The sequence below is a fragment of the Streptomyces sp. NPDC050263 genome, assembly GCF_040655955.1.
Classification (GTDB): Bacteria; Actinomycetota; Actinomycetes; order Streptomycetales; family Streptomycetaceae; genus Streptomyces.
Map to the genome: position 1 here is coordinate 1 of NZ_JBFAKW010000077.1, position 44,269 is coordinate 44,269.

37 protein-coding genes are annotated in these 44,269 nt (G+C 70.6%); 13 read left to right on the plus strand and 24 right to left on the minus strand.

All coding sequences use genetic code 11. The features are described 5' to 3' along the window. The 5 genes from AB0J04_RS29045 to AB0J04_RS29065 all read right to left on the minus strand — a co-directional run. Positions 1 to 301 (minus strand): hypothetical protein (locus tag AB0J04_RS29045; RefSeq protein ID WP_363171521.1); only part of this gene is annotated, 301 nt, incomplete at its 3' end. Positions 302 to 342: 41 nt separating this feature from the next. Next, positions 343 to 2,385: an ATP-binding protein gene (locus tag AB0J04_RS29050; RefSeq protein ID WP_363171556.1), complete on the minus strand. Its 2,043-nt coding sequence runs from the start codon at positions 2,383 to 2,385 to the stop codon at positions 343 to 345. A gap of 210 nt (positions 2,386 to 2,595) precedes the next feature. Continuing rightward, the gene (locus AB0J04_RS29055) at positions 2,596 to 3,279 is read right to left on the minus strand and encodes a DUF4255 domain-containing protein (protein ID WP_363171522.1); all 684 of its coding nucleotides are present in this window, start codon (positions 3,277 to 3,279) and stop codon (positions 2,596 to 2,598) included. A gap of 19 nt (positions 3,280 to 3,298) precedes the next feature. Beyond that, on the minus strand, positions 3,299 to 6,238 hold the full coding sequence (locus tag AB0J04_RS29060; protein WP_363171523.1) for an HYR domain-containing protein: 2,940 nt from the start codon (positions 6,236 to 6,238) through the stop codon (positions 3,299 to 3,301). Positions 6,239 to 6,611: 373 nt separating this feature from the next. Further along, the gene (locus AB0J04_RS29065) at positions 6,612 to 7,235 is read right to left on the minus strand and encodes a response regulator transcription factor (RefSeq protein WP_351917938.1); all 624 of its coding nucleotides are present in this window, start codon (positions 7,233 to 7,235) and stop codon (positions 6,612 to 6,614) included. A 160-nt stretch (positions 7,236 to 7,395) separates the two neighbouring features. Between AB0J04_RS29065 and AB0J04_RS29070 the strand changes: the two genes are divergently transcribed. After that, positions 7,396 to 8,796 carry a hypothetical protein gene (locus AB0J04_RS29070; protein ID WP_363171524.1) on the plus strand — a complete coding sequence of 467 codons (1,401 nt, stop codon included), beginning with the start codon at positions 7,396 to 7,398 and terminating at the stop codon, positions 8,794 to 8,796. A 69-nt stretch (positions 8,797 to 8,865) separates the two neighbouring features. On the opposite strand, the gene AB0J04_RS29075 is transcribed toward AB0J04_RS29070, so the two are convergent. Together AB0J04_RS29075 and AB0J04_RS29080 are read right to left on the minus strand one after the other, a co-directional pair. Next, positions 8,866 to 9,606, minus strand: a complete 741-nt coding sequence (locus AB0J04_RS29075) for a DUF4157 domain-containing protein (protein ID WP_363171525.1) — start codon at positions 9,604 to 9,606, stop codon at positions 8,866 to 8,868. A gap of 192 nt (positions 9,607 to 9,798) precedes the next feature. Continuing rightward, the gene (locus tag AB0J04_RS29080) at positions 9,799 to 10,818 is read right to left on the minus strand and encodes a LacI family DNA-binding transcriptional regulator (protein ID WP_363171526.1); all 1,020 of its coding nucleotides are present in this window, start codon (positions 10,816 to 10,818) and stop codon (positions 9,799 to 9,801) included. 374 nt (positions 10,819 to 11,192) lie between these two features. Between AB0J04_RS29080 and AB0J04_RS29085 the strand changes: the two genes are divergently transcribed. The 5 genes from AB0J04_RS29085 (at position 11,193) to AB0J04_RS29105 (ending at position 17,983) form a co-directional block, all read left to right on the plus strand. Beyond that, on the plus strand, positions 11,193 to 12,461 hold the full coding sequence (locus AB0J04_RS29085; protein ID WP_363171527.1) for an ABC transporter substrate-binding protein: 1,269 nt from the start codon (positions 11,193 to 11,195) through the stop codon (positions 12,459 to 12,461). 124 nt (positions 12,462 to 12,585) lie between these two features. Next, positions 12,586 to 13,434 (plus strand): sugar ABC transporter permease, encoded by an 849-nt coding sequence (locus AB0J04_RS29090; protein WP_363171528.1) that lies wholly within the window; start codon positions 12,586 to 12,588, stop codon positions 13,432 to 13,434. Between the two features lie 71 nt (positions 13,435 to 13,505). Continuing rightward, on the plus strand, positions 13,506 to 14,399 hold the full coding sequence (locus AB0J04_RS29095) for a carbohydrate ABC transporter permease (protein WP_363171529.1): 894 nt from the start codon (positions 13,506 to 13,508) through the stop codon (positions 14,397 to 14,399). A 104-nt stretch (positions 14,400 to 14,503) separates the two neighbouring features. Further along, on the plus strand, positions 14,504 to 15,361 hold the full coding sequence (locus tag AB0J04_RS29100; RefSeq protein WP_363171530.1) for a glycoside hydrolase family 43 protein: 858 nt from the start codon (positions 14,504 to 14,506) through the stop codon (positions 15,359 to 15,361). Positions 15,362 to 15,502: 141 nt separating this feature from the next. Continuing rightward, positions 15,503 to 17,983: a carbohydrate binding domain-containing protein gene (locus AB0J04_RS29105; protein WP_363171531.1), complete on the plus strand. Its 2,481-nt coding sequence runs from the start codon at positions 15,503 to 15,505 to the stop codon at positions 17,981 to 17,983. 120 nt (positions 17,984 to 18,103) lie between these two features. Here the strand turns inward: AB0J04_RS29105 and AB0J04_RS29110 are convergent, their stop codons facing one another. Together AB0J04_RS29110 and AB0J04_RS29115 are read right to left on the minus strand one after the other, a co-directional pair. Then, a complete protein-coding gene (locus AB0J04_RS29110; protein ID WP_363171532.1) occupies positions 18,104 to 19,309 on the minus strand; it encodes an ATP-binding protein in 1,206 nt (401 codons plus the stop codon). Next, entirely contained in the window at positions 19,300 to 19,962 is a 663-nt protein-coding gene (locus AB0J04_RS29115; RefSeq protein WP_363171533.1) for a response regulator transcription factor, read from the minus strand. Before AB0J04_RS29115 ends, AB0J04_RS29110 begins: the two co-directional genes overlap by 10 nt. A 127-nt stretch (positions 19,963 to 20,089) precedes the next feature. Here AB0J04_RS29115 and AB0J04_RS29120 point away from each other — a divergent pair, with 127 nt between their 5' ends. From AB0J04_RS29120 to AB0J04_RS29130, 3 genes are read left to right on the plus strand one after another with little or no spacing between them, the layout of a single operon-like run. Continuing rightward, on the plus strand, positions 20,090 to 21,361 hold the full coding sequence (locus AB0J04_RS29120) for an ABC transporter permease (RefSeq protein ID WP_363171535.1): 1,272 nt from the start codon (positions 20,090 to 20,092) through the stop codon (positions 21,359 to 21,361). 45 nt (positions 21,362 to 21,406) lie between these two features. Beyond that, positions 21,407 to 22,795, plus strand: a complete 1,389-nt coding sequence (locus tag AB0J04_RS29125; protein WP_363171536.1) for an ABC transporter permease — start codon at positions 21,407 to 21,409, stop codon at positions 22,793 to 22,795. An 8-nt stretch (positions 22,796 to 22,803) separates the two neighbouring features. Further along, positions 22,804 to 23,526, plus strand: a complete 723-nt coding sequence (locus AB0J04_RS29130) for an ABC transporter ATP-binding protein (RefSeq protein ID WP_363171537.1) — start codon at positions 22,804 to 22,806, stop codon at positions 23,524 to 23,526. A gap of 15 nt (positions 23,527 to 23,541) precedes the next feature. Here the strand turns inward: AB0J04_RS29130 and AB0J04_RS29135 are convergent, their stop codons facing one another. The 6 genes from AB0J04_RS29135 to AB0J04_RS29160 form a co-directional block, all read right to left on the minus strand. Beyond that, positions 23,542 to 24,645 (minus strand): HAMP domain-containing sensor histidine kinase, encoded by a 1,104-nt coding sequence (locus AB0J04_RS29135; RefSeq protein WP_363171538.1) that lies wholly within the window; start codon positions 24,643 to 24,645, stop codon positions 23,542 to 23,544. Between the two features lie 7 nt (positions 24,646 to 24,652). Then, entirely contained in the window at positions 24,653 to 25,348 is a 696-nt protein-coding gene (locus tag AB0J04_RS29140; RefSeq protein WP_363171539.1) for a response regulator transcription factor, read from the minus strand. 80 nt (positions 25,349 to 25,428) lie between these two features. Beyond that, positions 25,429 to 26,133, minus strand: a complete 705-nt coding sequence (locus AB0J04_RS29145; protein ID WP_363171540.1) for a VanZ family protein — start codon at positions 26,131 to 26,133, stop codon at positions 25,429 to 25,431. A 166-nt stretch (positions 26,134 to 26,299) separates the two neighbouring features. Further along, positions 26,300 to 26,839, minus strand: a complete 540-nt coding sequence (locus tag AB0J04_RS29150) for a GNAT family N-acetyltransferase (protein WP_363171541.1) — start codon at positions 26,837 to 26,839, stop codon at positions 26,300 to 26,302. Between the two features lie 319 nt (positions 26,840 to 27,158). Next, a complete protein-coding gene (locus tag AB0J04_RS29155) occupies positions 27,159 to 28,685 on the minus strand; it encodes a serine/threonine-protein kinase (RefSeq protein WP_363171542.1) in 1,527 nt (508 codons plus the stop codon). 275 nt (positions 28,686 to 28,960) lie between these two features. After that, complete coding sequence (locus tag AB0J04_RS29160) at positions 28,961 to 29,389, minus strand: VOC family protein (protein ID WP_363171543.1); 429 nt, start codon at positions 29,387 to 29,389, stop codon at positions 28,961 to 28,963. 176 nt (positions 29,390 to 29,565) lie between these two features. Here AB0J04_RS29160 and AB0J04_RS29165 point away from each other — a divergent pair, with 176 nt between their 5' ends. Beyond that, positions 29,566 to 30,528, plus strand: a complete 963-nt coding sequence (locus AB0J04_RS29165) for a hypothetical protein (RefSeq protein ID WP_363171544.1) — start codon at positions 29,566 to 29,568, stop codon at positions 30,526 to 30,528. A 147-nt stretch (positions 30,529 to 30,675) separates the two neighbouring features. On the opposite strand, the gene AB0J04_RS29170 is transcribed toward AB0J04_RS29165, so the two are convergent. Continuing rightward, a complete protein-coding gene (locus tag AB0J04_RS29170; protein WP_363171545.1) occupies positions 30,676 to 31,218 on the minus strand; it encodes a DUF1707 domain-containing protein in 543 nt (180 codons plus the stop codon). Between the two features lie 155 nt (positions 31,219 to 31,373). Then, positions 31,374 to 31,862 (minus strand): DUF4430 domain-containing protein, encoded by a 489-nt coding sequence (locus AB0J04_RS29175; RefSeq protein WP_363171546.1) that lies wholly within the window; start codon positions 31,860 to 31,862, stop codon positions 31,374 to 31,376. Positions 31,863 to 32,165: 303 nt separating this feature from the next. On the opposite strand from AB0J04_RS29175, the gene AB0J04_RS29180 reads away from it, so the two are divergent. Both AB0J04_RS29180 and AB0J04_RS29185 read left to right on the plus strand, forming a co-directional pair. After that, entirely contained in the window at positions 32,166 to 32,879 is a 714-nt protein-coding gene (locus AB0J04_RS29180; protein WP_363171547.1) for a hypothetical protein, read from the plus strand. Positions 32,880 to 32,904: 25 nt separating this feature from the next. Next, positions 32,905 to 33,711 carry a hypothetical protein gene (locus AB0J04_RS29185; protein WP_363171548.1) on the plus strand — a complete coding sequence of 269 codons (807 nt, stop codon included), beginning with the start codon at positions 32,905 to 32,907 and terminating at the stop codon, positions 33,709 to 33,711. Between the two features lie 340 nt (positions 33,712 to 34,051). Here AB0J04_RS29185 and urtE read toward each other — a convergent pair whose 3' ends face one another. The 5 genes from urtE to urtA form a co-directional block, all read right to left on the minus strand. Continuing rightward, a complete protein-coding gene (gene urtE / locus AB0J04_RS29190) occupies positions 34,052 to 34,744 on the minus strand; it encodes an urea ABC transporter ATP-binding subunit UrtE (protein WP_363171557.1) in 693 nt (230 codons plus the stop codon). Positions 34,745 to 34,749: 5 nt separating this feature from the next. After that, positions 34,750 to 35,547: an urea ABC transporter ATP-binding protein UrtD gene (gene urtD, locus AB0J04_RS29195; protein WP_363171549.1), complete on the minus strand. Its 798-nt coding sequence runs from the start codon at positions 35,545 to 35,547 to the stop codon at positions 34,750 to 34,752. Beyond that, a complete protein-coding gene (urtC, locus tag AB0J04_RS29200; RefSeq protein WP_363171550.1) occupies positions 35,544 to 36,692 on the minus strand; it encodes an urea ABC transporter permease subunit UrtC in 1,149 nt (382 codons plus the stop codon). Before urtC ends, urtD begins: the two co-directional genes overlap by 4 nt. Next, positions 36,689 to 37,576, minus strand: a complete 888-nt coding sequence (gene urtB, locus AB0J04_RS29205; RefSeq protein ID WP_363171551.1) for an urea ABC transporter permease subunit UrtB — start codon at positions 37,574 to 37,576, stop codon at positions 36,689 to 36,691. The genes urtC and urtB overlap by 4 nt, the downstream gene beginning before the upstream one ends. A gap of 100 nt (positions 37,577 to 37,676) precedes the next feature. Next, positions 37,677 to 38,930 carry an urea ABC transporter substrate-binding protein gene (gene urtA, locus AB0J04_RS29210; protein ID WP_363171552.1) on the minus strand — a complete coding sequence of 418 codons (1,254 nt, stop codon included), beginning with the start codon at positions 38,928 to 38,930 and terminating at the stop codon, positions 37,677 to 37,679. 256 nt (positions 38,931 to 39,186) lie between these two features. On the opposite strand from urtA, the gene AB0J04_RS29215 reads away from it, so the two are divergent. Continuing rightward, positions 39,187 to 39,675 (plus strand): MarR family transcriptional regulator, encoded by a 489-nt coding sequence (locus tag AB0J04_RS29215; protein WP_363171553.1) that lies wholly within the window; start codon positions 39,187 to 39,189, stop codon positions 39,673 to 39,675. On the opposite strand, the gene AB0J04_RS29220 is transcribed toward AB0J04_RS29215, so the two are convergent. Continuing rightward, entirely contained in the window at positions 39,632 to 40,750 is a 1,119-nt protein-coding gene (locus AB0J04_RS29220; RefSeq protein ID WP_363171554.1) for a substrate-binding domain-containing protein, read from the minus strand. The genes AB0J04_RS29215 and AB0J04_RS29220 overlap by 44 nt on opposite strands. 76 nt (positions 40,751 to 40,826) lie before the next feature. After that, positions 40,827 to 44,051, minus strand: a complete 3,225-nt coding sequence (gene icmF, locus AB0J04_RS29225) for a fused isobutyryl-CoA mutase/GTPase IcmF (RefSeq protein ID WP_363171555.1) — start codon at positions 44,049 to 44,051, stop codon at positions 40,827 to 40,829. Between the last annotated feature and the right edge of the window lie 218 nt (positions 44,052 to 44,269).

Consider the following 44,269-nt stretch of genomic DNA (forward strand, 5'->3'; position numbering starts at 1 on the left):
GCCACCTCCACCTCACCACCCTCAACAGCTGAGTGCGAGCACGCCTACAAGCAACACCGAAGTCAACCCCCGAAGGACTTACGACGCAGACCACTAAGACGGCCTCCTCCAGCGGCATGCCTGGGGCCCGCTGCACCTGGAGCTGGACCGTCGTCCGCTGCGCGGTCACCAGCCCCACGACCGCCTTGTTGCCGACCGTCCGCTGCAGTGTCGGCAGTGCGGTCTTCAGCGAGCCGGCCGGTTCCCCGATGCGGACCGGCACGGCGGTGCGGCGAGTGCGCTCGGCACCTGGACTCGTCACTGGTTTTTCGTGCGTACGCACAGCGGTTCTCCTCCATCCGGTCACAGGACGAGCAGGTCCATGTACTGGCCGAATTCGCTGGCCAGCGTCAGTCGACCCAGCTTCTGGTACTCCCGCTGGACCGCGTGGATCAGCTGTCGCATGGTCAGTGGGGAGCCGGCCTCGGCGGTGAGGTAGGCAGCGGTGACGGCGATGGAGCGGATGTTGCCGCCGGCGAGTTCGAAGGAGTCCGCGCAGAAGCGGAGATCGAGGTCGGGGTCGTCGGCGGCGGGGAGGAGTGGGGCCAGGCAGCGCTGCCAGAGGGCGAGGCGCTGGGCGGGGTCGGGGATGGGGAAGTCGACGACCAGGTCGAGGCGGCGGGTGAAGGCGTCGTCGAGGTTGGCGCGGAGGTTGGTGGCGAGGACGGCGAGGCCGTCGAAGGACTCCATGCGCTGGAGGAGGTAGGCGCTCTCGACGTTGGCGTAGCGGTCGTGGGCGTCCTTGACCTCGGAGCGCTTGCCGAAGATCGCGTCGGCCTCGTCGAAGAGGAGGACGCCGTTCACTCCGGCCGCTTCGGAGAAGATGCGCTCGAGGTTCTTCTCCGTCTCGCCGACGTATTTGTCGATCACGGTCGAAAGGTCGACGGTGTAGAGGTCGAGGCCGAGGTCGGCGGCGATGACCTCGGCGGACATGGTCTTGCCGGTACCGGAGTCACCCGCGAACAGGGCGACGACGCCCCGGCCGCGGGCGCCGCCGGGGCGCATCCCCCATTCGCCGAGGACGCGGTCGCGGTGGCGGGCGCGGGCGGTGAGTTCGCGGAGTTGGGAGAGGGTGTCGGGAGGCAAAACCAGGTCGTCCCAGGCTACGGCGGGTTCGATGCGGCGGGCGAGGAGGTCGAGTCCGGCGGAGTTCTGGGCCCGGGCGCCGCGCCGTACATGCTCGGGGCGCAGTTCGTCGTCGTCCAGAAGCGCGTTCTGGGCCGCGCTTCGGGCCGCCCGGGTGATCTGTTCGGGGGTGAGGAGGAAGGGCGCCAGGAGGTTCGGAATATCGAGGGCGGCGGGCACCGCGGTGCCGTACGCGGTCTGCCACAGAGCGGCTCGTGCCGTCGGCTCGACGCGCGGGGCGCGCAGCAGCAACGGGGGACGGGTGGACCAGGCGGCGTCCCACGGTATGCGGCCCACGAGGACGACGGGGACCGGGGTGTCCGTCAACTGCCGTAGCAGTACGGCCCGTTCGCGTTCGCGTTCGCGGTCCAGCGCGTCGACCGGGGCGCAGACCAGGCCGGCGCCGGTCAGCCGGGCCTCGCGTACGGCGGTGCGCACGGCGTCCGCGGGGGCCGGGTCACGGGCGAGGCGGGCCAGGTCGAGGGCGAGGGCGGGGCGTCCGGCCAGGGCGAGAGCGGTCGCGGCGAGGGCCGGGCCCGCGCCGCCCTGGTCCTCGCGCAGGTAGGCCAGGGGTACTTCGGCCGCGAGGGCCCGGGCCAGCGGGGCGGCGTCGCCCACACCGGGCACGGGCGGGGCCGGGGTCAGCAGGTCGACGACCCGGGGGTCGGGGGTGTCGTCGCCGAGCAGGTGCGCGGTGATCCGGTCCGGTACCCGCAGGGCGCGTCCGAGGAACGGGCGGTCCGGGTCCTCGACGATCAGCAGGCCGCCGAAGAGCAGGGGCGCGGTGGCGCCGAGGCGGGCGCGGGCGGAGGCGTCGGCCGGGGACAGTCCGCACAGTGCCAGGGCCAGGCCGATGGAGGGTCGGTGCCGGGTGACGTCGTCGTTGAGATAGCCGTAGAACGATTCGAACCGGGCGTCCAGATCGGGCAGCAGGGCGATGAGCAGGATCTCGACGTCGAGGTCGGTCAGGCCCAGGCCGGCCGCCAGGCGGCGCAGGCTGGTGGGCGGGTCGGCGGCGTCGGCGCGCGTCTCGGCGTCGGCGTGCCGGGCGGCGTCCGTGCGGTCGGGGGCGGCGGGACGGGGCGGCGTGTTCAGGAGGCGGTCGACGGCGTCGTCGGTGAGGTAGAGGCCACGGAAGGCGTCGTCGGGGTTGGGGTCGGTCTGCCTGCGGGCGGCGACGGCGCGGCGTACGCGTTCCTCGACGAGGACCACCCGGTCCAGCAGGTGGCGAAGGCTGGGGTTCTCGGCGATGGGGTGCTCCTCGCTCCGCTCGGTGTGTGCTGTGCGCCCGGTCGGGTACCGCGGATCGTGCCGAGGCCCGGCGCGGCACGACCGCGCGTACGGCCTGGCGCGCCCCCGCAGGGTCCCGGACGATCTACCGACTGCGTCCGGGTCCCGGTCCTGGCCGCCGGGGCGTCCGGCGGCCCGTGCTCATTCGCGGACGCGCCGGGACCGCGCCGGCCGCGGGCGACGCCGCGCCGCCGGGTCGTCCGCCGCACCGGCCTCCCCCGCTCCGGTGGGGCTCTGACCGGTGCGCCTGGTGTCCTCGATACCGAGCCGCAGGCCGCCCTCCTCGGTGACCGGCGGCGCCGCCGGAGCGACTCCGGTGCCGACGAGCGGAAGGCTGATCACGAGGTCGAGGGAGGGTTTCAGCTCGCCGCCGAGCGCGCTCCACACGTCCGCGAACGCCCGGTCCTCGGGGGGCGGCAGCGCGATGGTCATCGGAACCGACAGGGGAAGCCCGGCCAGGGAGCCGGTCATGTGCTCGGTGGGCATGGCGTCGCTGCCCAGCAGGCACAGCAGGAGGGAGGACAGCAGACGGTGTTCGTCCTCGGGGCGCCGCGTCCAGGCGGTGATCAGGTAGGACAGCTTGAAGTACCGGGGCGGGCGGTGCCGGGCGATGACGGTGCCGCGTTCGTCGTATTCGTTGGAGAGGCCGCGGGAGCGACGGCGCATGTCCTCCCGGATGTCGTAGAGGTACAGGTTGACGGTGGGGGCGTTGACCTTGGCCGCCCACTCGCGGGTGGGTGCGTCGAACATGACGCTGACCTGTGTGCCGGCCAGGGCGTCGTTGCGTACGAGGGCGCGCAGTGCGTCGTCCACCTCGTGGATCACGGTTCCTCCTCCGCGTGGCTCATCCGCGGCCGATGAAGTCGGGTGGCTGGAGGCTGCGGGGCACGACGAGGACCTGCGCGGTGAGCGGGTTGTATCCGGGTCCTGTGGCGCTGAGCAGCCGGGCTCCGGTCCGGTCCTTGCGCAGGACGAGGACCTGGGTGCGGAACGTTCCGTCGGCGCCCACCTTCACCGGGACCGTCGCCGCGGTGATGCCCTCGCTCCACTTCAGTTGGACGACCGTTCCGGCCGGGAAGTCGCGGCCCTCGGCGAGGACGACGTCGCCGAGCCTGGCGACGACGGGCCCGGCGGTCAGCACGGGCTGGAGGACGCGGAGCGGGAGCGTGGCGGTGTTGTCGGCGGTGAGCCGGTCGGCCGGCGTGCCGGCGACGCGGGCCGTCACGGTGCCGCTGGTGCCCTTGTCGTACGACACCCGGGTGGTGACCTGGATCCGGCCGCCGGCCGGCAGGGTGCAGGGGCTGGCGGTGGTGCAGCGGTCCTGGACTCTGACCACGGTGGCGGGTTGGGGTATCCCGGCGGTCAGGACGACGTTCGTCGCGTTGTCCGGTCCGGCGTTGCTGAGGGTGAACGTCGCTGTGACGGCGCCGCCGGTGAAGGCGGGCTGCGGGCCGACCACGGCGGTCACGGCGAGGTCGGCGGAGGGCGGGGCCGGCACGGGCGGGATCAGGATGACGGTCACGACGGCGGTGTCGCGGCCGGTGTTGCCCGCCTTGTCGGTCGCCGTGCAGGTGATGGTGGTCCTGCCGAGCGGGAAGTTCGACCCCGAGATCGGGGTGCAGGTGGCGGTGAGGACGCCGTCGACGATGTCCTGGGCGGTGGCGATGTACTGGACGGGTTCGCCGGCCCGGTTGATGGTCCGCACGAACCGGTCGTCCACCCGGACGGCGGGCGCGGCGGTGTCGACGACGGTGAAGACGGCGGTGTCGGTGCCCCTGTTGCCGGCGGCATCGGTCGCGGTGCAGGTCACGGTGGTCTCGCCGAGCGGGAAGGTGGATCCGGACGGGGGCTCGCAGGTGACGGCCACGGCTCCGTCGACGAGGTCCTGGGCCGTGGCGGGGTACTCGACCACGGCGCCGTCGGGCCCGGTGGCCGGCACGGTGCGGTCGTCCACGGTGACGACGGGCGCGGTCGTGTCGACCACCGTGATCACGGCGGTGTCCTCGCCGGTGTTCTCGTGGGCGTCCGTCGACCTGCAGGTGACGGTGGTCTTCCCGACCGGGAAGGTGGCGCCCGGGGGCGGTGTGCAGGTGACCTTCGTCGGTCCGTCCACGATGTCGACCGCGGTGGCGGGGTACTCCACGGCCGCGCCGCCGGGCCCGGTGGCCTCGACCGTCACGTCGTCGACCGTCACGACGGGCGGGGTGGTGTCGACGACGGTGACGACGGCGGTGTCCGTACCGGTGTTCTTACGGGAGTCCGTCGCGGTGCAGGTCACCGTCGTCGGCCCGATCGGGAACACCGAACCCGACCGCGGCACGCAGGTGACCGGCACCGGCCCGTCGACCGTGTCCTGGGCCGACGCCGGGTACTCCACGGCCGCGCCGTCGGGACCGGTGGCCTCCGCGGTGCGGTCCTCGACGGTGACGAGGGGGCCGGTGGAGTCGGTCACCGTGAACTCGGCAGTGTCGCGGCCGGTGTTGCCGGCCCGGTCGGTCGCCGTGCAGGTGACGGTGGTCTTCCCGAGCGGGAACGTCGACCCGGAGGGGGGCTTGCACACCACCGGGACGACGCCGTCCACGATGTCGGTGGCCGTGGCCGGGTATGTGATCACGGCGCCGTCGGGACCGGTCGCCTCGGCGGTGCGGTCGTCGACGCCCACCACCGGCGCGGTGGTGTCGACGACGGTGACCACTGCCGTGTCGCGGCCGGTGTTGCCCGCCTTGTCGGTCGCCGTGCAGGTGACCGTCGTCCGCCCGAGGGGGAAGCGCGTCCCGGAGGCCGGCGTGCACTTCACCGGCACGGCGCCGTCGACGTTGTCGCGCGCGCTCGCCGGGTAGCCGACGACCGCGCCGTCCGGGCCGGTGGCTTCCACCGTGCGGTCGTCGACGGTCACCGCGGGGGCGGTCACGTCGTTGACGGTGATGCGGATCTGCTCCCGATAGGCCGGTTCGGCCGCCGGGCCGAGCAGGAACTGGACCGTGCAGGACAGCGTGGAGCCCTGCGGTGCGTTCGGGGAGACCGTGATCCGCTCGGTGAAGGAGGCGGTCTGGCCGCTGGTCACCTCGACGCTCGTCGGCGAGAGGGAGACGCCCAGCGAGGGGTTGCAGTCGACGAGCCGGTGGCTGACGGTGACCGGCAGGTTCGTCAGTCCCTGGACGATGGCGTTCGACACGTCACCCGCGTTGATGCCCTGGAGGTACTTGCCGCCGGTGGCCTGGGTGACCTGTCTGGCCTGGCCGTACTGGTCGAGCCCGTTTCCGCCGACGCCGACGGCGAGGACCTTGACGCCGCGGCCCTGGAGCGTCTTGACGACGTCGGCGAACCGGCGCCCGTTGCTGGGGTCGTGGCTGGGGGCGTCACCGACCAGGACGACGATGGGGCTGGCGCCGTCCCGGAACGTGTTCCGACCGCCGGCTCCGGTCGCCACCTCGTGGAGCGCGTTCCCCCAGTCCTCCGGTGTGTCGCCGCCGCCGGAAGCGGTCAGGGCGTTCACGCCGCGCTGGATGGCGGCGCGGTCGGCGGTGAACGCCTGGTGCAGGAGGAAGAGCCGGCTTCTGCCGCCCACGTCTCCGTAACTGGCCACGGCGAAACGGGAGTCGGGCTGCAGGGCGAAGACCTGGTTGACGATCGTGGGCAGGTTCTTCTTCACGTTGGCGATGACGTCGTCCATGCTCCCCGTGTTGTCCACCAGCAGCACCACGTCCGGCTTGGGCGGCACCACGGGGGTCCGCACCTGCTTGGCGACGGTGATCGAGGCACCGGGATTCAGCGACTGCTCCACCAGCGAGGGCGTGACCGGGGAGGTCGGGGCCGTCGCCGTCGGAGGGGACGAGGAGGAGGGCGAAGAAGAAGGGGAAGGGGCTGCGGATGGAGATGGGGACGGGGAGGGCGACGAGGAGGACGAAGTCGTCGCCCGGGCCTGCGGCGTCGTGTCTCCGATACCCGCTCCTACCGCGCCGAGCGCGAGGAGCGAGGCCATCAGGCCCGCCCTCAGCCGGAACAACCGCACGACATCCCCTTCCAGTTCGGCGTTGGCCAACCGTCCCCGGCGCCGCTCTTCGACGGAGCGGCGCCGGGGACACGCGTTCGGGAAGTGCGGTCTGCCCTTCAGGGCAATCCGCCTCTCCCTTCGCCGCCGAGGCGGACCGGCCTCTTCAGATCAGCCCCTGCCGGAGCGCATAGGCGACGACATGCGAGCGGTTGCGCAGATGCAGCCGGGTGACGAGGTCGTGCAGGATGTTCTTGATGGTGCGTTCGGAGTACGCGAGTTTGGTGGCGATGTCCCCGGTGTCGTACCCCTCGGCGACGAGCCGGACGACCTCGATCTCCCGGTCGGTGAGCCCGCTGAAGTTCAGGCCGCGCGGCGCGAGAACCTGGCTCTGCAACTGGCCGACCTGCTCCAGCAAGCGGCCCAGCAGGTCCGCGGGAACGCTGCCCTCTCCCCTGGCCACCGCGTTGATCACCTGCACCAGCCGCTCCGGCGTCGCCTCGGACCGGCGCAGGACCCCCGCCACTCCGCACTCGGCGGCGCCGACCAGCTGCTGGTCGTCGATGCGGGTGGCGACCAGCGCCACCCGGGCGGCCGTCGTCCGCCGGATGTGGCGAAGGGTCCGCAGCGACTCCTCGTCTATGGTGTCCACTACGACCACCACGACGGCGGCGGCCGGTTCCTCCCCCTCCTCCTGCAGCCGGATCTCCGGCCGGGGCCGCAGTTGGGTGGCGACCCCCGCTCTGGAGATCGGGTCATCTGCGCGCAGGCACACAACTATCCGGTCCACACCAGTCTCCCCCCTGGTCGAGCGCATCGCGGCGCGTCGAGCAGTATGCGGGAGGCGACTCCACGCAAAGTCAACAAGGCGTCAATGGGCACCTCAGCTTCCCGAAAGTCTTCCTGAGAGGACCGTGCCGACCGCCGACACCGGTCTTATTGTGCCGATCATGACAACTGCGGCGAGCCTGGACACGACCGCTGTGACCGCCGAGCCTGGTGGGCTGATCGAAGTCCCCCTTCAGGTACGCAACTCCGGCAGCACGGTGGAGGAGTATCGCTTCGAGGTCGTGGGCCCGGCAGCGGCCTGGGCGACCGTCGAGCCAACGAGCCTTTCGCTGTACCCGGACAGTACGGGCACCGCGGTTCTCGCACTGAGCCCGCCCCGAAGCCCGGACGTGCCGGCCGGGGACGTCCCGTTCGGGGTACGGGTGGTGCCCACCAGCGCCCCCGACACGGCGGTGCTCCCCGAGGGCGTCGTCACGGTCCTGCCGTTCGCCGAGATCACCGGGGAGCTGGTGCCCCGCGGGTTCGACGGGGCCTGGCGCGGCCGCACCGAGGTGGCCGTCGACAACCGCAGCAACATTCCGATGACGGTGCGGCTGACGGCCCAGGGCGACAGCTCCCGGGTGCGGCTGGGCTTCTCCCGGGACACCGTCGAACTGCCGCCGGGCGCCGCCGAGTTGACGCGGCTCACCGCGCGTCCGGCGCGACGGCTGTGGCGCGGCGCTCCCGTCGTCCATCCCTTTCAGGTGGTGGCGACGCCCGTCGGCGACGCCCCGCACGAGCCCGTCCCTCTGGACGGCACCTACCAGCAGGACGCGATACTGCCGAGCTGGCTGCCACGCGCCCTGATGGCGGCGGCGGCCGCAGCGGTCGCCCTGGCCATCGTGTGGTTCGCCCTGCTGCGCCCGGTGGTGCGGTCGGCGGCGCGGGAGGAGTCCCAGAAGCAGGTGGCCGCCGTGCTGTCGCCCAGCCCCGGGGCGTCCGCCACCAAGGGCGGCGGCTCGTCCGGGTCGGGGGGCTCCGGCGGAAAGGGGGCGGACACGGCCGGCGGTGGCTCAGCGACCTCCGGAGCCGCAGCGGGATCGGGCGGCGGAAGCACCGGCGGGGGCTCGGGCGGCGGAACAGGCGGCGGGAGCACGGGCGGCAGCGGCGGCGGGGGTGCGGTGGATCCGCGCAGCGCTCAGACCGGGGTGAAGGACTCGGTGGGCGGCGGCTCGACGGCCGACACGGTGTACCGGGTCCCGAAGGGGCAGGTGTTCGACCTGACCGACCTCGTGGTGCAGAACCCGCAGGGCGACTCCGGCACCGTCGTCATCTCCGCCGGAAGTCGGACCCTGCTGACGCTGGCACTGCAGAACTTCCGTGACCAGGACTACCACTTCGTCACGCCGATCGCGGTGCCCGCCGGGGGTCGGATCACCATGACGGTGACCTGCAGCCAGGTGGGACGGCCGGTGGGCGGTCCGACGGCGGCCCAGTGCGACGAGTCGGTGCTGGTCGGCGGGACGCTGCGACAGGCGCCCAGCCCGAGCCCCTCCGTCTCCCCTTCCCCCTCCGCGGCCTGACCCGGCCGAACGCGGCAGGACCGACCGGCAGCGGTCGGCCCCCGGGCTCGAGCCCGGGGGCCGTGCCGGTCATTCCTCGCCCTGTTCTTCCTGCTCCTCCTCGGCCCGCTGCACGAACAGCCCCTGCACGTCGGCGGGTTGCTCGTCCTCCTCGGCCTCCCGCTGGACCACTCCGGCCGGCGCGGCGGCGGTCGGTGCGGCCGGGGCCTGGGCGGACATGACACGATCCGCGTTCGCGCTGGCCTCCTGCTCATACCGGTCGGAGGGGTCGCTGACCCGGATCCCACCGGATGCGGGGGTCCCGTCGACCGGGCCGCTGCGCTGCTGGATCACATGGGTCAGCTCATGCGCGAGCGTCGTACGCCCGGCATGGGACGACGGGTCGTAGGCGTCCCGCTGGAAGACGACGTTGTTGCCGACGGTGTAGGCGTGCGCGCCGACGGACTTCGCGGACTCGTGCGCCGCGTCGCCCGTGTGCACCCGCACGTCGGAGAAGTCCGCGCCGAGCTTTTCCTCCATGTCGGAGCGGACGTCGGCGCCGAGGGTCTGCCCGGAGCCGGACCCGACGACGTCGTGCACGGGCGAGCGCTGCGGCGCGGGGGAATCCTCGTCCTGCTCCCGCTGCAGCATGGCGCCCACCGCGCTGTTGCCGACGGCCCGCTGGAGCGTGCCCATGCCGGACGGGCCCAGAACATCGGGGCGCCCCGCGGCAGCTGCCTTGAACAGTCGCGAGTCGTCGGTCTGGAGCTGCCTGTGGCCGACTTGTTGGTGGTCGTCGTCGTGGTCGTGGTCATGTACGTGGTCGGGCATTCTCGCTCCCTGGGACGTCCATCGGCAGACCTCTTGTGACCCTGACACTGCCTCAGCACGCGCGCCGGGTACAGGCGTACGACTGCTGTCGGAAGTGCAGCCGCCACTGCCCGATGAGGCAGCCGCCGTCCCGGGCGCCCTTCCTGGCGGTCGGCGCTGTCGGTGGCGGCCGGCCCGTCGTCCTGAAGGCACTCAGTGACGGCTCGCCGGTGGCGGGGCGGTCGAGTTCCGTACCACGAGTTCGGTGCCGACCTCCATGTGCTCCATGAGGAGCTTCTGCCCTTCGATGAGGGACAGCAGCGCGCGGGCCGCTTTCTGCCCCATGTCGTGCAGCGGCTGACGCACGGTGGTGAGGCCCGGAAAACTCTGTGCCGCCTGCGGAAGGTCGTCGAAGCCGACGACCGAGAGGTCGGTGGGCACGTTCAGGCCGCAGGCCCGTGCCGCGTCGACCGCGCCGAGTGCCATCAGGTCGGCGCCGGCGACGATCGCCGTGGGCCGGTGTTCGGTGATCAGGCGGGTGGTGGTGCGGAAGCCGCTGGCGTAGGAGAAGTCGCACGAGGCGACCAGCCGTTCGTCGACTTCCAGGCCCGCGAGCCGCATGGCGTCCTCGAAGCCCTGGAAGCGGATGGACGTGCTCTCGAGGTCCTCCTCGCCGCGGAGGTAGGCGATCCGGGTGTGTCCGAGGTCGAGCAGGTGCTGCGTGCCCTGACGCATCCCGTGGTAGTTGTCGACGGTCAGCCGGGGCAGCGGTACGGCCAGGCGGCGGGGGTCGATGATGACGCAGGGCAGTTTCTGCCGGCGGAGCAGTTCGACCGTCTCGTCCTCCAGTACGGGGGCGATCAGGAGCACGCCGTCGACGAGGCCGCGGGTCAGGAACTCGATGCGGTCCTTCTCCCGCACCGCGTCGTGGTACGAGGCGTTGACGAGCAGTTCCTGCTCGGCGCTGGCGAGTTCGTCGGCGACGCCGCGGAGGATCTCCAGGCCGTACTGGCTGGTCAGATCCAGGGCGATGAGGCCCACGAGCCCGCTGCGGCCGTTCTTGAGATTGCGGGCCGAGACGTTCGTCCGGTAGCCGAGTTTCCCGGCCACCTCCATGACTCGGCGTCGCGTCTCCTCGGAGGCTCCCGGCTTGCCGTTCACGACGTTGGACACCGTCATCGCGGAGACGCCGGCCTCCTCGGCCACCTGCGCGATGGTCACCCGCCCTGCCACCCGGACTCCTTCTGTCACCCGCACGAAAACACTATGGAAACTGTAACGATAAGGCAGTGGCGTCGTCAACGAAACGTCACACGCGCCGGGCCGTGAGCTCGACCATCAGCACACATACCGGAATATATAGCCCGCCACTCTGGAGGGCATGGCCACCCAGGCCTTACGGATCGACCACACAAAGTTACATATAGATGTCCGCTAAGTTTTGCGTTACAGTCCCCGCAATCGGCAGTTAACGATTGCCGCAAAGTCGGGTCGACCGGTCCCTTTCCGCATGTATCAACCCTTCCCCCACACGGAAACCGACCAGCCCGTTCAAATCCCTTCAGAGATGACAAGTCGGTCTGCGCCGACGATGGGTGAGGTATGCAATGAAGCGTTCTGGGAGAGGTCTCGCGGTCGCCACCGCCGTCGCCGCCATGGCGGTTTCGCTGGCCGCCTGCGGAGGCGGGTCGTCCGGCGCCTCCGCGGACGGCAAGGTGACCCTTCACGTGCAGGCGTGGAAGGGCGGCGGCGCCGAGCCGGCGAACGTCGCGGAGATCAACAAGGCGTTCGAGGCGGCTCACCCCGACATCAAGGTCGACTTCGAGTACATCACCGCGAACGACACCTACGTACAGAAGCTCCAGCCGGAACTGCTCGGCGGCAAGGCCGGCGACGTCATCATGGTCGACACGGACAAGATGAAGAAGTGGGGCGCCTCCGGCTACCTCGCCGACCTGTCCAAGGAGTCGTGGGCGAGCGAGATAGCCCCGGACGCCAAGCCCTTCGCCCAGTCCGACGGCAAGACCCTCGCCATGCCGATGGAGCTGATCGGCATCGGCCTCTACGCCAACATGGACCTGTTGAAGAAGGCGGGCATCACCGAAGTCCCCGCCGACTGGCCGACGTTCCTCGCCGACCTCGCCAAGGTCAAGAAGGCCGGCATCGACCCCATCGCGCTGCCTGACAAGTCCGGCTGGACCGGGAGCTCCGTCTTCCAGGCGAGCGGTTCGACCGTCGTCTACGACAAGAACAAGCAGTGGGACGCCGACTTCCTGGCCGGCAAGACCTCGTTCGACCCCGACTGGAAGACGCCGCTGGAGCAGTTGAAGACCCTGGAGGACAAGGGGTACGTCAACTGGAAGAACCAGATCGGCGTCGACGAGTGGTCGCAGGGACCGCAGGACTTCAGCGCCGGCAAGAGCGCCTTCTGGTACCAGGGCGCCTGGCAGGTCTCCAACATCAAGAAGGCCGGTTTCCCGGTCTCCTTCGCGCCCTGGCCGGGCGGCGAGGCGGGCACCAAGCCCAACAGCATGCTGTTCGCCGGAACGATGTGGGGCGTCAACTCCCAGTCGAAGCAGGGCGACGCGGCGCGTGAGTACGTCAAGTTCTGGTCGCAGAGCGCGAACCTCGCCAAGTACCTGGAGGCCGAGCACGCGGAATCGCCCTTCACGGGCGGCACCACGCCGGAGAACACCGAGACGACGGCCTTCACCACGGCCTTCAAGGAGGGCCGTTACCGGATCCTCCCCTCCAACTCCTGGTACGCCGCCGCCGCCGAGACCGACACCGGCTCCAAGATCCAGGCGTTCCTGCTGGGCCAGGCGTCCGCCGCGCAGACGCTGAAGGACATCCAGACCGCGGCGTCCGCGAAGTAACCCAGCCCCACACCCCTGGTCAGCCGTGGTGGGGGTCGCGGTCAGCGGCTCCTGACCGCCCCACGCCCGCCACGGCCGGCCCGGCAAGAGGAGAACCCCCGTGTTCCACCGCCGGCGTGCCACCATGGCAGCCTTTCTGCTTCCGGCGATCGTCATATACGGCGTCTTCATGCTGTATCCGCTGGCCCGCGGCGTCTACCTGAGCATGACCGACAGCCTCGGCGGACCCGTCGCCGACTTCGTCGGCACCGACCAGTACCGCGCCATGGCCGACGACCCGAAGGTCACCGCCGCCCTGTGGCACACCGTGCTGTACGCCGCCGTGGTCGTCGTCGCGCAGAACGGCCTCGGACTGCTCTTCGCGAGCCTGCTGTTCCGCCGTCCCAAGGTCCGCAAGACGCTCAGCGTCGTGCTGCTCACGCCGACCCTGATCTCCCCGGTGATGGCCGCCTTCATCTGGTCGTACCTGTTCGCCCCGACCGGCGGCATCAACGCACTGCTGGACCGGATCGGCCTGCACAGCCTCGATCACGTCTGGCTCGGCGACACCTCCACCGCGCTCTACTCGGTGGCCGCCGTCAACATCTGGATGTTCACCGGCTACTCCTGCGCGATCTTCCTCGCCAGCTACATGAGCATGCCGACCGAACTGCTGGAAGCCGCCGCGCTGGACGGAGCGAGCGGCTGGCGCCGCTTCATCAGCATCGAGTGGCCGCTGCTCGCCCCCGCACTCACCGTCAACGTGACGCTCAGCCTCATCGGCTCGCTGAAGGTCTTCGAGTTCCCCCTCGTGCTGACCAACGGCGGCCCGGCCGGGGCCACGGACACACTGACGCTTCTCGTGTACCGCAATGTCTTCGGCGGCGGGAAGTTCGCCTACGGAGTCGCGCTGTCGGTCGTCCTCCTCGTGACCGTGGTCGTCCTCTCCAGCGCCACCTCCTCCCTGCTCCGGCTCCGCGAACGACGCATCTGACGGCACGAGACCGACGGCACGAAACCGACGGCACGAACAGGAACACGAACAGGAACTGACGGATCGCCACCATGACCACAGACATCTCCTCGCCGCCCATCGCAACCCGGCCCGCGCCCACCGGCGCGCCCTCGCCCCACCCGCTGCGCCGTCTCGGCGGCGGTCTCGGCACCCTCCTGCTCTGCCTGGGCACCCTGCTGTTCGTCCTGCCGTTCCTCTTCACGGTCGTCACCTCGCTGCGCACGGCCGCGGACGTGGCCGGCTCCCCCCTGGGCATCCCGCACTCGCTGACCTTCAAGAACTTCACCGACGCGTTCAGCCAGATCCACTACGGGCGGAGCACCCTCAACACCCTGCTCATCACCGGGCTTTCGTGTGCGGCCATCACCGTGTTCGGCTCACTGGCCAGTTATCCGCTGGCCCGGATCACCCAGCGCTGGTCCACCGCGATGTACCGGCTGTTCATCCTGGGGACGTCGATCCCGGTGTTCGTCGTGGTGGCGCCCCTGTACCTGCTGATGCGCGACCTCAGCCTGCTGGACACCTACGCGGGCGTGGTCTTCATCTACACGGCCCTGTATCTCCCGGTCGCGGTGTTCTTCTACACCAGCTTCATCCGCTCCATCCCGGTCGACCTGGAGGAGGCGGCCTCGCTCGACGGCTGTGGAGCCTTCCGCACCTTCTTCACGATCATCCTGCCGTTGCTGCGGCCGGTCACCAGCACGATGCTGACCTTCGTCGCCCTGCAGGTCTGGAACGACCTGGTGGTGCCCCTGGTGTTCCTCCAGGACCCGGACAAGCGGACCGTCATGGTCAACGCGTACTCGTTCATCGACCCGCACACCGTGCAGCCGACCACCCTGTTTCCCGCCGCCCTGCTCGGTGTCCTCCCGCTGCTGCTGATCTTCGTCTTCCTCCAGCGCCAGGTGGTCGCCGGCATGTCCGCCGGCGCCGTCAAGTCCTGAACCCGCCCGGTCCGCAGCCCCCTCCGCACCCGACGACCTCCCCGTCCGAGGGCGACGCCCCCTGCCCCGACGCACCCCCCATGTCCCGGAAGGACCCTCCACCGATGTACGTGGTCTCCTACTTCACCGACGCCGACGAGGCGCTCCACCTGGGCTACAGCCACGACGGCCACGACTTCGTGACCGTGAACGGCGGCCGCCCGGTGCTGCGCGGCACGGTCGGCACCGGCCGGCTCCGGGACCCGTTCATCGGGGTCGGCCCCGACGGCCTGTTCCATCTGCTGGCCACCGACGGCTGGACGAGCCCCTTCATCGTCCACGCCACCTCGGCCGACCTGCTCACCTGGTCGGACCAGGAACTCGTCCCGGTCATGGCCGAGGTGGAGGGCGCCCACAACGCCTGGGCGCCGGAATTCTTCCCGGACCGCCGCACCGGGCTGTACCACCTCGTCTGGTCCTCGGTCGTCGAGCCCGGCAGCACCGCGGACGGCCGCGACTACGAGCATGTCGGCCAGAACCACCGCATCTGGCACTGCACCACCGAGGACTTCAAGGCGTACTCGGCCTCCGCACTCTTCTTCGACCCCGGCCACTCGGTCATCGACGCCACCGTGCGAGAGCGGGACGGCGGCGGATTCCTCATGGCCTACAAGGACGAGCGCGGCACCAACGACCTCGCCACCGCGCACAAGGACCTCCACCTGACGACCTTCGAGATCCCCGGCGGCCCGTACGCCGCCCCGACAGGACCGGTCACCCCCTCGGTGGTGGAAGGCCCCTCGATCTTCCGCCGCGGCGACGAGCTGGTCATGATCTTCGACCACTACCTGGAGGGGCGGTACGGGGCGGTCCGCAGCAAGGACGGCGTGGACTGGGAGTCCGTCGCCCTGACGCTGCCGCACGGCATGCGGCACGCCTCCGTCGTCGAGACGCCCGACCTGGCGGGACTCCCCCCGCGGTGAGACGACCGCGGTGAAGCCCGCGGTGAGGCCGCGGCCCCGCCACAGACTCCGGGCGCTCCGCTTCGGCAGCCGCCCGGTGCAGGAAGACCCGCGCCGCAGTCCGCGGCGCGCAGGACACTTCACCCAGCAAGGAGCGTCGCGATGAAGCGCCGCAGAACGGACCGCCCGGGCGTCCGGGCATCCCGCATCCTCACCCTGCTCGCCACCCTGGCCGGAGCCGTGCTCCTGCCGGCCCACACCGCTCTGGCCGCCGGCACCGCCCACTACGTCAACTGTTCGGCCGCCGCCAACGGCAGCGGCACCCAGGCCAGCCCCTGGAACTCGGTCAGCAGCGTCAACAGCACCACCTTCGCCGCCGGCGACAGCATCCTGTTCGCCGCCGGCACCACCTGCACCGGCCAGCTCACGCCCGGCGGCTCGGGCGCCTCCGGCAGCCCCGTCACCATGGGCTCGTACGGCATCGGCGCCAAGCCGGTCATCGACGCGAACGGCGCCACCGGCCCGGTCATCCATCTCCTCAACCAGCAGTACTGGGAGATCGGCGGCCTGGACCTCACCAACGCGGCGTCCTCGCCCGCCTACCGCTCCGGCGTCCTCGCCGAGAACAGCTCCGGGGGCGTCCTGCACCACATCCGGGTGCACGACATGAACATCCACGACATCAGCGGCTGGGCGGGCGGCTGGTACGCCACCAACGCGGGCGTCGGCGTCCAGACCGACCACACCACCCCCGTCTCCACCTGGGACGACGTGGTCGTCGAGAACAACACCTTCGACCATGTCGACCGCATCGCCGTCGCCGTCACCCCGGACGGGGACGGCCAGGGCACCGGCCTGACCACCGGCACGGTCATCCGCGACAACACCATGACCTACGACGGCGCCGACGACATCCTCGTCGTGAAGAACGACGGCGCGCTCATCGACGGCAACAAGGCGGGCTACGGCGGCGCGAAGAACACCTGCCCGCCGTCGGGCCAGTACTGCAACGGCGCCTCGGCCGGCATCTGGATGTCCGGCAGCTCCAACACCGTCGTGCAGAACAACGAGGTGTACTGCCATGTCAACGGCGCCGACGGCACCGGCTACGACGTCGACTGGGGCAACCACAACACCACGTTCCAGTACAACTACAGCCACCAGAACCTCGGCGGCTTCATGCTGGTGATGCCGCCCTTCAACATCGCGGGCGAGCCCACGTCGACCGTCCCGAGCGACGGCACGGTGATCCGCTACAACATCAGCGAGAACGACGGCACCAACACGGGCTGCCCCGCCGCCGGCACCCCGACCCACGGCACGGGCGTCTTCCACTTCGTCGGCAACATCCCCAACCAGAGCGGCAGTTCGGTCGCCGTCCCGCTCATCTACAACAACAGCGTCTACGTCAACAAGAGCGGCCTGAACACCCCGATCCTGTACTCACGCAGGGGATCGAGCGTCACCGGAACCCTCTCCTTCCGCAACAACGCGGTCTTCAACTACGGCACCGGCGGCTACTTCACCACCGGCTCCGGCTCCGTCTACTCCAACAACCTCTTCTACGGCAACCACCCGTCGTCCGAGCCCACCGACGCGGCGAAGGTGACGGCCGACCCCGAGTTCCGCAACCCGGGCAACGCCGACAGCGGTTCCTCCTACGCCGGGGCCGACGCCTACCAGGTGCATCCGTCCTCGCCCGTCATCCGGGCCGGCGCGGTCATCGGCGGCAACGGCGGCAAGGACGCCTTCGGCAACACCGTCTCCGCCACGGCCGCACCCGACATCGGTGCCTACAACGGCACCGGCGGCAATCTGCTCTCCAACGCGGGCTTCGAGACAGGGGCGTTGAGCCCGTGGACCCAGGCCAGCGGCGCCTCGTCCTCCGTGCCGAGCACGAACGCCCGCACCGGCGGCTACGCGCTGACCACGGCGGCGAGCGGCAGCGGCGCGAACCAGTCGCTGACGGGCCTCAGCCCCAACACCACCTATCTGCTGACCGGTTGGGCCAAGGTGGCGAACGCGGGTGAAACCCTCGCCGTCGGCGTCAAGGGCTTCGGCGGCACGGAGACCTACACCAACATCGCCACCACTTCGTACACCCAGGCGGCGTTCCTCTTCACCACCGGCTCCGCCGGCACCACGGCCACCGTCTACTGCTGGAAGAACAGCGGGGGCAGCGGGGCGGGTTACTGCGACGACCTCGCGGTCGAGCGCCTGTCCTCCGCCGCCAACGCGGTCACCAACCCGGGCTTCGAGGCCGGCGCCCTGACTCCGTGGACCCAGAGCACCGGGACGGCGTCCGGTGTCGTCGCCTCGAACGCCCGCACCGGTACGTACGCCCTGCAGACCGGAGTCAGCGCGAGCGGCGCGATCCAGACGGTCAACGGCCTCACCTCCAGCGGCACCTATCTGCTCGCCGCCTGGAGCAAGGCGGCCACCGCGGGTGAGGAGGTGGCGGTCGGCGTCAAGGGCTTCGGCGGAACAGAAACGTATCTGCGGAACTCGACGACGTCCTACGCACAGCAGCCGATCTTCTTCACCACCGGCGCCACCACCACCTCGGCCGCGGCCTACTGCTACAAGAACTCCGGCTCCGCGGCCGGCTACTGCGACGACTACACGCTGATCAAGCTCCCCTGACCCGACGACCGGTTTCCCCGACCGGAAATCCGAGCCGTGGGCGGGTCGGCGCCTCCGACCCGCCCACGGGCCGTCCCGGTCCACGGCCCCGGCGAACGGCCCGGACCGAGAAGGAGCCGATCAGGCAAAGCGGACGGTGACGGTGAGGCCGCCCGGGCGACCCGGTTCGGCCGTCGCCTCGGTTCCGTGCGCCTCGGCGATGGAGCGGACGATCGCGAGACCGAGCCCGTGGCCTGTGGTGCCGACGCGGTCCTGGGCGAGCCGGCGGAACGGCTCGAACAGATCCGGTACCCGGTCGGCGGGCACGGTGGGCCCGGTGTTGGACACGGTCAGCGTGTGGCCTTCGAGCCGTACCCGGACCCGGCCGCCCGGGTGGTTGTACTGAACGGCGTTGCGGATGAGATTGGTGAGCAGGTGGCGCAGCAGCACGGGATCGCCCAGGACCGTCAGCGGCCGGTCCCCCGTCACCGCCACGTCCACTCGCCCTTCCTCGGCCTGCGGAGCGAGTTCGGCCGCCACGAGCCGCGCGGCGGCCGACAGATCCACGGTCTCGGTCCGCTCCAGGCCTCGGTCGCTGCGCGCGAGCAGCAGCAGTGCGGCGATCAGCTGCTCGGCCTCGCGGTTGGCGGACAGGAGGTCCTCGCGCACTTCGGCGAGGCCCTCGGGAAGAGGATCGGCCAGGCCGACCTCCAGGCTCGTGCGCTGCACCGCGAGAGGTGTCCTGAGTTCGTGGGAGGCGTTGGCGACGAAGCGCCGCTGGCTCTCGAACGACCTCTCCAGCCGGTCGAGCATGGTGTCGAAGGTGTCGGCGAGGCGGTGCAGTTCGTCGTCGGGGCCGGTGAGCGCCAGCCTCTGGTGCAGGTTCTGCTCGCTGATCCGACGGGTGGCCTCCGTCATCGCGACGACCGGCCCGAGCGCCCGTCCGGCCAGCCACCGGCCGACCAGTCCGGCGAGAAGTGCCATGACGAGCAGTCCGACGACCGACCAGAGCACCATCTGCCGCAGGGCGGTGTCCTGCACGACCTGTACGGTCTGGTCGATCTGCCGGATGAAGGCGGCCGAGTCGTCGCCGGTCGCGACCGGCGGCGGCAGGGTTCCGTCCGGGTCCGTCGGGTACGCGCGGCCCACGGAGAACCCGCTGCCGCTCGGCGGGGCGCCTTGGGTGATCTCGATGCCCTTGACCTGTCGGGCCGTCCCGTAGCGCGCGAGGAGCACCACGAAGACCAGCAGCGCCGCTCCCGCCAGCAGGAAGAGCGCGGAGAACGCCACGCTCAGGCGGGCCCGGAACGGCATGCCCCGAAGCAGCGGCCGCTGGTTCAGTCGCACAGCCGGTATCCCTGTCCCTTGTCGGCGGCGATGAGCCCGGAGTCGCCCAGTTTGCGGCGCAGCCGGCTGACGGCGGCCCGTACCGCGCTGGTGCGCGGGTCGAGGTTCTCGTCCCAGACGGTGCGGACGAGTTCGTCGTGCGGCACCGCCGTCCCCCGTGCCTCCATGAGCAGTTGCAGGACCGCGAACTCCTTGGGGGTCAGCTCCAGCGGCCGGCCGCCCACCGAGACCTGGTGCCGTGCCCGGTCCAAAGTGATGTCCTCGTGGCGCAACACGACCGGCGGCGGCTTGGGCGCGCGGCGGCTGAGCGTCCGCACCCGGGCGGTCAACTCGGCGAAGTCGAAGGGTTTGGCCAGGTAGTCGTCGGCGCCGAGAGCCGTGAGCCCGTACACCTTGTCCGTGACCTCGGCGGCCGCCGTCAGCATCAGGATCCGCGGTGGGGCGGTGAGTTCGCGCAGCCGTCGGCACACCTCGTCGCCGGTCATGACCGGCAGATCGCGGTCGAGGACGAGCACGTCGTAGTCGGTGACCAGACACATCCGTTCGGCCTGCGCACCGGTGGAAGCGACGTCGACGGCCATCGCCTGCCGACGCAGACCGGTGGCGATGGTACGGGCGAGGATGTGATGGTCCTCGGCTACCAGAACTCTCATGCGCCCCATGAAACCCGGCGGGGTATTGCAGCGGGATAAGAACGGCCCGGCGTCTCGGGGACGGCGTCCTTATACCGCCGCAACGTGCTTATCCCGCTGCGCAGGACGTCCTGTTTCTGTCGTGGCCATGAATTTCGTCAAGCGCGCCGGCCTCAGTCTGCGTGCCGGGAAAGCCCGCACCGCCGTCCTCCTGGGCATCTTCGTCGTCATCTGCACCCTGCTGCTCGGCGGCTTCCTGCTGCGCGGCGCCGCCGCCCGGCAGGCGGCGGACGCGCAGCGGACCATCGGCGTCGATGTGACGCTGAAGGGCGAGGGCCTGACCCCCGCGCTGGCGGACCGGCTCGGTGCGTCCCCGCGGGTGCACCGGTACAACCCGTTGCTCCCGCTCGAGGCAACGGCGCTCGGCATCGAGCCGCTGGAGCCCGATGCCCCGAGACCGCCCGGCGACCCCGTCGGGGCGAGGACAGCGCCTGTGCTGGCGCTGAACGGCGTACGGGACTCGGATCTGCTGCTGCCTTTCTCGTACGGCTCGCACAGGATCACGGCGGGGCGCGCAATCACCCCCGAGGACGCCGGCCGCGAGGTCGCCGTGGTCGAACAGCGGCTGGCCGGGAAGAACGGGCTCGAGGTCGGCGACACCGTACGCGTGGGGTCCGCCGACGGCAGGCGCGTCGTGCCGCTCACCGTCGTCGGGATCTACCGGGACCCGATGCCGGACCCGTCGAGCTGGACGCCGCCGCGCCTGCTGCCCGGCAACGCGCTCTACGTGCCCGTCCGCACCGTGCAGCGGCTGAGTCCCGGTGCGGCGGACCTCACCGAGGCGGTCTTCAGGACCGGCTCCCCGGAACAGGCCGAGCAACTGCGCAGCGAGGCCCGCCGACTGCTCGGCTCGGGTTCGTTCGACTTCCGCGTCAACGACAAGGCGTACGACGATCAGGTCCGCCCGATCCAGCGGGTCGGCGCCTTCGCCGGGCTGATCGTCCGGATCGTCGCCGTGGCCGGTGCGCTGATTCTCGGGCTCGTCGTGATGCTGCAGATCCGGGACCGTCGCGAGGAGCTGGGGGTGCTTCTGTCGCTGGGCGAGCGGAAGTGGCGGCTCGTCGGCCAGCACACGGTGGAAGTGGTCGCCGTCGCCCTGCCCGCCGTGGCCGTCGCCGCCCTGGCCGGTCAGCTCGCCGCCCGGCAGACGGGCGATGCGCTGCTGGACCGGCGGGAGCCCGCCGCCCTGCGGCCCGGTTCCCCGGACACCCCGACCGACGTGCCCGAGATGCGCGTCGAGCCCGCCGACCTCGGCCGGGTCGCCGGCATCGCTCTCGGCATCTCGCTCGTCGCGACCGTCATCCCCGGCATCGGCATTCTCCGCCTGCACCCCCGCTCCCTCCTCGCCGCCGGCGAGTAGCCACCGCACCGACCGCACCGACACGGATCGAGAGCCGAAACCGATATGAACTTCGTCAAACGCGCGGGGCTCAGCCTCTGGTCCCGCAAGGGAAAGACCCTGCTCACCCTGTGCACCTTCCTGGTCATCTCCGTGATGGTGCTGGCCGGTGTGCTGATCAGGGACGCGACCGCACAGGCCAGACGGGAAGCCGTGCGCTCCGTCGGCGCCGAGGTCAACCTGGCGATGGACCTGCGCGATGTGAGCGCCGGCGGTGGCTTTGTGGCCCCTCGGATCGACGTCACGGTGGTGGACCGGCTGGGCGCGTCCCCGCTGGTGCAGAAGTACAGCTACTCCACGTTCGACCGGGGCGTCGTCAAGGGCGGCGTCGAGCTGGTCGCCGAGGGTGTGGACGTCTCGGCGGCGGGCATGGGGCCCGATGGCACCGCGACCCTCGGCGTCCTGGACTCCGCCCTGCTGCCCGCCTTCCGCAGCGGCGCCTTCAAGCTGCTGTCCGGCCGGCACCTCACCGCCGCGGACAAGGACGAGCGCCTGCTGCTGATCGAGGAGCGGCTGGCCCGGAAGAACGGCCTCGGGCCCGGCGACAGGATCACCCTCGGCGCGAACGAGGGCAAGGCCACCGCCGACTTCACCGTGGCCGGCGTCTACCAGGACCCGCGTCCCGGCTCCGAGCCCGACCCCGAGTACGGGATCAATCCTGCCAACATGCTCTACGCGTCCGTAGGCGGCTTCACCGCGCTCAACTCCACCGGGACCGGACCCCAGCAGGTCGGACAGGCGACCTTCCTCCTCGAGGACGCCGACGACCTGGAGAGGTTCAAGGCGGAGGCCGGGCGGATCGCGGGTTCCGCGCTCGACGGGTTCGCACTCGACGCCAACGACAAGGCGATCCGGCAGATGACCGGCCCGCTGGACAGCATCACGTCCACCGCCACCCTCGCGATGTGGCTGATCGGCCTCGCGGGCACCGTCGTCCTCGCCCTCCTCGTCGACCTCGCCGTCAAACAACGCCGCAAGGAGTACGGCGTACTGCTGGCCATGGGCGAGAAGACATGGAAGCTCATCGCCCAGCAGGCGCTGGAGATCGTCGCGGTCGCCGTGTTGGCCGTCGGTCTGAGCTCGCTGTTCACCGAGGGCCTGACCCAGAGCGTGGGCCAGTCGCTGCTCGGCCGGGAGGCCGCCGACGCCCGGCACGAACTCGACTCCTGGCAGCCCCCGGCCAAGGGGAGCACCGGCCTCGCCGACGGCAGCGACCCGGACGACAGGCCGGTGGAGAACGCCGACCCCGTCGACAGGATCACCGTCCGGCTCGAACCGGCGGCCCTCGCCGCAGTGGGCGCCGTCGGCCTCGGCATCGGCCTGCTGGCCACCGCCGTCCCGGCCGCCTTCCTGCTGCGGCTCAATCCGCGCACCATCCTCACGAAGGGCAAGTGAAGGCCACCATGACCGATTCCACCCCCACCCCGCCCCTCCTCCGGCTCGACGGCGTCAGCCACGTCTACGCCGACCAGCGCCGCAGGACCACCGTGCTCAAGAACATCGACTACAGCTTCGAACGCGGCGTCTTCTACACCGTCCTGGGCCCCTCGGGCAGCGGCAAGACCACGCTGCTCAGCCTCGCCAGCGGCCTCGACACCCCCACCCGGGGCGCCATCAGCTTCAACGGCCAGGACCTGACGAAACTGGGCCTGGGCCACTACCGCAACCGGCACGCCGCCACGATCTTCCAGCACTACAACCTGCTCACCTATATGACCGCCCTCCAGAACGTCACCACCGCCATGGAGATCACCGGTGTGAAGCCGGACCGTGGCGGACGCGGGGGACGCGGACGCAGGGCCCGTGCCCTGGAACTGCTCGAGCGGGTCGGCCTCGACAAGGACCTGGCCACGCGCAACGTCCTGCGGCTCTCCGGCGGCCAGCAGCAGCGTGTCGCCATCACCCGCGCCCTGGCCTGCGACGTCGACATCCTCTTCGCCGACGAACCCACCGGAAACCTGGACGAGGAAACGGCACACGGGGTCATCGGCGTCTTCCGCGAACTGGCCCACGAACAGGGCAAGTGCGTGGTCGTCGTCACCCACTCCCAGCAACTCGCGGCGCGCTCCGATCGCGTCCTCACCCTGCGCAAGGGCAAGCTGACGGACGAGGTGCGCCCACGCTGACCACGCGCCCGCCGGCTACGACGTGCCGGGCAGCCGGACCGTGACGCGGAGACCGCCGGCGGGACGGGGCACGAGGTCGAGGATCCCGTCGTGGGCGCGGACGATGCTGTGCACGATGGCCAGACCGAGGCCGACGCCGGCGTGCTCGTCGGTGCGTACGCGTTCCGTTCCGCGCTGGAAGGGTTCGGCGAGGGTCGGTACCCGTTCCGGTGGGAGCCGACGGCCCGTGTTCTCGACCCGCAGCACGCTCGTGTCGCCGTGCGCCTCGGTGTGGACCGTCACGGCGCCGCCGGCGGGGAGGTTGTGGACGAGGGCGTTCTGGACGAGGTTCGTCACCATCCGCAGCAGAAGCTCCGCGGAGCCGCTGGTCCGGGCCGCCCCGCCGGTGACGTCGAGCGTGATCCGGCGCTGTTCGGCGAGGGGAAGCAGCGTTTCGGCGGCCTCTTCGGCGAGGAGGGAGAGGTCGACGCTCTCACAGGCGAAGGGTGCGTGGTCGCCGCGGCTGAGCAGCAGGAGGGCCTCGGTGAGGTCGATCGCCCGCGTGTTGACAGCGTGCAGGCGTTCGATGAGTTCGTCCCGGTCCCGCGTGGGGTCCTTGCGGGCGACGTCGAGGAGCGTCCGCGAGATCGCCAGCGGGGTGCGCAGTTCGTGGGAGGCGTTCGCGGCGAACCGCTGCTGCTCGGCGATGTGCGACTCGAGCTGTCCGAGCATCGAGTCGAACGCGTCGGAGAGCTCACGGAATTCGTCCTGGCGGTCCTTCATGCGGATGCGGTGGGACAGCGACCCGTTCCCGGCCTTCCGTGCCGCGTCCCTGATCCGGGTGAGCGGTGCGAGCATCCGGCCGGCGAGGATCCATCCTCCCAGGAGGCCGAACACGAGCAGGAAGGCCAGCGCTGTGGCCGCGGCGGGGGCGAAGCCGCGCAGGAGGTCGGCGCGGTTGGGCCCGACGATGATGACGGCGCCGTACGCCTTCTGGAGGGCTCTGGGGTCGTCGGCCGGTAGCCAGCGCAGCACGAACACCCACATGACGGCCAGGAGGAGAGTGCCGGCGACGAAGAGGAATCCGGCATAGCTGAGGGTGAGCTTCAGCCGGGCGCTGCGCCCTGGGCGTCCGTTCACGGAGCGTCTATTCATGCGTGCCGCCGGAGTGGGTGGTTTCGGGACCGGTGTCGATGCGGTAGCCGACACCCGGCACCGTGGCGATGATCCACGGCTCGCCGAGCCGTTTGCGCAGCGCGGAGACGGTGATGCGCACGGCGTTGGTGAGGGGGTCGGCGTTCTCGTCCCACGCCCGTTCCAGCAGCTCTTCGGCGCTGACGACCCCGCCCTCGGCGGCGACGAGGACTTCGAGGACGGCGAACTGCTTACGGGTGAGCGCGACATGACGTCCGTCGCGGAAGACCTCCCGGCGGAAGGGGTCGAGCCGCAGGCCCGCGATCTCGCGGACCGGGGGCCGGGCGTACGCGCGTCTGCGGTCGAGCGCCCGCAGCCGCAGGACGAGCTCGCGCAGCTCGAACGGTTTGGTGAGGTAGTCGTCGGCGCCGAGCCCGAATCCGGAGGCCTTGTCGTCGATCCGGTCGGCAGCGGTGAGCATGAGGATCGGGATGCCGCTGCCGGAGGCGACGATGCGCCGGGCGACCTCGTCGCCGGAGGGGCCCGGGATGTCGCGGTCGAGGACCGCGAGGTCGTAGGAGTTGACGCTGAGCAGTTCCAGGGCGGAGTCGCCGTCGCCTGCGATGTCGGCGGCGATCGCCTCCAGCCGCAGACCGTCACGGACGGCTTCGGCCAGGTAGGGCTCGTCCTCAACGATCAGTACGCGCATGTCAAAAGCCTAAGCAGCACAACATATCGCCGACGTATGCGTGGACGTGCGCGTAGACGTGCGTACACCCGACGCACGGCTCAGCCCGCCGTCGTCGGCGCGGGGTGCGACCGCTCCGACGACGCTTGTGCCTCGGTGCGCCACCAGCGGCGCGACGCCAGCGCGGCCAGCACGGCGCCGGTGGCGTTGACCAGTACGTCGTCCACGGAGGACACCCGGTCCAGCCGCAGGACGTACTGTGCGGTTTCGACCAGGGCCGAGCAGCCCGCCCCGAGCGCCAGGATCCGCGGCACGGACGCCAGCGCCGCGAACCGCATCGGGGCGAAGAACCCCAGCGACGCGAAGACCAGCAGATTGCCGACGATCCCGAGCGGCCCCATCGTGACCAGGTCCCGCAGGGGTACGAGGCTCACCCGGGCGGGGACGACGCCCGCCCCGCCGCCCGGCATCATGGTCATCCACACGAACGGCACCGTCCCGTGGACCATGCCCACCTCGGCCAGCGACAGCCGCCACGCCGATGAGACGCCTGCGGCCCTCCGACGGCACGCCGACGCCCACGCCACCAGCACGGCCAGCGGCAGCGCGACCAACGTCATGAGCACCACACCGTTGAACGTGTCGAAGCAGCCGTGCCACCGCCCGGCCATGCACCTCGGGGCGGACATCATGAGCGGCCTCCGCACGACGAACACGGCACCCGCGATGCCGAGGATCGCCAGACCGAGGAGCACGATCCTGCGCGCACGGCGGGGCGGTGCCGACAGGGCTGCGTCATGGTTCATGCCCCCATTGGAGACGGCGGGCCGTTGCGGTGGCGTATCCCCTTTTCGATACGCCCGCGATACACGGACTCCCCTCATCGGTGATCGCGTCGGCGGCAGGGTCGCCCCCGCATGACACCACGCCGCTCCACCGGCTGGTCCTCGTGCTCGCGGCCGCGCACGTCGCTCAATCGGACGGCGTGAGCGCAGACCGCACGCCGAACCACTGCTCGGCGCCGTACGCCTCGAACCGCTCCACCTCGGTGAACCCCAGCTTTGCCGCGAGGCGCATCGAGCGCTCGTTGGCGGTCTGGGTGCGCAGCACCACCGACCTGCCGGGAAACTCGTCCGCGAACCAGTCGAGCGCCGCCGCGCACGCCTCGGCGGCGAACCCGCGTCCCCACACCTGGGGCAGAAGCAGGTAGCCGATCTCGGCCTCCCCGACATCCGGACGGACGTGCCCCGGACTCTCCGCGTCATGCCGAACGAGCTTGACCATGCCGATCATCGCTCCGCCGAGCTCGATCACGAAGAGGCCGGGCCGCCGTCCGGGCACCTCGCGCTCGAGCTCATCACGCGGGCGAGGGCCACCGAGGTAGGTATGCACCTCCGGTGAGGCGAGCAGGTCGATGAACGCCGCACGGTCTCGGGCCTCGGGCTCGCGGAGCACGAGCCGCTCGGTTCTGATCGGGGCGGGCGGCCAGGCGACGGGTCCGAGCTCAGTCATGCCGGCCAACCTAATCCGCGGTCCCGGCGGCGATCAACACGCGCGGTTTCGCAAAGGAGCGGGCGGCCGGTGGCGCGCAGACACCCCTCGCTTCGGTGTCCTCCGGTCGCCCCGGACGAGGTGAACGCGGCGCTCGTCGACTTCCTGACGACCTGTTCCTGACGCCGCCGGCCGCCCGGCCCGCGCGGCCCCGCCACCGCCGAAGGCTCGCCGGCCCGGTTCGCCGAGCAGGTCGTGGCGAGCTTCGCGTAGACGCCCGACGCCCGGGTCGTCATGGGGGTCCGGGGAGGAAGGCGGTCCGCCCCTGTCGTTGCGTGCCTCACGACCGTGGGCGGAAGTAGGCCTCGGTGGATTCCTTGCCGACGACGGTGGCAACGCAGCGATAGACCCGCAGGCCGTCTGCGTACGACATCTGCGACGGCGGAACGATCTCGATGGTCCAGTCCGCGAGGGCGATGTCCCGTGCCCTGCCGAGCCGGGACTTGGCCAGGACGTCGCGTGAGCAGAGTTGGCGCACGGTGGGGTGCCGGGCCAGTTCCCGCTGGTCGATGGTCATGCCGTCGGCGGGCAGCGGTGCGATGGCGAAGGTCTCCCAGGGGTGCTCGACGAAGCAGTCGGAGCGGTTGACGGTGACCATGCCCACGATGGCGACGATGCCGCCCCAGCACTCCGCTGTCTCGGTGCAGCGCGCGTCGGCCCCGGGCACCGCGGCCGCGGGGCAGTCCTTGGTGGTGGTCGTCACCCTGAAGTCGGTGGCGGCGGAGCTTGGCACGGCTGACCGGGAGGCCCCTGGCGTCGTGCTTCCGGCGGAGCCCCGGGCGGATCCCGTCGTCGCCGAACCGCTCCCGTCGGCCAGGACCGCGGTGGCCCCGACCACCGCCAAGGCTGCGGTCGCCGCGAGCACGAGCACTGCCGATCGCCGTCGTCCGCCGCGCTGTTCGCCGCCGACCACGGTCGGCGGCGACACGGAGACCGATGCCGCAGGCGTGGCCGGCAGTCCGGTCGCGGACGACGTGCTGTGCGGTGCGTGCAGGTCGGCCGCGGCCAGGGCGTCGCGCAGAGCCTCGGCACTGGGCAGGCGGTCGGCCGGATCGGCGGCCATGGCTCGGCGCAGTACCGCCATGAGCGCCGGGGGCACACCTGGCACGTCGGGCAGCGGCCAGGTGTGCCGCACGATGACCTCGGCGAGACTCAGGCTGCCCTGTTCGGGGGCGTGCGCCGGGCGGCCGTGCAGCAGGGCGTAGACGGTCGCGCCCAGGGAGTACACGTCCCCGGCGGGCGTGGGCTCGGCCAGGCGGAATGCCTCCGGCGGGGCGTACGCGGGTGTCAACGCCTCACGGGTGACCGAGAGTTCCTGACCGGGCCGGGGCATGGCGGCAAGTCCGAAGTCGGCCAGGGCGACCTCGCCGTACTGGTTGACCATGATGTTTCCCGGCTTGATGTCGCGGTGCAGCACTCCGGCGGCATGCGCCGCGGCGAGCGCGTCGGCGATCCGCACGCCGATGCTCCGCGCCTCCTCGACCGGGAACGCTCCCTGCTTGTACAGCCGGTCGCCCAGCGATCCTCCCGGGCACAGCTCCAGCACCATGTAGGGCCGACCGTCGGCGAGGATTCCGGCGTCGTACACCGCGACCACGTTCGGATGGCCCGACAGCTGACCGGCCGCGGTGACCTCGCGCAAGAACCGCTGCCGGTCACGCGCGCCCGCCAGTACACGGCTGTCCACCTTCAGCGCGACCTCCCGTCCGACCGACAGCTGACGCGCCCGGTACACGGTGGCGAATCCGCCCTGGCCGAGAACTTCCAGAACCTCGTATCCGGACAGGCCCAACAGTTGGGAGTGCATGGCGCTGACACCTTCAGGGGGACGGGGAGAAGAAAGGACAGGACGGCGACTGTAGCCCGCCGCACTGACATCGAAGGCTTCCGAAGAGTCAGGCGCCGTGAATTCCGTGAGCGGTTGCGTGGTACCACGGATCCCGACATGCGCTCGATGACCGACCGTCCCCTGCGCCAAGGCGGCGGTGGGGGAGAAGAGCCGCACCGCCGCCGTCGGCCGAAGGCGGGATCACCGCGCCTGAGGGCCTGGCCCCCACGTCAGGGGGAGGGTCTCGCGTGGGCTCAGTCGATACAGAACTCGTTGCCCTCGATGTCCAGCATCGGGATGCACGCATCAGTGCCGTCATACAGCGTTCGCACGTGTACCGCGCCGAGCGGGACCAGTCGTGCGCACTCGGCCTCAAGTGCGGCGAGGCGCTCCTTACCCACGAGTCCGGTCCCGACCCGCACATCAAGATGCACCCGGTTCTTGGCGGCCTTCCCTTCGGGGACGCGCTGGAAGTACAGTCGCGGGCCGACACCTGAGGGATCACTGCAGGCGAACCATGAATCCCGCTGCTCAGGTGACTGCGAGCAGTTGAAGTCGTCCCACGTGGCAAACCCCTCCGGTGGCGGCGGTACGACGTACCCCAGCACCTCGCACCAGAAACGAGCGAGGCGCTCAGGTTCCGCGCAGTCGAAGGTGACTTGGAACTGCTTGATCGCTGACATCGGCGCAACATACCAGGGGGACTCTGCCTCCCACCGGTGACGAGGAGAGCGCCGGGGAGCCGGGGAACAGGCCGTCCGCTGTCAACCACATGTCATGGATGAGCAACTCTTCCCCGGACGGAAAGAAGGTCCGTCCATCCATCCGCCGGACTCCTCCTCGCATCCCCTGGACTGCCATGCTGCGACGCCGAACTCCCGTGTTCACAGGCCCCGAGCTCGACGACGGCCAACTCCAGCGAACCCTCGCCGAGTTGCGCCCCTCCCAGCAGATGCACGGCCTCGGGACCGGGGCAACCCGCCCGCTGTGGACGCCCGCCGCCGAGTTGCTGCGTACCACGGGCCGCGACTGGGACCGCCGGGCGCACCGGGTCTCCGTGCTGGCCCGAGCCCTGCCACCGGTCGTCGCAGACCGGTGGATCAAGGACTGCCCACGGGATCCCGATGCCCTGGTCCTGTGGGCCTGCGCCCAGGTCGCCCAGGTCGCCCAGGTCGCCCAGGTGAAGGAGAACACCGACTGGTCGGACGCACGGGAGGTGTACGGCAACTGCGGACGGGCTGCGGAGGCCGCTCCGGAGGACCCCACTCCGTGGCTGGCCGTCCTGTGGCTGATGTACGCCTGCGCATCCCCGGCACAGGCAGCCGTACCGGTGTGGACCGAGGCGATCACCCGTGACCCGTGGAACCGCGCCGCCTGTCACCAGATGCTGCGCCATCTCTCCCCGCGCGGCCACGGAACGCTCATGCAGACGCTCGACTTCGCGGAGCGGTGCACCCATCAGGCACCTCACGGATCGCCTGTCGCCCTGCTGCCCCTCGCGGCTCGAGTGGAACTGGTCGCGTACCGGACGACCAAGGATCCCACCGCCGCCTTTGCCGCCGACGGTCACTGGTACGAACCCCGGGCCGCCACCGAGGCGGACACCGCCCTGGCGAAGTGGTTCCACGCGGAGACCCCGCCCCATGCCGAAGCGCTCGCCGACCTCAATCTGCTCGCGCTCGCCCTGACCCGCATGAAGCGGACCAGGGACGCCGCTCCCGTGTTCCGCCGCATCGGCCGCCACATGACCAGCCACCCCTGGGACCTTGTCCCTGACGCTGTCAGAACCTTTCAGTACTGGCGTGACCAGGCCCGAGGCTGACCCGAGGCCATGACCAAGGGTGGTCGTTCAAGCTCACGAGGTTGTGGGCGACGCCGGTCGACCGCGCGCAGTAAACGGTCCCCTGTCGGGACACCGCGCCGCCGGACGCGTGAGCGACGCAACCTCTTCCTGATGCCCGCCGCGGCCTCAGCGCCGCGCGTGACGGATCTTCAGCCGCCCGAACCCCATGGCCCCGGAGATCCGGATCCTCGGCCCGTCGGTGCCGGAGCCCCGTCGGGGCTTGTATCGCGTGTCCTTCCACCCGGTGTGCAGATCCTCGAAGTCGACGATCGCGTCGCGAGGCACCGTGATCCTGGCCCGGCCGGTGCCGAGTTGCAGCTCGATGTCGACCACCGGATGCTCGATGACCGCCCGGGACAGGTCCAGATACACCCTTCCGTATGCGGACTCGACCTTCAGGAACCGTGGTACCCGCCATGGACCGCGCCGCTTGATCCGTCCGCCGGCCGCGCTGATCGTGGACGTCGTGTCCGCCTTCTCCGCCGGGAGCGAGGCCAGCACCGAGTCAAGTTCACGGTGCGTCTCGGCGGTGAGCACCCGATGGAGGCGTTCGTCCATCTCCTCGTGCGAGATGTGCCCTTCGGCGTACGCCTCCTGCACGCGCCGCACGGCCGTGTCACGGTCGTCTTCGCCGAACAGTCGCGACGGGTCTTCCGGCAGAGAAGTCACCGGCTCAGCCTAGTGGGCTGCCTCGCCGCGTCGGGGACCGCTCCTTGCGCCGGGTCTGCTCCATCCGGCGAAGCGGGGTGTTCGTCAGTTCGGGGGCCCAGTCGGACGGCGCTGGTCATGTGCCTGCCCCTGTCTCGGCCAGCGCGTCGCCGACCTCAGAACGCGGTCCAGGTGAAAGCCACCTTGTCACCGGCGTTCAGCTTGAACTGGCAGCCGCCGACGGGCGTGGACGTTCCGTTGACGGAGATGTTCCAGTAGGCGACGCCCCCGCCATCGACGTTCTTGATGGTGTCCACCGAGAAGTCGTCGAACGACGCGTACCAGGTGCCGTCCCAGGTGAAGTGCCGCTTGCGAGCGGCATCGTCGAGGGCGGCCGTCGGCGTGGGTACGGCGGTGGGGTTGGCTCCGCCGTTGGTGCCGTCGCATCTGTGGGTACCGCCACTCGTGGTGGTGACCTCATGCCCCTGGGTCTTGATCTTCCCCTTGAAGAGGAGTCCGTCCGGGCCCTGGACGGTGAGGCTCACCTTGACGGGGGCGTTCGTGCCGTCGGCGCTCCGGGCGTGGGCGGTGGCGGGCGCGGAGGCGAGGGCCAGGCCGAGGGCGGTCGCGACGATGACCCTGCGTCGTGCGGGTGTGCGGTTCAAAGCTGAGCCTTCCTGGTTTCGCGCTGCAGACCATGACAGTGGGAAGCGGTCCTCAGCACGTGCCGGGTCGCCCGACTCGCGGCCCTTCGGGCCGCTCACGGTTGCAGGTCAGTGCCGTCAGGTGCCGAAGTCCTGGGAATCCTAAGGCCGTTGGGATGCTGCCACCAGAGGGCCCACGGCCGTACGCCATGACGCCTCGGACCACGTCGACACCGCGGAGATCGGGACAGTGTGTCAGTGGGGGCTGGTTGGATACGGGCATGCGCGGTTGACCGGCCCGTCGTTCGAAGCAAGGAGAGTCCGATGTCCGAGCATGAGATCGAGGACCTGGTCGCGGACTCGGTCATCGTCCTGGACGGCCACACCGAGTCGCACGACCCGCGCGTCCGCGACTGGTTGGCGACCCTGTACGACTTCCAGAGCGGCCACGACTGCTCGTTCACGCACTTCCGCGTGATGGACGTCCTGCTGCGCCGCGGCTACACGTACCGGTTCCCGGTCGACCGTCACCCCGACCACGCCGAGAGGTCCGCGTACTTCGACGCGCTGACAGCGTTCACCGGGCTGCGCACGTTCGACGAGGACTCCCCCGACTTCGACGGCTACGAGTCCTGGCTCGAAGACGGCTACGTGGACCCCCCGTTCCTCTACTGCGACGCCGGCACCGAGCTGTGGCGGCGCATGGCCGCCGCCGGTGCACTCCACGGCCCCGACGCCGCCCCACCCCGCCGGACCCCGCTGATCGAAGTGGTCCGCGAGATCGCCGTCGCCGCGGAGAAGGAACAGGATCACGAACTCATGGGCATGTGGTACGCGTTCGGCTGCGACACTCTCCTCCGCGGCCCCGCAGGCTGCCCCTTCGACGTCGCCGAACTCGCCGAAATGTCCGCCGTGCGGGATCTGCGCGCCGTGGTCCGCCGCACCGACGCCCTGCCCATCGCGCAACGGTCGCCCTACGCCGTCCCCGTGGAGTCGGCCGATCACCACGAACTCGAAGCCTGGTGGTGGCAGCTGTAGGCCCGGCACCGCTCAGTTCACCGCAATGAGTCTGCGCCTCTATCTGGACAGTGCCCGCCGGCCCCGTACGCCCGACGGGTCGGCGGGTGAATGGGGCGACTTCTTCGACGGGTCGATGGAACTGGAGGCCAAGAACTGGCCGCCGCTGCTCTGGTGGGCGATGTTCGGCCCCGAGGACCTCATGGAGGCGAGGATCGCCGACGCCGAGGACGCCGGTACCGATGAGCACGCGGAGTTGCTGAGCCAGTGGGGCGAGGCCACCTACCCGTACCTGGTGGTCGACCAGCGGACGGCGCTGTCGCGACTGCACGCCCGGCGGCAGGTGCTGACCAGTCGGCTCGGGGCGCGGTTCTCGCCTCTCTACGATGAGTTCGTCGCGCTCATCGACGCCCGGTTCGGCCCCTACGTGCTGCTGCGGACCGAGGCGTTGGCCGATGGCGGCGAAGGCGGCATCCGCCTGCGGTTCGAGGAGACCCTGGCCGACTTGGAGCGCCTCGACGTCGGTCACGCCACCGCCGCCGACGGGCCGGTGGACAGGCTGATCTCGGATTTTCGGCGGTGGCAGCACACGGGTCCGGTCCCGCTACTGGCAGGGGTCGGCGACGGATGGCCGAGCGTCGCGCTGCGGGAGGGCTTCGCAGGCACCGCGGTCAGGCGGTCGTCCAGCCGGAGCGCCGAGCGGTCCACCGCTGAGCGCCGGGTGTGGGGCGTTCTCGTCGTGGTCTGCGGCGTCGGTGCGTACTGGCTCACCAGGAGTGTCCGGCCGGTCGTCGCCGCGGTCGGCGTCGTCCTGACCGTGCTGGTGGCAGGTTTCGTCCGGCGGCGGAAGTAGTCCCGCAACCGCGTTCTCATGGACGCCGGGCTCCTGCGCATCCCCTTGGACAGCCAGGAACGGCTGAGCGCCGGCCGGTTCAGCGGGGGCGGTGGCGTTGAACTCGCCGGTGGCGAGCCGGCCCTCCTTGCGGGCCGGCGCCATGGATCGAGCATCATCGCTCTGCGTCGCGGCGGTCGCCCGCCACGGGCGCTTCGACAACGCGTCCGTCTTCAGCCGCGCCCTTCAAGGCCCGGCACGGCCTCGGCCCACAGGCCTACCGACAGGCGAACTCCCGCCTGTGAGAGGCGAGTTCACAGGGCCTGGGACCCGGTCGGCGACCCGCCGACCGGGTCCGGCGTCACACGCTGAGCGCCGCCCGCACGGTGTGTTCGGCTTCCGTTCCGCCCTCTCCGGAGGATGTGACCCGGCCCGCCTCCAGTACGTAGTACCGCTGCGCCGCCCGCATCGCGAAGCCCACGTGTTGTTCGACGAGGAGGACGGACAGGCCGCCGCGTCGCGTCAGCGCGAGGATCGTCTCCTCGATCTCGACGACCACGGACGGCTGGATGCCCTCGGTCGGTTCGTCGAGGAGCAGGAGCCTCGGGCGGGTGATCAGGGCCCGGGCCAGGGCGAGTTGCTGGCGCTGACCGCCGGACAGCAGGCCGGCGCGACGCCCGGACAACTCACGCAGCACCGGGAACAGATCCAGCGCGTCGGCGACGGCCTCCTTGCCGTCGGGGCGTCCGTCGGCGACGAGTTGGAGGTTCTCGGCGGTGGTGAGGTGCGGGAAGGACTGCTGGCCCTGCGGGACGTAGGCCATGCCCCGGGCGACCCGCTCGTTGGGGGCGAGGCGGGTGATGTCCTCGCCGTCCAGGCGGACGGTCCCGCCCTTCGGCCTGATCAGGCCCATGGCGGCGCGCAGCAGAGTGCTCTTGCCGGCGCCGTTGTGGCCCAGGACGGTCGCCACGCCGTCCTTCGGGACGGAGACGGTCACGCCGTGCAGCACGGTGGTGCGGTCGTAGCCGGCCTGGACGGCACTGATCTCCAGCATGGTCGTCACGCCTCCTCGGCGACGGGTACGGCGGCGGGTTCGACGAGCGGCTCCGGCTCCGGTTCGGGCTCGGACGCGCGTCCCAGGTAGACCTCCTGGACCTTGGCGTCGGCCTGGACCTCGGCGACCGATCCCTCGCTGAGGACCTTGCCCGCGTGCAGCACGCTGACGCTGCGCGCGAAGGAGCGCATGAAGTCCATGTCGTGTTCGATGACGACGACCGTGTGGTCTTCGCTCACCCGCCGCAGCAGCTCGCCGGTGGCCTCGCGTTCGTCGTGGCTCATGCCGGCGACCGGCTCGTCCAGGAGGAGGAGCTTCACGTCCTGGACGAGCAGCATGCCGATCTCCAGCCACTGCTTCTGACCGTGGGCCAGCACCCCGGCGGGGCGGTCGCGCAGCTCGGTCAGGCCGGTGGTCTCCAGCGCCTTCGCGACCGGCTCGGGGATGTCCTTGCGCCGCCGCAGCATCGTCCACACGCCCCGCCCGGCGCCCGCGGCGATGTCGAGGTTCTGGAGCACGGTCAGTTCCTCGAAGACGGTGGCCGTCTGGAACGTGCGGCCGATGCCCATACGGGCGATCTTCTGTACGGGCTTGCCCAGCAGGTCCTGGTCGCCGAAGCGGACCGATCCGGTGGCCTTCGCCAGGCCGGTGACGGCGTCGACCAGGGTGGTCTTGCCGGCGCCGTTGGGGCCGATGAGGAAGCGCAGGTCGCCGGGGCGGATGTCCAGGTCGACGCCGTCGACGGCGGTGAACCCGTCGAACGTCACCCTGAGGTCGCGGACGGTCAGTCCCTCGCCGCTCATGCTGTCTCTCCAGTCGTACGGGTACCGGCAGGGGCACGGGTACCGGCAGGGTTGCGGCGCTTGCGCAGGACGACGCCGAGGGAGGCCAGGCCGCCGGGCAGGAAACCGACCGCCACGACGAACAGCAGGCCCTGGAGGTACGTCCACGCGGCGGGGAAGGCGTCGGAGAGCGTGCTCTGCGCCCAGGCCACGGCGATCGCGCCGAGCACCGCGCCCACGAGCGAGGCCCGGCCGCCGACCGCCGCGCCGATGACGAAGCCGATGGACGGCACGATCCCGATCAGCGCCGGGGAGATGATCCCGACGGCCGGCACGAAGAGGGCGCCGGCCAGGCCCGCCATGCCGGCCGCGACGACGTACGCGACGAGCTTGACGCCCGCCGGGTTGTAGCCGAGGAAGCGCACCCGCTCCTCGGAGTCCCGTACGGCGACGAGGAGTTCGCCGTAGCGGCTGACGAACAGCTGGCGAGCGGCGGCCATCAGCAGCAGCAGGACGACGGCGATGATGAAGTACACCGTGCGCTGGTTGACCGGGTCGTCGAGCGAGTAGCCGAAGAAGCCCTGGATGTCGGTGAGGCCGTTCGTGCCGCCGGTGGTCGCCTGCTGGCCGACGAGCCAGATGGCCAGGGCGGCGGCCAGGGCCTGGCTGAGGATCGCGAAGTAGGCGCCCTTGACCCGGCGTTGGAAGACGAAGAAGCCGAGCAGCGCGGCGACCGCCATCGGCAGCAGCACGGTCATGGCGAGCGCGAAGCCCGGGTTGGCGAAGGGCTTCCACCACCACGGCAGGGCGTCGCCGGTGCCGTACAGCTGCATGAAGTCGGGGAGCGTCTCGCCGGTCGCGGCGGCGTCGGCGAGCTTGAGGTGCATGGCCATGGCGTAGCCGCCGAGGCCGAAGAAGACGCCCTGGCCGAGCACCATGAGTCCGCCCCGGCCCCAGGCGAGGCTGACGCCGACGGCCACGATCGCGTAGCACAGGTACTTCGCGAGGAGGGAGAGGCGGAAGTCGGAGAGGGCGGCGGGAGCGACGGCGAGGAGGGCCACGGCGCCGAGGGCGAAGGCGCCGGGTACGCGCAGACGTTCCAGCAGCGGGGCGGCGGGCGGCGTCACGGCGGCGGTGGCGGGGGGTGTGGGCGTGGTCGTCGTCATGCCAGGCTCCGGGTGCGCAGTGTGTACAGGCCCTGGGGTCGCCACTGGAGGAAGGCGACGATCGCCACGAGCACGACGACCTTCGCGACGCTGACCGTCGTGGAGTACTCGAGGACCGACTGGAGGACGCCGAGCGCGAACGCGGTGATCACGCTGCCCTTGAGCTGCCCGATGCCGCCCACGACGACGACCAGGAAGGCGTCGACGATGTAGTTGGTGCCCATCGTCGGGCCGATCGGGCCGACCAGCGTGAGGGCGACGCCGGCCACGCCCGCGAGTCCCGAGCCGATGAAGAAGGTCATGCGGTCGACGCGGCCGGTGGCGATGCCGGACACCTCGGCGAGGTCGCGGTTCTGCACGACGGCCCGGATGCGGCGCCCGAGCGGGGTGAGCCGCAGGATCAGCGTGAGGGCGAGGACGCAGAGCAGGGCGAGGCCGAGGATGAACAGCCGGCTGCTGGCGAAGGTGACGCCGCCGCCCAGCGAGATGTTGCCGGTGAGCAGATCGGGTGCGTGGGTCTGCACGTTGGGGGCGCCGAAGACGTCCCGGGCGAGCTGCTGGAGCATCAGGGAGACGCCCCAGGTGACCAGCAGGGTGTCCAGCGGCCGGGTGTACAGACGCCGGATCAGCAGCCATTCCAGGAGCGCTCCCATGGCGCCGGCGACCAGGAAGGCGACCGGTAGCGCGACCAGCAGCGAGACACCCGCGCTGCTGATGGACTTCTGCAGGACGTAGGTGGTGTAGGCGCCGGCCATGATGAACTCGCCGTGCGCCATGTTGATCACGCCCATCTGCCCGAAGGTCAGGGTCAGGCCGAGCGCGATGAGAAGCAGGACGGCACCGATGCTGATGCCGGTGAAGGACTGGTTGAGGACGACCGTCATGAGGCGGCTCCGGGTCGGGGACGGGAATGCGGGTGCGGGCTCGCCATGGGCGTGACCCGGCCCGGTGAGAGGGCCGGGTCGCACCGCGGGAGTCCGGGGATCAGGACAGGCCGGCGGCCCAGTCGTAGCCCTTGAGGTACGGGTCCGGCTTGATCGGGCTGCCGGAGTTCCACACCTCGGTGATCAGACCGTCCGCACCGACCTTGCCGATCCGGGCGGTCTTGTAGACGTGCTGGCTCGCGCCGTCGACGGTGACCTTGCCCTCGGGGGCGTCGAAGGTGATGCCGTCCGAGGCCGCCTTCACCTTGGCCACGTCGAACGAACCCGCCTTCTCGACCATCGCCTTCCACAGGTAGACGGAGATGTAGGCGGCCTCCATCGGGTCGCTGGTCGGCTTGTCCTTGCCGTACTCGGCCTGGTAGGCCGCCACGAACTTGGTGTTGGCCGCGCCCGGCGTGGTCTCGTAGTAGTTCCACGCGGTCAGCTGGCCCTCCAGGTACTGGGTGCCGATGCTCTTCACCTCCTCCTCGGCGATGGAGACCGACAGCACCGGCATGCTCTTCGCGGTCAGCCCGGAGGACTTGTACTCCTTGAAGAAGGCCACGTTGCTGTCGCCGTTGAGGGTGTTGAACACGGCGTCCGCGCCGGAGCCCTTGACCTTGTTGACGATGGTGCCGAACTCCGTGGAACCGAGCGGCGCGTAGTCCTCGCCGACCACCGTCATGCCCTTGGCCTTCGCGTACGCCTTGATGATCTTGTTGGCGGTGCGCGGGAAGACGTAGTCGCTGCCGACCAGGTAGAGCTTGGTCAGCCCCTGCTTCTTGAGATAGTCGAGCGCGGGCACGATCTGCTGGTTGGTGGTGGCGCCGATGTAGAAGATGTACGGCGACTCCTCCAGGCCCTCGTACTGCACCGGGTAGAAGAGCGGCGACTTGTACCGCTCGAAGACAGGCTTGACGGCCTTGCGGCTGGCCGAGGTCCAGCAGCCGAAGGTGGCCGCGACCTTGTCGTCCTTGATCAGCGCCTCCGCCTTCTCCGCGAAGGTGGGCCAGTCGGAGGCGCCGTCCTGGCTGACGGCCTTGAGCTTCTTGCCCAGCACTCCGCCGGCGGCGTTGATCTCCTTGATGGCGAGCAACAGCGCGTTGTGGACGGTGACTTCGCTGATGGCCATGGTGCCCGACAGCGAGTTCAGCAGACCGACCTTCACGGTGCTGCCGGCGGTGTCCGCCTTGGCGGCGGAGTCCGACGACGTGTCACTGCCCGTCTTGGCGCCACAGGCGCTGAGGGCGGCGGACGCGCCGACCGCCGAGAGGCCGGCCAACAGGCCACGTCTGCTGATGCTGAGCCCGGACATACGAAACCTCGACTCTGGGAGGAAGCCAAACGGAACGCGCTTCAGGGAAGGGGGCGTTGGCGCACAGCCTGCGAGGGAACTGTTTCCGGAGAGTTTCGAAGCAATTGAAGAACAGTTTCCAGTGGAAGTAAAAAATGGGGACCAAAAGAAATGATCCACAGTCAGTTTATGTTTCCCGGGGAAAGGATCCGTTTTCCTGTAGGCTCGGGCGGGCGACCCCGCACGGGGAACACAGGGCTTCGAGCGGAGGAGTGCGATGTCCAAGCGGCCCCAGGATCTGCTCCGGCTGCTGACCCGCGCCGAGCGCCTCTCCGTTCGCCGGGTCCAGGCCGTGCTGGACGGGTTCGACTGCTCGGTGGAGGCATGGCGGGTCCTCGACCTGCTCTCCGACGGGCACGGGCACAACATGACGGCCCTCGCCGACCACGCCTTCCTGCCGGCCCCGAGTCTCACCAAGCTGATCGACCAACTCGTCGACCAGAACCTGGTGTTCCGCAGGATCGACCCCGCCGACCGGCGTCGCGTCCTGGCCCACCTCACCCCGCGCGGCATGCAGCGATGGCAGCGGATGAACCGTGAAGTGCGGGCCGACTGGGTCGAGTTGGAGCCGCTGCTCGGAGACCTGGGCGAGGAGCAGGGCGCACGCCTGGAGATGCTGCTGGATCAGCTGGCGGCGGCACTCGAAGAGGGCCGGAGCGCGGTCACGACGACCCGTGCGGAGCGCGGAGCTGGGCGAGCACGTTGAAGTCGAGCCCGTCAGCCTGCGCGAGGTAGATGCGCTGCCGCACGTGCCGGCCGTCCAGGCTCAGCAGCCCGCGCGGGCCTTCGTACGAGACGCTGTCGGCTGCCGCGCCGATGGCGGACACGTCCAGGGCGCGCGCCCGTTCGATGAGCGCCGCGAGCAGCAGCACGCCCTCGTAGCAGGACTCGCCGAGGCTGCCGGGCGTCGGCGCCTCCGTCCCGAAACGGTCGGCGTACCGGCCGTGGAAGTCCATGGTGTTCTGGTCGGCCAGGGAGGCGAAGAACCCGGCCGTGCTGAACAGGTCGACGGTGGCTCCCGGGCCGCTGCCCAGCAGCATGTTCTCGTCCATCAGCGTGCTCAGCCTGAGGCTGCGCTGGTCGAGCCCGGAGGCGGCGAAGGCCCGGTTGAAGCGGACCGCGTCGCTGCCCACCAGGAGCATCAGCACCCCGTCGGCGTCCGCCCGCTCGATCCGCCGCAGCACGTCCCCGAAGTCCTCGGCGCCGAGGGGCAGATACGCCTCGCCGCAGACCCGGCCCCCGCATTCGCGCGCGTAGCGGCGGGCCGCCCGGGCCGTGTGCCGCGGCCAGACGTAGTTGTTGCCGACGACGAACCAGCGGCGCACCCCCCGGGCCTCGGTGAGCAGCCGCATCGCGGGCAGCAGCTGCCCGGAGGGGGTCTCGCTGGTCATGAAGACGCCCTCGGTGCGCTCCCCGCCCTCGTACAGGGCCGTGTAGACGTACGGCACCCGGTGCGCGACGCGGGGCGCGACCGCCTGTCGCACGGAGGAGATGTGCCAGCCCGTGACGCCCTGCACCGCGCCCGTCGCCACCAGGGCCTCGACGTCCTCGGCGACCTTGTGCGGGTCGGCGCCGCCGTCGACCTCGACGAGCCGCAGCTCTTTGCCGAGGACTCCGCCCGCCTTGTTGATCTCCTCGGCGGCCAGCCGCGCGCATGCCTCGCAGGTGGGGCCGAAGATCCCGGCGGGCCCCTGCATCGGGTACACGAGCGCGACGTTCAGGGTCGAACCGTCGGCCGTGACCCACTCGGGGGTGTGGAGGCGGAGCTGCGGCCGGTGCATGGGCACATGATTGCCTGACCCGCGTCCCTGCCCAAGAGCGGGCCCGCATCGAGACCGATTCGTAGGCCTTGGGAGGTCAGACGTTGCGGCGGTACTGGCCCCCGACCTCGAAGAAGGCGTCGGTGATCTGCTGGAGCGAGCAGACCCGGGCGGCGTCCATGAGCACGGCGAAGACGTTGTCGCCGCTCACCGCCGCGTCCTTGAGCGCGGCCAGGGCGGTGTGAGCCGGGTCGCGATGGCCCTCCTGGAAGTCGCGCACCCGCTCCAGCTGGGAGTGCTTCTCCTCCTCGGTGCCCCGGGCGAGTTCGATGACGGCGGGTTCGGCGGTGTCGGCGTGGGGGTTGCGGAAGGTGTTGACGCCGATGATGGGCAGGGTGCCGTCGTGCTTGCGCTGCTCGTAGAGCATCGACTCGTCCTGGATCCGGCCGCGCTGGTAGCCGGTCTCCATCGCGCCGAGGACGCCGCCGCGCTCGCTGATCCGCTCGAACTCCGTCAGGACGGCCTCCTCGACGAGGTCGGTGAGCTCGTCGATGACGAACGACCCCTGGAGGGGGTTCTCGTTCATCGCCAGGCCCCACTCCCGGTTGATGATCAGCTGGATGGCCAGGGCGCGCCGGACGGAGTCCTCGGTGGGGGTGGTGACGGCCTCGTCGTAGGCGTTGGTGTGCAGGCTGTTGCAGTTGTCGTAGAGGGCGATGAGCGCCTGGAGGGTGGTGCGGATGTCGTTGAAGTCCATCTCCTGGGCGTGCAGGGAGCGTCCGGAGGTCTGGACGTGGTACTTCAGCTTCTGCGACCGGTCGCCCGCGCCGTACTTCTCCTTCATGGCGACGGCCCAGATCCGGCGGGCGACCCGGCCCAGCACTGCGTACTCGGGGTCCATGCCGTTGGAGAAGAAGAAGGAGAGGTTGGGCGCGAAGTCGTCGATGTGCATACCGCGCGCGAGGTAGGCCTCGACGTAGGTGAAGCCGTTGGCCAGGGTGAAGGCGAGCTGGCTGATGGGGTTCGCGCCGGCCTCGGCGATGTGGTACCCGGAGATGGACACCGAGTAGAAGTTGCGGACCTGGTGGGCGATGAACCACTCCTGGACGTCGGCCATCATCCGCAGGGAGAACTCGGTGGAGAACAGGCAGGTGTTCTGCCCCTGGTCCTCCTTGAGGATGTCGGCCTGCACGGTGCCGCGGACGTTCGCCAGTGCGTGCGCGCGGAGTCGGGCGGCCTCCTCCGGGGCGGGGTCGCGGCCCTCGGCGGCGCGGAACCGGTCGATCTGCTGGTCGACGGCGGTGTTGAGGAAGAACGCGAGGATCGTCGGGGCCGGGCCGTTGATCGTCATGGAGACCGAGGTGGTGGGCGCGACCAGGTCGAAGCCCTCGTAGAGGGCCTTCATGTCGTCGAGGGTGGCCACCGAGACGCCGGAGGTGCCGACCTTGCCGTAGATGTCGGGGCGCTCGCCGGGGTCGCGGCCGTAGAGGGTGACGGAGTCGAAGGCGGTGGACAGGCGGGTGGCCGGCTGGCCCTCGGAGAGCAGCTTGAAGCGGCGGTTGGTGCGGAACGGATCGCCCTCGCCGGCGAACATCCGGGCCGGGTCCTCGCCGTCGCGCTTGAAGGGGAACACCCCGGCGGTGAAGGGGAAGCTGCCGGGCAGGTTCTCCCGGCGCCAGAACCGCACCAGCTCCCCGTGGTCGGCGAAGCGGGGCAGGGCGACCCGGGGGATCTTGTTGCCCGAGAGGGACTCGCGGGTCAGCTTGGTGCGGATCTCCCGGTCCCGGACCTTCACGACCTGCTCGTCGCCGGAGTAGGAGGCCACGACGGCGGGCCAGTTCGCGAGCTGTTCGCCCAGATCCTGCGGGAGTCGTCGGCGGGCGTCCGCCAGCAGTGCCCGTACGTTGTCGGCGTCGGAGCCCGCCTCCACGAGCTCGCCCTCGACCGCCGCCAGACGCTGCACCCGCCTCGCCGCCTCGGTCAGCCGCTCGGTGCCGGCGTGGTAGGTGCGGACTGCGTCGCTGACCTCGGCGAGGTAGCGCACCCGGTCGGCGGGCACCACCTGCCGGATGCCGGAGGAGTGCCGGACGTCGACGGGAGCGAGCGCGCCCTCGGTCAGCGGCAGCCCGTGCTCGGCCAGCGTGGCCTTGAGATGCTGGTAGAGCGCGGTGACGCCGTCGTCGTTGAAGGTCGCCGCCGAGGTGCCGTACACCGGCATGTCCTCGGGCCGCATCCCGAACGCCTCCCGGTTGCGGACGAGTTGACGGCCGACGTCGCGCAACGCGTCCTTCGCGCCGCGCCGTTCGAACTTGTTGATCGCCACGACGTCGGCGAAGTCGAGCATGTCGATCTTCTCCAGCTGCGAGGCCGCGCCGAACTCCGGCGTCATCACATACAGCGAGGAGTCGACGAACGGCACGATCGCCGCGTCGCCCTGGCCGATGCCCGGCGTCTCCACGATCACCAGGTCGAACCTGGCCGCCTTCACCACGTCGATCACCTCGGACAGGTGCTCGGGCAGCTCACGGCTGCCACGGGTGGCGAGGCTGCGGAAGAACACCCTGCTCCCGTCGAGGGAGTTCATCCGGATGCGGTCGCCGAGCAGTGCTCCGCCGCCCCGGCGCCGGGTCGGGTCGACCGCGATCACCGCGATCCGCAGCTTGTCCTGCTGGTCCAGCCGGAACCGCCGCACCAGCTCGTCGGTCAGCGACGACTTCCCCGAGCCGCCCGTGCCGGTGATGCCCAGCACCGGCACCGGCCGCGCCGCGGCCCGCAGCCGCTCAAGAAAGTCCCGGGGAAGCTTGCCCAGCTCGGCGCCGGTGATCGCGCGCGCGACGGCGAACCGGTCACCGGCGAGCACGGCCTCCGCGTCGGCCGACCTGCTCTCCCACAGATCGAAGTCGCAGTCCCGCACCACCGAGTTGACCATCCCGGCGAGGCCCATCCGCTGCCCGTCCTCCGGGGAGAAGATGGTCACCCCGCTGCCGCGCAGCCGGGTGATCTCCTCGGGCACGATGACCCCGCCCCCGCCGCCCACCACACGGACGTGGCCGGCTCCCTGGGCACGCAGCGACTCGACCAGGTACTCGAAGTACTCGACGTGCCCACCCTGGTAGGACGAGACGGCCACGCCGTGCGCGTCCTCCTCCAGCGTGGCGTCCACGACCTCCTGCACCGACCGGTTGTGCCCGAGATGGATCACCTCCGCGCCCTGGGACTGGAAGATCCGCCGCATGATGTTGATCGACGCGTCATGCCCGTCGAACAGGGCCGAAGCCGTGACGAGACGGACGGGGTGCACGGGACGGTGGAGGTCGTTCATGGGGGCCTTCCCGGACTGATCAGAAAAACGCTGACAACTAAATACTAGGACGTCCTAGTAAATCGCTGGAGACCGGGACGGCCATGTGACCAGTGGCACAGCGAGCGCACGGAACGGCGGCCGGCCCCTAGGGGGCTTCTGATGGATCTCCGTGGGAGAAGGAGCGGCGTTCGGTGCGTGCTCTCGGTGTGCCGGGCGAGAGTCCTCGTAGCGGAGCT

Bases quoted from the DNA above. Each gene is read 5' to 3' on its own strand.
- AB0J04_RS29070 (WP_363171524.1), top strand. From the start codon at position 7,396: ATGACAACTGCGGCGAGCCTGGACACGACCGCTGTGACCGCCGAGCCT.
- AB0J04_RS29075 (WP_363171525.1), bottom strand. From the start codon at position 9,606: ATGCCCGACCACGTACATGACCACGACCACGACGACGACCACCAACAA.
- AB0J04_RS29085 (WP_363171527.1), top strand. From the start codon at position 11,193: ATGAAGCGTTCTGGGAGAGGTCTCGCGGTCGCCACCGCCGTCGCCGCC.
- AB0J04_RS29090 (WP_363171528.1), top strand. From the start codon at position 12,586: ATGGCAGCCTTTCTGCTTCCGGCGATCGTCATATACGGCGTCTTCATG.
- AB0J04_RS29095 (WP_363171529.1), top strand. From the start codon at position 13,506: ATGACCACAGACATCTCCTCGCCGCCCATCGCAACCCGGCCCGCGCCC.
- AB0J04_RS29100 (WP_363171530.1), top strand. From the start codon at position 14,504: ATGTACGTGGTCTCCTACTTCACCGACGCCGACGAGGCGCTCCACCTG.
- AB0J04_RS29105 (WP_363171531.1), top strand. From the start codon at position 15,503: ATGAAGCGCCGCAGAACGGACCGCCCGGGCGTCCGGGCATCCCGCATC.
- AB0J04_RS29115 (WP_363171533.1), bottom strand. From the start codon at position 19,962: ATGAGAGTTCTGGTAGCCGAGGACCATCACATCCTCGCCCGTACCATC.
- AB0J04_RS29120 (WP_363171535.1), top strand. From the start codon at position 20,090: ATGAATTTCGTCAAGCGCGCCGGCCTCAGTCTGCGTGCCGGGAAAGCC.
- AB0J04_RS29125 (WP_363171536.1), top strand. From the start codon at position 21,407: ATGAACTTCGTCAAACGCGCGGGGCTCAGCCTCTGGTCCCGCAAGGGA.
- AB0J04_RS29130 (WP_363171537.1), top strand. From the start codon at position 22,804: ATGACCGATTCCACCCCCACCCCGCCCCTCCTCCGGCTCGACGGCGTC.
- AB0J04_RS29140 (WP_363171539.1), bottom strand. From the start codon at position 25,348: ATGCGCGTACTGATCGTTGAGGACGAGCCCTACCTGGCCGAAGCCGTC.
- AB0J04_RS29145 (WP_363171540.1), bottom strand. From the start codon at position 26,133: ATGAACCATGACGCAGCCCTGTCGGCACCGCCCCGCCGTGCGCGCAGG.
- AB0J04_RS29150 (WP_363171541.1), bottom strand. From the start codon at position 26,839: ATGACTGAGCTCGGACCCGTCGCCTGGCCGCCCGCCCCGATCAGAACC.
- AB0J04_RS29155 (WP_363171542.1), bottom strand. From the start codon at position 28,685: ATGCACTCCCAACTGTTGGGCCTGTCCGGATACGAGGTTCTGGAAGTT.
- AB0J04_RS29160 (WP_363171543.1), bottom strand. From the start codon at position 29,389: ATGTCAGCGATCAAGCAGTTCCAAGTCACCTTCGACTGCGCGGAACCT.
- AB0J04_RS29165 (WP_363171544.1), top strand. From the start codon at position 29,566: ATGCTGCGACGCCGAACTCCCGTGTTCACAGGCCCCGAGCTCGACGAC.
- AB0J04_RS29180 (WP_363171547.1), top strand. From the start codon at position 32,166: ATGTCCGAGCATGAGATCGAGGACCTGGTCGCGGACTCGGTCATCGTC.
- AB0J04_RS29185 (WP_363171548.1), top strand. From the start codon at position 32,905: ATGAGTCTGCGCCTCTATCTGGACAGTGCCCGCCGGCCCCGTACGCCC.
- urtE (WP_363171557.1), bottom strand. From the start codon at position 34,744: ATGCTGGAGATCAGTGCCGTCCAGGCCGGCTACGACCGCACCACCGTG.
- urtD (WP_363171549.1), bottom strand. From the start codon at position 35,547: ATGAGCGGCGAGGGACTGACCGTCCGCGACCTCAGGGTGACGTTCGAC.
- urtC (WP_363171550.1), bottom strand. From the start codon at position 36,692: ATGACGACGACCACGCCCACACCCCCCGCCACCGCCGCCGTGACGCCG.
- urtB (WP_363171551.1), bottom strand. From the start codon at position 37,576: ATGACGGTCGTCCTCAACCAGTCCTTCACCGGCATCAGCATCGGTGCC.
- urtA (WP_363171552.1), bottom strand. From the start codon at position 38,930: ATGTCCGGGCTCAGCATCAGCAGACGTGGCCTGTTGGCCGGCCTCTCG.
- AB0J04_RS29215 (WP_363171553.1), top strand. From the start codon at position 39,187: ATGTCCAAGCGGCCCCAGGATCTGCTCCGGCTGCTGACCCGCGCCGAG.
- AB0J04_RS29220 (WP_363171554.1), bottom strand. From the start codon at position 40,750: ATGCACCGGCCGCAGCTCCGCCTCCACACCCCCGAGTGGGTCACGGCC.
- icmF (WP_363171555.1), bottom strand. From the start codon at position 44,051: ATGAACGACCTCCACCGTCCCGTGCACCCCGTCCGTCTCGTCACGGCT.